At 68.3% G+C, this 53,748-nt stretch carries 50 protein-coding genes (1 of these 50 running past the window's edge); 26 read left to right on the top strand and 24 right to left on the bottom strand.

All coding sequences use genetic code 11. The features are described 5' to 3' along the window. Positions 1-92 precede the first annotated feature (92 nt). From H074_RS01140 to H074_RS01125, 4 genes are read right to left on the bottom strand one after another with little or no spacing between them, the layout of a single operon-like run. Positions 93-422, bottom strand: a complete 330-nt coding sequence (locus tag H074_RS01140) for a DUF3140 domain-containing protein (RefSeq protein WP_007028174.1) — start codon at positions 420-422, stop codon at positions 93-95. Beyond that, complete coding sequence (locus H074_RS01135; RefSeq protein WP_007028173.1) at positions 419-628, bottom strand: hypervirulence associated TUDOR domain-containing protein; 210 nt, start codon at positions 626-628, stop codon at positions 419-421. The genes H074_RS01140 and H074_RS01135 overlap by 4 nt, the downstream gene beginning before the upstream one ends. Further along, positions 625-1,107, bottom strand: coding sequence for an MSMEG_6728 family protein (locus H074_RS01130; protein ID WP_007028172.1), 483 nt, complete (start codon positions 1,105-1,107; stop codon positions 625-627). Before H074_RS01130 ends, H074_RS01135 begins: the two co-directional genes overlap by 4 nt. A gap of 36 nt (positions 1,108-1,143) precedes the next feature. Next, positions 1,144-2,049, bottom strand: coding sequence for a glutaminase (locus H074_RS01125; RefSeq protein WP_007028171.1), 906 nt, complete (start codon positions 2,047-2,049; stop codon positions 1,144-1,146). Between the two features lie 172 nt (positions 2,050-2,221). Here H074_RS01125 and H074_RS01120 point away from each other — a divergent pair, with 172 nt between their 5' ends. Beyond that, a complete protein-coding gene (locus H074_RS01120; protein ID WP_007028170.1) occupies positions 2,222-3,604 on the top strand; it encodes an amino acid permease in 1,383 nt (460 codons plus the stop codon). Between the two features lie 64 nt (positions 3,605-3,668). On the opposite strand, the gene H074_RS01115 is transcribed toward H074_RS01120, so the two are convergent. Together H074_RS01115 and H074_RS01110 are read right to left on the bottom strand one after the other, a co-directional pair. Then, positions 3,669-5,153: a CoA-acylating methylmalonate-semialdehyde dehydrogenase gene (locus H074_RS01115; RefSeq protein WP_007028169.1), complete on the bottom strand. Its 1,485-nt coding sequence runs from the start codon at positions 5,151-5,153 to the stop codon at positions 3,669-3,671. Between the two features lie 20 nt (positions 5,154-5,173). Beyond that, positions 5,174-6,043 (bottom strand): Cgl0159 family (beta/alpha)8-fold protein, encoded by an 870-nt coding sequence (locus H074_RS01110; protein ID WP_039921130.1) that lies wholly within the window; start codon positions 6,041-6,043, stop codon positions 5,174-5,176. Positions 6,044-6,153: 110 nt separating this feature from the next. Here H074_RS01110 and H074_RS01105 point away from each other — a divergent pair, with 110 nt between their 5' ends. Continuing rightward, on the top strand, positions 6,154-6,903 hold the full coding sequence (locus tag H074_RS01105) for a GntR family transcriptional regulator (RefSeq protein ID WP_007028167.1): 750 nt from the start codon (positions 6,154-6,156) through the stop codon (positions 6,901-6,903). On the opposite strand, the gene H074_RS01100 is transcribed toward H074_RS01105, so the two are convergent. Further along, entirely contained in the window at positions 6,883-8,340 is a 1,458-nt protein-coding gene (locus tag H074_RS01100) for an APC family permease (protein ID WP_007028166.1), read from the bottom strand. The two genes, H074_RS01105 and H074_RS01100, sit on opposite strands and share 21 nt — an antisense overlap. 355 nt (positions 8,341-8,695) lie before the next feature. Between H074_RS01100 and H074_RS38665 the strand changes: the two genes are divergently transcribed. The 9 genes from H074_RS38665 (at position 8,696) to H074_RS01055 (ending at position 18,314) form a co-directional block, all read left to right on the top strand. Further along, entirely contained in the window at positions 8,696-9,685 is a 990-nt protein-coding gene (locus H074_RS38665) for an AraC family transcriptional regulator (protein ID WP_007028165.1), read from the top strand. Between the two features lie 47 nt (positions 9,686-9,732). Next, entirely contained in the window at positions 9,733-10,566 is an 834-nt protein-coding gene (locus H074_RS01090) for a DMT family transporter (RefSeq protein ID WP_007028164.1), read from the top strand. Between the two features lie 221 nt (positions 10,567-10,787). Beyond that, positions 10,788-11,918 carry a hypothetical protein gene (locus tag H074_RS01085; protein ID WP_007028163.1) on the top strand — a complete coding sequence of 377 codons (1,131 nt, stop codon included), beginning with the start codon at positions 10,788-10,790 and terminating at the stop codon, positions 11,916-11,918. A 21-nt stretch (positions 11,919-11,939) separates the two neighbouring features. Then, entirely contained in the window at positions 11,940-12,773 is an 834-nt protein-coding gene (locus tag H074_RS40610; RefSeq protein WP_007028162.1) for a prenyltransferase/squalene oxidase repeat-containing protein, read from the top strand. Continuing rightward, positions 12,770-13,564 (top strand): tryptophan synthase subunit alpha, encoded by a 795-nt coding sequence (locus H074_RS01075; RefSeq protein ID WP_007028161.1) that lies wholly within the window; start codon positions 12,770-12,772, stop codon positions 13,562-13,564. Before H074_RS40610 ends, H074_RS01075 begins: the two co-directional genes overlap by 4 nt. Positions 13,565-13,573: 9 nt before the next feature. Further along, on the top strand, positions 13,574-14,755 hold the full coding sequence (locus tag H074_RS01070) for an acyl-CoA dehydrogenase family protein (protein ID WP_007028160.1): 1,182 nt from the start codon (positions 13,574-13,576) through the stop codon (positions 14,753-14,755). Further along, positions 14,755-17,340: an amino acid adenylation domain-containing protein gene (locus H074_RS01065; RefSeq protein ID WP_007028159.1), complete on the top strand. Its 2,586-nt coding sequence runs from the start codon at positions 14,755-14,757 to the stop codon at positions 17,338-17,340. The genes H074_RS01070 and H074_RS01065 overlap by 1 nt, the downstream gene beginning before the upstream one ends. After that, positions 17,340-18,005, top strand: a complete 666-nt coding sequence (locus tag H074_RS01060) for a thioesterase II family protein (protein ID WP_007028158.1) — start codon at positions 17,340-17,342, stop codon at positions 18,003-18,005. The genes H074_RS01065 and H074_RS01060 overlap by 1 nt, the downstream gene beginning before the upstream one ends. 12 nt (positions 18,006-18,017) lie before the next feature. Further along, complete coding sequence (locus tag H074_RS01055; protein ID WP_007028157.1) at positions 18,018-18,314, top strand: GYD domain-containing protein; 297 nt, start codon at positions 18,018-18,020, stop codon at positions 18,312-18,314. A gap of 86 nt (positions 18,315-18,400) precedes the next feature. Here H074_RS01055 and H074_RS01050 read toward each other — a convergent pair whose 3' ends face one another. The 3 genes from H074_RS01050 to H074_RS01040 form a co-directional block, all read right to left on the bottom strand. Continuing rightward, entirely contained in the window at positions 18,401-19,699 is a 1,299-nt protein-coding gene (locus tag H074_RS01050; RefSeq protein WP_039921127.1) for an APC family permease, read from the bottom strand. A 30-nt stretch (positions 19,700-19,729) separates the two neighbouring features. Next, a complete protein-coding gene (locus H074_RS01045) occupies positions 19,730-20,191 on the bottom strand; it encodes a MoaF C-terminal domain-containing protein (RefSeq protein ID WP_007028155.1) in 462 nt (153 codons plus the stop codon). A gap of 99 nt (positions 20,192-20,290) precedes the next feature. Beyond that, entirely contained in the window at positions 20,291-20,764 is a 474-nt protein-coding gene (locus H074_RS01040; protein ID WP_007028154.1) for a carboxymuconolactone decarboxylase family protein, read from the bottom strand. Between the two features lie 318 nt (positions 20,765-21,082). On the opposite strand from H074_RS01040, the gene H074_RS01035 reads away from it, so the two are divergent. The 10 genes from H074_RS01035 to H074_RS00990 all read left to right on the top strand — a co-directional run bounded on the left by H074_RS01035 (position 21,083) and on the right by H074_RS00990 (position 34,803). Beyond that, positions 21,083-21,964: an SIS domain-containing protein gene (locus H074_RS01035; protein ID WP_007028153.1), complete on the top strand. Its 882-nt coding sequence runs from the start codon at positions 21,083-21,085 to the stop codon at positions 21,962-21,964. Positions 21,965-22,147: 183 nt separating this feature from the next. Further along, positions 22,148-23,038, top strand: coding sequence for a 1-phosphofructokinase family hexose kinase (locus tag H074_RS01030; RefSeq protein ID WP_007028152.1), 891 nt, complete (start codon positions 22,148-22,150; stop codon positions 23,036-23,038). An 8-nt stretch (positions 23,039-23,046) separates the two neighbouring features. After that, entirely contained in the window at positions 23,047-23,928 is an 882-nt protein-coding gene (locus H074_RS01025; protein ID WP_007028151.1) for a class II fructose-bisphosphate aldolase, read from the top strand. Positions 23,929-24,009: 81 nt separating this feature from the next. Further along, positions 24,010-25,401, top strand: a complete 1,392-nt coding sequence (locus tag H074_RS01020) for an ABC transporter substrate-binding protein (RefSeq protein ID WP_039921124.1) — start codon at positions 24,010-24,012, stop codon at positions 25,399-25,401. Then, positions 25,401-26,351, top strand: a complete 951-nt coding sequence (locus tag H074_RS01015) for a carbohydrate ABC transporter permease (RefSeq protein ID WP_007028149.1) — start codon at positions 25,401-25,403, stop codon at positions 26,349-26,351. Before H074_RS01020 ends, H074_RS01015 begins: the two co-directional genes overlap by 1 nt. A 10-nt stretch (positions 26,352-26,361) precedes the next feature. Beyond that, on the top strand, positions 26,362-27,291 hold the full coding sequence (locus H074_RS01010; protein ID WP_007028148.1) for a carbohydrate ABC transporter permease: 930 nt from the start codon (positions 26,362-26,364) through the stop codon (positions 27,289-27,291). Between the two features lie 6 nt (positions 27,292-27,297). Next, positions 27,298-28,365, top strand: coding sequence for an ABC transporter ATP-binding protein (locus tag H074_RS01005; protein WP_007028147.1), 1,068 nt, complete (start codon positions 27,298-27,300; stop codon positions 28,363-28,365). Further along, positions 28,362-30,218 carry a DUF5107 domain-containing protein gene (locus H074_RS01000; protein ID WP_007028146.1) on the top strand — a complete coding sequence of 619 codons (1,857 nt, stop codon included), beginning with the start codon at positions 28,362-28,364 and terminating at the stop codon, positions 30,216-30,218. Before H074_RS01005 ends, H074_RS01000 begins: the two co-directional genes overlap by 4 nt. A gap of 126 nt (positions 30,219-30,344) precedes the next feature. After that, positions 30,345-31,130, top strand: coding sequence for a DeoR/GlpR family DNA-binding transcription regulator (locus H074_RS00995; RefSeq protein ID WP_007028145.1), 786 nt, complete (start codon positions 30,345-30,347; stop codon positions 31,128-31,130). 580 nt (positions 31,131-31,710) lie between these two features. Then, positions 31,711-34,803 (top strand): TIM-barrel domain-containing protein, encoded by a 3,093-nt coding sequence (locus H074_RS00990; RefSeq protein ID WP_007028144.1) that lies wholly within the window; start codon positions 31,711-31,713, stop codon positions 34,801-34,803. Between the two features lie 78 nt (positions 34,804-34,881). On the opposite strand, the gene H074_RS41360 is transcribed toward H074_RS00990, so the two are convergent. Continuing rightward, entirely contained in the window at positions 34,882-35,142 is a 261-nt protein-coding gene (locus H074_RS41360) for a hypothetical protein (protein WP_007028143.1), read from the bottom strand. A gap of 342 nt (positions 35,143-35,484) precedes the next feature. Between H074_RS41360 and H074_RS00980 the strand changes: the two genes are divergently transcribed. Then, positions 35,485-36,078: an ATP-binding protein gene (locus tag H074_RS00980; protein WP_007028142.1), complete on the top strand. Its 594-nt coding sequence runs from the start codon at positions 35,485-35,487 to the stop codon at positions 36,076-36,078. Next, positions 36,075-36,611 carry a hypothetical protein gene (locus H074_RS00975; RefSeq protein ID WP_007028141.1) on the top strand — a complete coding sequence of 179 codons (537 nt, stop codon included), beginning with the start codon at positions 36,075-36,077 and terminating at the stop codon, positions 36,609-36,611. The genes H074_RS00980 and H074_RS00975 overlap by 4 nt, the downstream gene beginning before the upstream one ends. Before the next feature lie 151 nt (positions 36,612-36,762). Here the strand turns inward: H074_RS00975 and H074_RS00970 are convergent, their stop codons facing one another. The 5 genes from H074_RS00970 to H074_RS00950 form a co-directional block, all read right to left on the bottom strand. Beyond that, positions 36,763-37,476, bottom strand: coding sequence for an ABC transporter ATP-binding protein (locus H074_RS00970; protein WP_007028140.1), 714 nt, complete (start codon positions 37,474-37,476; stop codon positions 36,763-36,765). Continuing rightward, positions 37,466-38,239 carry an ABC transporter ATP-binding protein gene (locus H074_RS00965; RefSeq protein WP_007028139.1) on the bottom strand — a complete coding sequence of 258 codons (774 nt, stop codon included), beginning with the start codon at positions 38,237-38,239 and terminating at the stop codon, positions 37,466-37,468. Before H074_RS00965 ends, H074_RS00970 begins: the two co-directional genes overlap by 11 nt. Continuing rightward, entirely contained in the window at positions 38,236-39,249 is a 1,014-nt protein-coding gene (locus H074_RS00960) for a branched-chain amino acid ABC transporter permease (RefSeq protein ID WP_007028138.1), read from the bottom strand. The genes H074_RS00965 and H074_RS00960 overlap by 4 nt, the downstream gene beginning before the upstream one ends. Positions 39,250-39,370: 121 nt before the next feature. Beyond that, positions 39,371-40,342, bottom strand: a complete 972-nt coding sequence (locus tag H074_RS00955; protein ID WP_007028137.1) for a branched-chain amino acid ABC transporter permease — start codon at positions 40,340-40,342, stop codon at positions 39,371-39,373. Between the two features lie 115 nt (positions 40,343-40,457). Further along, positions 40,458-41,612 carry a branched-chain amino acid ABC transporter substrate-binding protein gene (locus H074_RS00950; protein ID WP_007028136.1) on the bottom strand — a complete coding sequence of 385 codons (1,155 nt, stop codon included), beginning with the start codon at positions 41,610-41,612 and terminating at the stop codon, positions 40,458-40,460. Positions 41,613-42,078: 466 nt separating this feature from the next. On the opposite strand from H074_RS00950, the gene H074_RS00945 reads away from it, so the two are divergent. Beyond that, complete coding sequence (locus H074_RS00945; protein WP_007028135.1) at positions 42,079-42,897, top strand: alpha/beta hydrolase family protein; 819 nt, start codon at positions 42,079-42,081, stop codon at positions 42,895-42,897. 132 nt (positions 42,898-43,029) lie between these two features. Here the strand turns inward: H074_RS00945 and H074_RS00940 are convergent, their stop codons facing one another. After that, the gene (locus tag H074_RS00940) at positions 43,030-43,989 is read right to left on the bottom strand and encodes a LysR family transcriptional regulator (RefSeq protein ID WP_007028134.1); all 960 of its coding nucleotides are present in this window, start codon (positions 43,987-43,989) and stop codon (positions 43,030-43,032) included. Positions 43,990-44,073: 84 nt separating this feature from the next. Then, positions 44,074-44,502, bottom strand: a complete 429-nt coding sequence (locus H074_RS00935; protein WP_007028133.1) for a PaaI family thioesterase — start codon at positions 44,500-44,502, stop codon at positions 44,074-44,076. Positions 44,503-44,564: 62 nt separating this feature from the next. Here H074_RS00935 and polA point away from each other — a divergent pair, with 62 nt between their 5' ends. Continuing rightward, positions 44,565-47,306: a DNA polymerase I gene (gene polA, locus H074_RS00930; protein ID WP_007028132.1), complete on the top strand. Its 2,742-nt coding sequence runs from the start codon at positions 44,565-44,567 to the stop codon at positions 47,304-47,306. Between the two features lie 96 nt (positions 47,307-47,402). On the opposite strand, the gene H074_RS00925 is transcribed toward polA, so the two are convergent. From H074_RS00925 to H074_RS00900, 6 genes are all read right to left on the bottom strand, one after another. Further along, positions 47,403-47,981 carry a TetR/AcrR family transcriptional regulator gene (locus tag H074_RS00925; protein ID WP_007028131.1) on the bottom strand — a complete coding sequence of 193 codons (579 nt, stop codon included), beginning with the start codon at positions 47,979-47,981 and terminating at the stop codon, positions 47,403-47,405. Beyond that, positions 47,978-49,873, bottom strand: a complete 1,896-nt coding sequence (locus H074_RS00920; protein WP_007028130.1) for a YhgE/Pip domain-containing protein — start codon at positions 49,871-49,873, stop codon at positions 47,978-47,980. The genes H074_RS00925 and H074_RS00920 overlap by 4 nt, the downstream gene beginning before the upstream one ends. Continuing rightward, complete coding sequence (locus tag H074_RS00915; protein ID WP_007028129.1) at positions 49,870-50,559, bottom strand: ATP-binding cassette domain-containing protein; 690 nt, start codon at positions 50,557-50,559, stop codon at positions 49,870-49,872. The genes H074_RS00920 and H074_RS00915 overlap by 4 nt, the downstream gene beginning before the upstream one ends. Before the next feature lie 138 nt (positions 50,560-50,697). After that, on the bottom strand, positions 50,698-51,627 hold the full coding sequence (locus tag H074_RS00910) for a GNAT family N-acetyltransferase (protein ID WP_007028128.1): 930 nt from the start codon (positions 51,625-51,627) through the stop codon (positions 50,698-50,700). A gap of 32 nt (positions 51,628-51,659) precedes the next feature. Next, positions 51,660-52,562: a GNAT family N-acetyltransferase gene (locus H074_RS00905; protein WP_007028127.1), complete on the bottom strand. Its 903-nt coding sequence runs from the start codon at positions 52,560-52,562 to the stop codon at positions 51,660-51,662. Then, a complete protein-coding gene (locus H074_RS00900) occupies positions 52,559-53,410 on the bottom strand; it encodes a class I SAM-dependent methyltransferase (RefSeq protein WP_007028126.1) in 852 nt (283 codons plus the stop codon). Before H074_RS00900 ends, H074_RS00905 begins: the two co-directional genes overlap by 4 nt. A 304-nt stretch (positions 53,411-53,714) precedes the next feature. On the opposite strand from H074_RS00900, the gene rpsA reads away from it, so the two are divergent. Next, on the top strand, positions 53,715-53,748 hold the 5' end (the start) of the coding sequence (gene rpsA, locus H074_RS00895; RefSeq protein WP_007028125.1) for a 30S ribosomal protein S1. It continues 1,466 nt past the right edge of the window; the window shows 34 of its 1,500 coding nt (coding positions 1-34); the start codon lies at positions 53,715-53,717; its stop codon lies off the right edge, out of view.

Here is a 53,748-nt window from a genome sequence, read left to right as displayed (position 1 = left end):
CCCGGGGGACCTGACTAGTTACAAGGACGGTTCTAACCGTCCTTACCACTCACGAGACCCGCCGCCAGGACACGCCACATTTGCCTTGTCCCTCAGTTTTTGCAGGGGTCGTGTCCCCAATTCATCAGCGAATACCGCCAGGTGGTGTCCTCGACGTCGCCCGAAGGTCGCTGCGCGAGGTGCCTGTGCACGTAGCCGACCACCTTGCGCATGTGCTTTTCGTCCTTTTCGGAGAGATCCGCCTTCTTCGTACGCAGGATCGTGACGATCCGGCGGCCCGACTCGTGGCCGACCGACTCACCCCCTCCGCTGTGCTGACCCGCTTGGCGGGACTCGTCGGTCTTCAGCCACTTCTCGAGTTCACCCGCGGTCATGTTGACCGCTTCACCGAACTCGGTGTGGACGTCCTTGTCGTCACTCACAGCTTCTCCAGTGCTTCGGGCTTGTGCACCGCTTCGCCACCGCTCTTGTCACTGCGGACCAGGTATTGCGGCTCTTCCTTGGACGCGCGCACGGTGCGGCCGCCCGCTTCGGTGTCGGAAGTGATCTCCTTCAGGACTTCACCTTCGGCTTGTCCGCCGTGACTGTTCCAGCGGACCTTGTCGCCTTTGCGGAAACGCTTGGTCATCGCACTCCTTCTCGTCGTGGACGGTCCGACGCGGGCCAGACGTAGGGCAGATCGTCGGGGACGTCCGGGAATTTCGCGCGGTAGTGCTCGGGTTGTTTGCGGACGAGCGCGGACTGATGACTGCGGTGGAAATCCGTGTCACCGAGCCAGGGCGGAAGCTCCTTCGCGTCCGAGAGCCGGCCCTGGGTGCGGATCCGGTCCAGCCCCGTGGTGCGGAGCAGATCGAGGCGCAGCGTTTCGCGGCAGGTGTCCTGGCGGCCGGTCTCGCACCAGACCTCGCAGATGTCGAAGCCGTACCGGACGAGCGCCTCCTCGTAGCCCGCCCACATCGCCGCGGCCGGATGGTGCCGCCAGCCGTACCCCGGCACCGTCAGCGCGCGCAGCACCTGGATCGTCTCGACGCGCTGTTTCCCGAGCCTTCGCTGGTCGAGGACGGAAGCGGAGGCCCGGAAATCAGCGCACGGGAGAAACGTCTGCACATTGGCGGCTTCCCCGTCGGCGCGGGTTCAAACCGATCAGAAGATCGACCAGCCGGTCAGGGTGGTGAACCGGTCCAGCGCCGCGACGCCGGCGACGGAGTTGCCGCGTGCGTCCAGCCCCGGGCTCCACACGCAGATCGCGCACCGGCCGGGGACGATCGCGACGATGCCGCCGCCGACCCCGCTCTTGCCCGGAAGCCCGACCCGGTAGGCGAATTCGCCCGCCGCGTCGTAGGTGCCACAAGTCAGCATCACCGCGTTGACCCGCTTGGCCGCGCTCTGCCCGAGCAGCCGGGTGCCGTCGTTGCGGACGCCGTGGCGGGCGAGGAACACCGCCGAGCGCGCGACGTCTCCGCAGGCCATCGCGATCGAGCACTGACGGACGTACTGGTCGAGGACGGCGGGCACCGGATGGCGCATGTTCCGGTACGACGCCATGAAATACGCGAGCGCGCGGTTGCGGTCGGCGTGCCCGGCCTCCGACGCGGCGACCTCGGCGTCGAATCCGATGTCCGCGCGACCGCTTTCCTCTCGGAGGAACCGAAGCAGTGCTTCCGCCGCGTCGCCGTGATGCGCCAATTCGTCGGTCACCACGAGCGCGCCGGCGTTGATGAACGGATTGCGGGGGATCCCGTCCTCGTTCTCCAGCTGGACCAGCGAGTTGAACGGGTTGCCGGACGGCTCGCGGCCGACCCGTTCCCACACGCCGTCGCCGTAGGAGAGCGCGAGCGCCAAGGTGAAGACCTTCGACATGCTCTGGATGGAGAAGGGTGTCTCCCAATCGCCGACCCCGTGCACCCCACCGTCCACTTCGGCCACCGCCATGCCGAACTGCCGGGGGGCGACCCTGGCCAGGGCGGGGATGTAGTCCGCGACGGCGCCGCGGCCGATCTCCGGCACGACGTCGTCGGCGATCCGGTCGAGCAGCGCTGCGAGGTCCACGGGCCGTAGCGTAGAAGCGCTCCTTCGCGCGCGAAGATCGGGGTTCGCGGGTGAATTTGTCAAATCGAAACGGGAAATTCCAGTAAAACCACCAGAGTGACGTCCCGCACACCTTAAGTCTTCCTTAGCAATGTTGGGTGACGTGCCGCACACGCTCTAGCGTCTGGCAACCATGGATTCCTCGCTGCTCACCGAAAAAGGTGAAAGCTACTCAAAAGCACTGGGCAACCGCCAAGTGCAGATGATCGCCATCGGCGGCGCGATCGGCGTCGGGCTGTTCCTCGGTGCCGGTGGCAAGCTCCACCAGGTCGGGCCGTCGCTGGTCCTGTCGTACGCGCTCTGCGGTATCGCCGCGTACTTCGTGATGCGCGCCCTCGGTGAGCTCGTGCTGCACGAGCCGACTTCCGGCAGTTTCGTCACCTACGCCCGCAAATTCATCGGGCCGTGGGCGGGTTTCGCCTCCGGCTGGATGTACTGGGTGAACTGGGCGATGACCGGCATCGCGGAGATCACCGCGGTGGCGATCTACGTGCACAAGTGGCTGCCCGACGTGCCACAGTGGATCACCGCGCTGGTCGCGCTCGGCGTGCTGCTGGCGGTGAACCTGCTTTCGGTGAAGCTGTTCGGCGAGCTGGAATTCTGGTTCTCGGTGGTCAAGGTGCTGGCCATCGTGGTCTTCCTGGTCACCGCCCTCGGGCTGGTGCTCACCAGCGCCGACATCGGCGGTACCACGGCAGGCGTGCACAACCTGACCGCCCACAATGGATTCTTCCCGGCGGGTATCGGCATCGCGCTGATGACCCTGCAGGCGGTCATCTTCGCGTACTCGGCGATCGAGGTCGTCGGCATCGCCGCCGGTGAGACCAAGGACGCCCGCAAGGTGCTGCCGAAGGCGATCAACGGGGTGGTCTGGCGGATCGGCGTGTTCTACGTGGGATCCGTGCTGCTGCTGGCGATGCTGCTGCCGTGGCCGTTCTACAACGGCGGCGAGAGCCCGTTCGTCACCGTCTTCACCCGCCTCGGGATCCCGGGTATCGGCGACGTGATGAACGCGGTCGTGCTCACCGCCGCGCTGTCGAGCTGCAACTCCGGGCTTTATTCGACCGGCCGCATCCTGCGGGCGCTCGCGGACAAGGGCGAGGCGCCGAAGTTCGTGGGCCGGATGAGCAGCAGGCACGTGCCCTACGGCGGCATCCTGTTCACCTCCGGCGCCTACGTGCTGGGCGTGGTGCTGAACTACCTGGTGCCGAAGGACGCCTTCGACATCGCGATCGCGATCGCCTCGCTCGGCGTGATCACGACCTGGGCGACGCTGATCTTCTGCCAGATGCGGCTGCGCCAGGCGGCGCTGCGCGGAGAGCTGGAACGGCCGTCCTACCGGATGCCGTGGGCGCCCTACAGCGGCTGGGCCACGCTGGGCTTCCTGGCGCTGGTGGTCGTCCTGATGGGCTTCTCCGACGGTGCCGAGAAGATCGCGTTCTATTCGATCCCGGTGCTGGTCGTGGTGCTGGCCGTCGGCTGGCGGATCGTCGGGAAACGGCAGCGAGTGAGCTGACGGCCGTCTTGGGCTCGTGAGTGGTAAGGACGGTTAGAACCGTCCTTACCACTCACGAGGTCGTTCAGCTGGACGTGGGGAAGTTGAACCCCGCCGCACTGTGCGGCCACCGTGTCGTGACGACCTTCGCCCGCGTGTAGAACCGGACGCCCGCCGGGCCGTGGATCGGGCTGTCCCCGATGAGGGAGTCCTTCCAGCCGCCGAAGGAGTAGTACGACATCGGCACCGGGATGGGCACGTTCACCCCGATCATCCCCACCTTCACCTCCCGCTGGAAGCGCCGCGCCGCCTCGCCGCTGCCGGTGAAGATCGCGGTCCCGTTGCCGTACGGGTTCGCGTTGATCAGCGCGATAGCCTCGTCCAGGGTGGCCACCCGCACGATCCCGAGCACCGGCCCGAAGATCTCGTCGCGGTAGGCGGCCATCCCGGTGGTCACGTTGTCCAAAAGGGACGGTCCGACGAAGAACCCGTTCTCGTGCCCGGCGACACGCAGTTCCCGGCCGTCGACCACCACGGTCGCGCCCTGCTCCGCGCCGAGGGCGACGGAGCCGATCACCCGCTGCCGCGCGGCCTCCGTGACCACCGGGCCCATGTCGTTGCCGGCGTCGTGGCCGGGGCCGACCTTGATCTCGGTGGCCTTGCGCTCGAGGATCTCGATGAGTCCGTCGCCTGCCGAACCCACGGCGACGCCGATGGAGATCGCCATGCAGCGCTGCCCGGCGGACCCGAACGCGGCGGCCGTGAGGTGGTTCGCGGCGTAGTCCAAATCGGCGTCCGGCAGGACGACGGCATGGTTCTTGGCCCCGCCCAGCGCCTGCACGCGTTTACCGGTGGCCGTCGCGCGTTCGTGGACGTACTTGGCGATCGGGGTCGACCCGACGAACGACACGGCGGCGATACCGGGATGCTCCAGAATCGCGTCGACCGCGACCTTGTCGCCGTTGACCACGTTGAACACGCCGTCGGGAAGCCCGGCCTCGGCGTACAACTCGGCGACCAGCCGGGACGCGGACGGGACCCGCTCGCTGGGCTTGAGGACGAACGTGTTGCCGGTCGCGATGGCGATCGGGTGCATCCACAGCGGGACCATGATCGGGAAGTTGAACGGCGTGATCCCGGCGACGACGCCGAGCGGCTGCCGGAAGTCGTGCACGTCCACGTCCCGCGAGACCTGGTCGGAGAAGCCGCCTTTCAGCGCGTCGGCGATCCCGCAGGCGTACTCGACGATCTCGCGGCCGCGGACGATCTCGCCGCGCGCGTCGTCGATCACCTTGCCGTGCTCGGAGGAGATGATCCGGGCGAGTTCGTCCTCGTGCTTCACCAGCAGCTCGCGGAAGGCGAACATCACCTTCGTCCGCTGTGACAACGACGAATCGCCCCACGATTCGAACGCCTTGCCGGCGGCGGCCACCGCGGTGTCCACATCGGACGGTTCCGCGAGGAGCACCTCTGCCCGCGCGCGTCCCTCGGCCGGGTCGTACACCGGGGCGGTGCGGGTGGAGCCCGCCGTGGTCGCGGCGCCGTTGATCCAGTGGTCGATGGTCTTCACGCGTTGTCCTCCACAGGTGTTCACAACAGTCCGACGGCCGTGTCGACGGCCTTGGCGACGTCGCCGTCGTGCGGGTAGAGCAGGGACCGGCCGACCACGAGGCCCTGCACGGTCGGCAGCGCGAGCGCCCGCTGCCAGGCGGCGAACGCGGCGTCGGGATCCTTGACCTCGCCGCCCAGCAGGACGGCGGGCAACGTCGAGGCGGCCAGCACGCGCTCCATGTCCTTCACCACCGGGAGTTTCAGCCAGGTGTGGGCCGACGAACGGCCGAGGGCGGAAGCGATGGTGATGGAGCGGATCACGGCGTCGGGGGAGAGGTCGTTGCGGAGGCGTCCGTCGACCCAGTCCGCGAGGAACGGTTCGACCATCGCGATCAGTTTCCGGTCGGCGAGGTCGTCGACCGCCTTCGCGGTGTTCTCGAGAACACTCGGCGTCGCCGGATCGGTCAGGCAGATCCTGGTGAGCGTCTTGCCGCCGTCGAACCGCATCCTCTCGATCGTTTCGGCGTCGTAGCAGGCGAACCGGTCGTCGATCTCGAAACTCGATCCCGCGAGTCCGGTGCGGTTCATCGAGCCGATGACGGTCTTACCGTCGAGGGCGCCGAGGAGCAGCAGGTCGTCGATGATGTCCGGCGTCGCCAGCACGCCGGTGACCCCCGGCCGTTCCAGCGCCAGGCCGAGGCGGTCCAGCAATTCGCCGCGGTCGGCCATCGCGAGCGGGTCGGCGCCGACCCCGTTCGCGCCGCGCGCCGGATGGTCCGCGGCGATGATCATCGTGCGGCCCTTGTCGTTGAACGGCGACTTCGCCCGGACACGGGTGGCGGCGGCCACCGCTATGGCCCCCGGATCACGCACCCGCGCGGCGACTACCCGGCGCACTGTGTCCGACACCTTTCGTACCTCCCGGCTCGCGTGGTTCTTCGACCTTCGCAAGAGTGCGGAGACTTTGTCAAGACATATGGACATAAGGTCATAGTGGGTGGTCGCGGTAGGCTCCGCGCATGAAACCCTGGGCACCCAGCGAGATCGTGGTGGACTTGAACGGCCCTGAGCCGCTGTATTCCCAGGTCGCCCGGCAGATCGGCGCCGCCATCGAAGACGGCAGGCTGCCGAACGGTGCCAGGCTGGACAACGAGCTGGATCTGGCCGCGCGGCTGCACCTGTCGCGACCGACCATCCGCCAGGCGATCCAGTCACTGGTCAACCAGGGGCTCCTCGTCCGCAAACGCGGTGTCGGCACCCAGGTCGTCCGCACCAAGGTCGCCCGGCCGCTGCGGTTGAGCAGCCTCTTCGACGACCTCAGCGAACTCGGGGACAAACCGGAATCCGTGGTCCTCGTGAACCGGGTCGAGCCCGCGGGCGACGACGCGATCGAACACCTCGAGGCGCCCGGCCTGACTCACGTCCGGCGATTGAAGCGGGTGCGCTCGACCGGCGGCGAGCCGCTGGCGATCATGAACAACTACCTGCCCGACGGCATCGTCGACCCGGCCGACGACGAGCTGCGGGAAAAGGGCCTCTACCAGTTATTGCGTTCGGCGGGCGTCCGTCTGCACGCCGCCCAGCAGAACGTCGGCGCCCGGCAGGCGACCGAGGAGGACGCCGAACTGCTGGACGAGAAACCGGGCGCGGCATTGCTCACGATGCGGCGCACCACCTACGACGACTCTGGCAAGGTCGTGGAATACGGTTGGCACGTCTACCGCGCCTCGCGCTACTCGTTCAATCTCTCACTGACCAACAACGTCTGACGGCTTCGGCGCCGGATCGCGTTCCAGGTCGGCCTCCAGCGCCTCGTACACCGAGGGGCGGAACCGGCGCAGCCAGACGGCGAGCGCGAGCCCGGCCAGCGCGACCACCAGGAGCAGCCACGGCAGATGCGGGACGACGCCGTTGCTCGATCCGGCGAGCGTCGGGAAGTTGAGGATCGCCAACGTCACGATGAGCCCGAGCCCCACCGCGCCCAGCCCGGGGGCGATCAGCGTCTTCACGACCCGGTGATCCCGCGTCCGGCGGAAGTGGACGAGTATCGCCACCGCCGCGAACAATTGCAGGGTCAGGATGCCGAGAGTGCCGAAGCCGGTCATGCTCGCGGTGAGGTCGGCGACCGGGTCGAGCCCGGCGAGCCGGAACGCCAGCGCCACCACCGAACCGAAGACCAGTTGGACGATCGAGGCGTGGCGCGGCGCACCGTTGCGCGGACTGGTCTTGCCCAGCAGACGCGGCAGTACGCCGACCCGGCCCAGCGCGTACAGATAGCGGGTCGCCGAATTGTGCAGCGCCAGCAGCGCCGCGAACAGGCTGACCACCAGAAGCAGCAACATCACCTTGGTCAAGGGGCCGCCGAGATACTCCTGGGCGACCGAGAGCACGAGATCCCCGCTCGACAGATGCGCGGCGGCCACGTCCCGCGCCTGCTCGGCGCCGATCGCGCTGACCACGGCCCAGGTCGTGAACGCGGCGAACACCCCGATGAACCCGATCGCGATGTAGGTCGCCCGCGGGATCGTCCGCTGGGGATCCTTGGCCTCCTCGCCGAACAGCGCCGTCGCCTCGAACCCGATGAAAGCGTTGGCGGCGAACAACAACGCCAGACCACCGGCCCCCTGGAACATGACGGACGGGCTGAAGGCGGCGAACGAAAAGCCGTGCCGGAACAGCACGCTGAAGTCCATGATCAGCAGGATCGACACTTCGAGGATCAGCGAGGCGCCCAGCACTTTCGCGCTGACCGCGATCCCTCGCCGGCTGAGCAGGAGGACCAGCACGACCGAAAGCGCGCTCCAGAACAGCCAATCGAGTTTCAGGCCGAAGACGTCGTCGATCGCCGTGGAGGTGAAGAACCCGCTCGTGCCGATCGCGCCCGCGACGAAGCAGTTGTAGCCGAGCATCGCGATGAACCCGGCGACGAGACCCGGCGTCCTGCCCAACCCTTTGACCACGAAGGCGTAGAAGCCACCCGCGCTCGTGAGTACCCGCGACATCTGCGCGTAGCCGACCGCGAACAGCAGCAGGACGACCGTCGCCAGCAGGAACGCCGCGACCATCCCGCCGCCGTTCCCGACCGCGATGCCGATGGCCGCGATCACGATCATGCCGGTCAGCGGCGCGACCGCGGCGAGTACGAGGAAGACGATACCCGGCACGCCCAGGACGTTCTTGGCGAGCGACGTGTCGTCTCGGCTCATTCGCTGCTCCTCATCTCCGCTGGACGGCCAGTATGGGAGCGGACTCCTCTCTGTCCTTTGTCTCTGCGTGCGTATCGCTTGCCCGTCAGCGCTGGGTGACGTCGAGAGGTGGGCGAGCGCGCGCGGATTGACCGGAATCGACGCGTTTGAAGTTCTCCTGAGTGGTTAGGCCGGTGCTGCTCCGTGGAGTGGTTAGGCTATTCGAACGGATTTACCCGCCCCGCTCACCTCACCCGATCGAATTGGGTACCCGGAAGAACGGGCCGCCCGTGAATCGGTGGCCCGGTGTTCCGGTAAATGGGGGTACCTCACGGCAAGTGCCCCATTCGTCGCTGTCCGAAAAGGGGGCACTCGAGTGGACAGGCCGCTCGGAAATTACACGCTGCTGGTTTCGGAAGACCCCCGCGAGGTGGGGAACGGGCTGGCTGGTCTTCTCGGGGAATGCCGGTTTCAGCCGCATTCCGCGCCGGAAGGCTCCACGGGCCGCGTGCACGCCCGCCGGACGAAGAACTTCACCGTCGCCTACCTCGAGTATCCGGTCGCGGCCGGGCTGCGGGTCGAATGTCCTCGCCGCCGGTTCCTGATTTCGATCCCGGTGATCGGCCGCGCCGCCTTCGGCGGAGGCAAGCGAAGGCCGCACATCCGGGAACGGCGGGGTTACGTGGTCAATCCCGGGGCGGCGATGGAGGCGCGCTGGACGCAGGAGTTCGCCCAGTTGATGGTCGTCATCGACCGCGGGGTCCTGGAAACGCGGCTGAGTTCGATGCTCGGACGCGCCCTGCCGCAGCCCCTGCGCTTCGAAGAGGTGCTCAACCTCGCTCAGCAGCCCGTCAAGGGCTGGTACGACGCGTTGGCGGCTTACCTGGAGTCGTTGGACGATACGGACAGTGCGCTGGAAATCGACGTTGTTGCGGATTCCGTCGAACAGGGATTGATGACAACGTTTCTGGCATCGCAGAAGCACAATTACTGGGATGTCCTGACCGGTGATTCGAAACTCGTTTCGTCGCGCACCATTCGCGAGGCTATCCGCCTGATCGACGGCCAGCCGCACCGGAATCATTCGGTGACGAGTCTCGCTCGCGAACTGGGGGTGAGCGTCCGCGCGCTGGAGAAGGGCTTCAAACGGCATCTGGCGACCACTCCCAACGCCTATCTCCGCGATGTCCGGTTGCAACGCGCCCATGCCGATCTGTCGTCGGGCGAACCCGACGTGGTCACCGTGGCGCAAGTGGCGCAGCGGCACGGTTTCTTCCATTTCGGACGATTCGCGGCCACCTATCGCGACCGGTTCGGCGAGGCCCCTTCCCATACGCTGCGCCGGCTCATCGGCCCGTTCCGCTGACGACGGAGAAGTTGCCGGGCCGGTGATCATGCACTAGGCAGGAAAGCATGGGTGAGACACTCGCGTTGTTCTCCGCCCTGTGTTTCGGGCTCGCCGACTTCGCCGCCGGCCTCCTCTCGCGGCACGCCAAACCCGAACTCGTCGCGCTGATCGGCCAGGTCGGCGGCCTGATCGCCACGGCGGCCGCCGCCTTCTTCGTCTCGGCCCCCTCCGTCGGGGCCGCGGACCTGTCGTGGGGCGGGCTTTCCGGGCTGGGAACCGGGATCGGGGTGCTGTTCCTCTATCGGGGCATGAGCCGCGGCCGGTTGAGCGTGGTCGTGCCGCTCAGCGTCGTGGGCGGGGTCGCGGTACCGGTGCTCGCGGGGGTCGCTCTCCTGAACGACCGCCCGGACCCGCTCGCCTGGTGCGGGATCGCCGTCGCCTTCCCGGCGCTGTGGCTCATCGCGCGCGGCGGGAACGACGGTGACGGCAACGCCGCGCACGGCGCCGTCGACGGACTGATCGCCGGTGCCGGGTTCGCCCTGCAGAACATCGGGCTCGGACAGGTCGATCCAGCGGCCGGACTGTGGCCGATCGTGGCCGGCCGTGCGATCTCCGCCCTCACCCTGCTTCCCATGACACGGCCGGGGCCGCCCGGGCCCGGTCTGCGGCCGAAACTGGTGCTCCCGACCGTGTTCACCGGCGTGCTGGGGGCGGCGGCGATCGTGCTGTACACCTTGGCGACCCAGCAGCAGTTGCTCGCCATCGCGGTGGTGCTGTCCTCTCTGTACCCCGCCATCCCGGTGCTGTTCGGCATCGCCGTACTCAAGGAACGTCTCAACTGGCCGCAGGTGCTCGGGCTCCTCGGCGCGGCCACGGCCGTCTTACTCCTGGCCGGCTAGCCAGGGTACGGATGATGGACAGGACCGTGCGCCGAAGTGATCGCCACGGCTCCTCCTGACTCATACGGTGAAATCAGCGAACGACGGCGTCACCCACCGGTACCCCGTTCCTCCCTTCCCCACCGGATCCGCGGCGTGGCGTCCCCGGTAACACCGACCGAAGGGCCAGACGTATGCCCCAGGAGCGTGAAACACGGTCCCGAAGAGGAGGCGCCGCGGCCGTGCTGGCCGCCGGACCTCGAGTGCCGGCCGGCGACGTCCCGGCGTGGCTGACCGGCTTGCTCGTCGACTGTCCGGGACGCGACGCGGTCAGTGCGTCGGCCGAGTGGGGCCGGATGGGTGAGTACTGGATCCACCATTGGTGCGCCATCACGGGTTCCACCGCGCCCGGCATGGACGAAGCGATCCACGACTTCATCGAGACCATGCGCGGGGAAGGCGATCTTTCCGAAGTCCAGATCGCGCAGGTGTGCCACGCCGTCGATCCCGGCCGCGGCCGCACCGTCGCGGACGGCGTCGGCTCGGCGATCGAGCGGTTCCTTTGGCGTATCCGGCCCTGGATCCCGCTTTGGGTGTCTTTCGCGGACTGGGTCGTCCGATGGTGCGTGCACCGCCATCGCCGTCAGGTGCTGTTCCTCGCGCGCGACATGTTGACGACCTACCTCACGGCGCGCCGGCTCGAGGTGTCCGCCGGGCTGGACATCCGGCTCGTCCACGCTTCCCGCGCCGATCACGGCTCGCTCGAAGACGTGCTCGGCCTGAGGGACGGCGAGCGGTTCGAGCCCGAAAGCGTCGCCTTGGTCGACTCCGGCTGCTACGGCACCGTCATGTCCCGGCTGGCGGGGCAGGTGGACGCCGAGACCCGCGCGGAGGAGGAAGCCGCTTGCCTGTTCTACTTCAGCCGTAACCCCAAGATCTTCGGTTACCTCAACTACCTGCTCAGTCCCAGCATCCTCGAACTGGACATCGCCGGCACGGACGTCGCCGACTTCGTCATCTACTCCGGCGACCTGCTCGAAGCCATGCCGAAGCCGTACCGGGTGGTCCGGACCGGGGCCGGGCTGGTCACCGAACCGCAGGACCTGCTGACCTTCTGCCTCGGGATGGCCGTGCTGAAGGAGATCGGCGACTTCGTCGACGCCGGGCCGCTGGCCTCGGTCCCGCAGGCACAACGCCGGGCACTGGATCTGTACAACGCGTACTCCCACGCCTCCGCGAACCGGCTGCACGCCGATTCGCTGTTGTTCCACACGCCCGCGCCGCAGCAATTGCCCGCCCACTACGGATTCGGAGCGCTCGACTTCCAGAGTTTCCCGCCGCAGAACGAGATCTTCGGATCCGCGCCCGGCTGAGGAAGGAAAGGAACGATCACGATGACCGACGCCATGACTTTCGTCGAGACCTGCCGTGGCCAGGACGGGCTGCTCGTCGAGACCGGCGAAAGCGCCCCCAGCCTCGAAGCCACCCGGTTCGGTGCGGAGATCCGCGCCATGCGGGGAAGCGGCCTGACCCGGCAGGAACTGGAATTCGCCTCCGCGGCGAGGACCGGCGGCGCCTACGCCATGTTCCGCGGTGGCGCGCCTTCCCTCGGGGCGACGTACTACGCCTTACGGCTGTATCAGCTCGCCGGGGTCACCGTGCCCGATTCCGCCGCGGTGGTCCGCTGGGTGGGCGAGGCGCTCTGCTCCGGGGGCAAGACCGTCGTGGACATGGACGACCTGTTCTACGGGGTGCGGTCCCTGATCATCCTCGGCGCCCGGCCGGAGCCGTCCGCCGACGGCGCGATCCGCGCGTTCCTCGGCGAATGCACCAAGGACGACCGAGGCTGCGCGCTCCTGCCCGATCGTCCGTCCGACATCGAGCGGACCTACTGCTCGGTCGCGATCCGGCAGTGGCTCGGCACCGAGCGCGACCACGCCGACGCGCAGGCGAGCGGACCGTTCGTCGTCTCGTGCGACGACGGTTTCGGGCACATCCGGATGCGGCCGTCCGAAGCGGAATGGTCGCTCGCGAGCGCCTACTGGGGCGCCCGCACCGTCCAGTTGCTGAATCTGGCCTGGCCCTGGGCCGAGTTGGACACCGCCGTCCGGCGGTGCGCCCAACCCGACGGCGGGTTCAGCACGAATCCCGGTTCGACGCTGTGGGAGACCTACTGCGCGCTGCGGGTGATGGACATCGCGGCCGCCCGTCAGGAGCAGCCGGCATGACCGCACTGCTTCGCGAGAATGCAGCCACCCCAGGAAGGCTCGGGTTCGGGGTCTATCTCGTCCCGGGTTTTCCGGACTGGGACACCAGTCTCGCCGCTGTTCGCGCCGCTGTCGCCGGTGGAGCGGACTTCGTCGAATTCCCGATCCTGCTCGATACGGAGTTCTCCGCCAGCACCGGCGGCGTCGTCGCCGAGGCGCTGGCGAAGGCCGGGCCGGACAGTCTGGACCCGCGCTCACCCCGGCTTCGCGACTGGCTCGCCGTGGCGCCGGTCCGGGTCGGCGTCGTCTACCGGTCGGCCTGGCCGTCCGTGGACAGGTGGCGCGCGGGTGACGAGATTCTGTCGGGGTGTGCGGGTCTGCTCTGCGAACACGACATCCGGCCTTTCCCCGAGTACGCGGTACGGGCACGCCGCCGAGGGCTCGCCCTGGTTCCGGCGCTCCGCGTGTCCGCCGGCCCGGTCACCGGCGAAGAGCGGGACATGCTGGAAAGCGGCGACGGGTTCGTGTACCTCGCGCTCAGCTCGGAAACCGGACGGGCCGGCACGGTCGACAGTGGACTCGGCCGCAGGATCGACGACATCCGCGGGATTCGCCCGGGTTTGCCCGTGTACACCGCCTTCGGCATCCGGAATCCCGACGACGTCGCCGCCGTCGCCCGGCAAGGCGCCGACGGATTCATCGTCGGCAGTCACGCGCTCACCGTCCTCGGTGACGGCGGACCACCGGCGTTCGAACGCTGGTTCGCCGGGATGGCCGCGGCGCGGTCACAACCGACGCGCGTACGTACTTGAGGAGACTCGATGTTCACACCACCTTTCACTTTCACTCCCGAACAGGAGCGGTTGCGGCAGGACGTCCGCGAACTCCTGCGTGTGCAATGCCGCGAAGACCTCGTCCGGGCCCGCCGCGCACGGCCCTGGCGGCATCCGGACCTGACCTACCGCAGGCTGGGGGAGCACGGCTGGCTGGCGCCGGACTGGCCCACCGAGTACGGCGGGCTCGGGCTGTCCATTGTGGAGTCCGCGATCGTGGCCGAGGAGATGGCGCTGGCAGGCGTGCCGGACAGTGCGCGCGTCAACACCGTGGACAACGCCGGATCGACGTTGCTCGTGGCGGGCACCGACGAGCAGAAGGCCCGGTTCCTCCCGGCGATGGCCGCCGCGGAACGGCTTTTCGTCGTCCTCTACAGCGAGCCGGAGGCGGGCTCGGACCTGGGCGGTCTCGCCACGCACGCGGAACGCGAGGGCGACGGCTGGCGGCTGTCCGGCGAGAAGATCTGGAACGTCGGCGCGAACAAGGCGGAGTACGGCATCTGCCTGGCCCGCACCGGCGAGGGCAAGAGCAAGTACGCCGGGCTCAGCCTCTTCCTGGTGCCGTTGCACGTCGACGGCGTGCGGATCGGCGAGATCCCGGGGTTCAATCCGGAGGCGTTCGACCACATCGTGTTCGACGACGTCCGGCTGCCCGCGGACGCCCTCGTCGGTGCCGAGGGCGAGGCCTGGCAGCTGGTGAACGAGGTACTGGCGGTCGAGCGGACCGGTGTCTACTTCTACGGGCACGCCCAGCGGTGGCTGGACCTGCTCACGCGGTTCGAACTGCCCGCGCGCGCCGTCTCCGACGTGCGGGGGCTGCAGGCGGATCTGCCCGCCGCGCGGCTGCTGACCTGGCACGCCGTCGAACTGCTGTCCCGCGGCGAGGACGCCGCCGCGGCCGCCGCCGGAGCGAAATGGTGGACCAGCGAGCTCACCAGCCGGGTCGCCGCGCTCGTGTGGTCGGTCCGCGAGGCGTTCACCGGACGGGAACAGGTCGTCGCCCGCCGTCCCGCCGCCGCCGACCGGGTGGACGGCCTGCCGACGGACGACGTCGAGCTCACCACCGCCCTGAGCGAGGCACCCGGGCTCACGGTCGCGGGCGGAACCTCGGAGATGATGCTGGCCACCGTTTCGGCCGCGCTCTTCGACGAAGCGCTGGAGGTGGCGTGATGCGCACGGGATTGTCCAACGCACAGGAAGAACTCCGTACCCGGCTGGCCACGGCGTTCGCGCCGTCGGGTGAAGACGACCTCTGGAGCGGCTGCGCGCGGCACGGTGTGCTCGGCCTGACGCTCGACGCGAGCCGTGGTGGTCTCGGTCTCGGGGAGACCGAAGCCGTCCTGGCCGCGGAAGAACTCGGCTTCGCGATCCGCGACACCGCGGTGGCCGAGCACATCATGACCGCCGAAATCCTCGCGGAGCAACAGAACACGGTCACCGACGGCCTGATCGGTGACGCGGTCGCCGGGCGGCGCAGGCTCCGGCTCGATCTCCCGGCAGTCCCGTCCGGACGTGCCGAACGCCCGTCGTGGTGGCTGCGGCTCAGCGCGCATCTGCTGGGACTCAGCCGCCGTGCGCTGCGGCTCGCCGCCGCCCGGGCGCGGGAACGGAAGCAGTTCGGCGGCCCGATCTCCCGGTTCCAAGGGGTCTCCCTGCCGCTGGCCGCGCGATCGGTGACGATCGACGGACTGCGCCTGCGGCTCTACCAGCTCGCGGGCGAGGCCGATCGAGGAGTCGCCGACGCACGTGAGATCGCGCTGTTCGCGCGGTCGGTGCGCGGCCACGCCTACGACGCCGTCGTGCAGGCCGTACACGTCTTCGGCGCGTCCGGGCTCACCGACCCGCAGCCCGTGAGCGCCTGCCATCAACGGATGCTCGACACCGGCACCAGACTGCTCGCCGACGTCGACGCCGTTCGCGACATGCCGCCGCCCGCCGCCACCCCGTACCGGCGGACTGCGCTCGAACGCCGGATCCCCGCGTCGTGGCGACGCGGTGCCCAGGCCCCGCTGGAATGCGAACGCGTTCATGACCTGGTCGGCGCGGCGGCCGCGGAACACGGCGACCGGGACGCCGTCACCATGGCCGGTGAACCGGGCGTGACCTATGCCGAACTGGAGAGCCGCGCCAACCGGCTCGCACGGCTGTTGCGCGAGCACGGCGCCGGGCCGGGATCGCTGGTCGCGATCTGCCTGCCGCGTTGCGTCGACCTCGTCGTCGCGCTGCTGGGCGTGCTCAAGAGCGGCGCCGCGTATCTGCCGCTGGATCCGGAGTATCCCGAGGAGCGGCTCGCGTTCATGCTCACCGACAGCCGCGCCGGGATCGTGCTCACCCAGGACTGGTTCACCGAATGGCTTCCCGAATCGGAGGCGACGGTGCTCCGGCTCGACACCGAACCCGCCGTCCGGGAAGGGCCGGACGATCCGCCCGCGGAGCGGGCCACGGCCGGCGATCTCGCCTACGTCATCTACACGTCCGGGTCGACCGGGGAACCGAAGGGGGTCGAGATCGAACACCGTGGCCTCGTCAACCGGCTCGCCTGGGACACCAGGGCGTTCCCGCTGGGGCCCGGAGATTCGGTGCTCCAGCACACGTCCCTGTCGTTCGACATCGCCGAGATGGAGATCTTCGGCGCGCTGGTCAACGGCGCCCGCGTCGTCCTCGCGCCGCTGGGATCCGAACGCGACACCGCGACCCTCGCCCGCACGATCGTCGACGAAAGGATCACCGCCGTCCCGCTCGTACCGTCCCTTTTGGACGTTCTGCTCGAAGAACGCCCTGGGCTCAAGGAAGCCACCGGGCTGCGTTACCTGTTCTCCGGAGGCGAGGCCCTCTCGCCCGAGTTGTGCCGCCGCGTGTTCGACACCGTGCCCTGGGCCGAACTGCACAACTTCTACGGCCCCAGCGAGGCCAGCGTCGACGTGACGTCCTGGCACTGCACACCGGAGAACGTCGGCGACGGTGTTCCGATCGGTGTGCCGCTGGACAACGTCACCGTGTACCTCGTCGACGACACCGGGATGCCCGTTCCGCGAGGCGCGGCCGGGGAACTGCTGGTCGGCGGCGCCGGTCTCGCGCGCGGCTACCGGTTCCGCCCCGGCCTGACCGCCGACAGGTTCCTGCCCGACCCGTTCTCGCCCGATCCGGCGGCCCGCGTCTACCGCAGCGGGGACCTCGCCCGATACCGCGACGACGGCGCCATCGAATTCCTCGGCCGGGTCGACGAGCAGGTCAAGATCCGCGGCTTCCGCATCGAACCCGGCGAGGTCGAAACGGCGCTGGAAAACCTGGACGCCGTCCGGCAGGCGGTGGTCAAACCGGTCGAGAACATCCGGCTCGACGCCTTCGTCACCTTTTTCGGTGACCGGTCCGACACCGGTGACCTCCTGGCCGAACTGCGCACCCGGCTGCCCGAGCACCTGGTGCCGAGCCGGATCGAGGTGCTGGACACGTTCCCGTTGATGCCCAACGGGAAAATCGACCGCTCCGCGCTCACCCGCGACGTCGACGGCGCCGAGGAGCAACACGACGAGGAGGGCCCGCGAGGCGCGGTGCGGCGGCTCATGGCCGACGTGCTCAATCAGGGTTCCGTCGATCCCGGCGCGGACTTCTTCGACCTGGGCGGGACATCGCTTCAGGCCGCCCGCTTCGTCGCCAGGGTGCGCAACTCGACGTCGCTGGAGATCAGCCTCGGCCAGTTCATCCAGGATCCGACCTGCGACGGGATCCTCGCCCGCACCCGATCGGAGGCATGATGACGAAGCTCTACTGTCTTCCGCACGCCGGCGGCACCCCGGCCGGCTACCGCACCTGGATCAAGGCGCTCGCGCCGGAAATCGAAGTGGTGCCACTGCAGCATCCGCGGCCGTCCGACGACGAGCCGTTGAGCCTGCAGGAAGCGGCGGAATCGGTCGTCGAACAGTGCGAAACGGACGAGGACTTCGCGTTCTTCGGACACAGTCTCGGCGCCGTCATCGCGTTCGAAGCCGTGCGCGCGCTGTCCGGGCCGCCGCGGCGCCTGTTCGTCTGCGGCAGCGCCGTGCCGCCGGTCGAAGCGTCGCGCGGCCGTGACCTGCGCTCACTCCCGGATCGCGAATTCCTGCAGGAGGTCGCCCGGCTCGGCGGGCTGCCGCCGGAGATCCACGCCGACGCCGAGCTGCGGCAGGAGTTCCTGCCCGGCCTGCGCGCCGACTACACGCTCGCGGAGACCTACGAATACCACGAGGGGCCGCCGATTCCTTGCCCCGTCTCGGCGTTCCGCGGTCTCAGCGACGGCCATGTCGACAAGGACGGCCTGCGCCGCTGGGGCGAGTTCACCACCGCGGACGTGACCGCCCGCGAGGTTCCCGGCGACCACTTCCCCTTGCGGACGTCGGCGACCTTCCTGCACCGCGCGATCCGCAAAGACCTCGCCGCCTGAAAGGAGTGCGTCGTGCACACCGTCGTCCTCGCCAACGCGACCGATGAAGCCTGCAAGACCGAAGCGGAGGAACTGGCCAGGTTCACCGAACTGACCGGACGTCTCGAGGAACAGGGAGTCCGGATCGTCACCGCGTGGAACCTGCTCGGGAAATACGACTACCTGATCATCCTGGAGCTGGACGACGACCCGCGCGCCGCCTTCGGCGCGATGTCGCTCATCGCCCAGTCGGGTTCGATGCGCACCGAAAGCATGGTGGCCATGCCGCTGAAGGAGTACTTCGACCTGGCGAAGTCCGTCGCCGCCTGAGGTCACGCGAGTCCGTGAAGGCCTCCTTGAGGGACCCAGAGTCCCTCAAGGAGGCCTTCACGGACAGTGGGCCAAGGACCCAGCGGCTAACGCTCTTCCGCGGCCCCCGCACCGGAGTGCTTGGAGAACTTCAAGTACACCAGCGCCCCCAGCGCCAGCGCCGCGGCGAACAGCAGATACCAGCCGGCCAGAACGAGGACGCCGAACACCAGGACCGTCGCGAGCACGGCGAGCCACCGCTGCTTCCCACCGGACGGCAGGAGCCGGACCCCGGCGGCCATAGCCACCAGATAGATCCCGATCAGACAGGCGTTCTCCGCGCGCAGCGCCTGCTCCAGTTCGAAACCGGTGAGGATCGCGACGAGGAAGCTGATCGCGGTCCCCACCGTCACCACCAGCAGGCTGCGCCGCGGCACGTCACCTGATTGGCTGCCTTTGGCCAGCCACCGCGGCAGCGCGCCGTCGCGGCCCAGCGCGGCGCCGAGCTTCGCCATGCTCGCCACGAAGACGTTGAGCACCCCGAGCGTGACCACGACGGCGATCACCGCGGCGACCACACGGACGGAGGTCCCGATCCCTTCCCCGAGCATCGCGGCCAGCGGCGCCTGGGTCTCACCGGCTCGCGGTCCGAGCACGAGGATCGTCATCCCGCCGACGGCGAGGTAAAGCACGCCGATGATGAGAATGGAGATTCCCGTCGCGAGTGGCATGTCCCGCTTCGGTTTCCGGAAATCGGGGGCCAGATGAGTGACGGTTTCCCAACCGGTGAAAGACCACACCAGCAGACTGATCGCGGTCGCGACACCGGCGAATCCGTGCGGCGCGAAAGGCTGAAGATTGGCGGTGTCCGCTTTCGGTGCGGCGAGCACCACGGCACCGACCAGAAGAATGGTCAGGAAACCGGTGAGCACCAATTGCACCCGGCCGGACAGGTGCACACCGAACACATTGACTCCGATGGCGATGAGGATCAGGACCGCCGCCAGGGCCATCGTCGTCGTCCGGCCGCCGCCGACCAGTTCGGTGACATAAGCCGCCCCGAAAGCACTGGCCGCGGGCATGCCCGCCAGGGTGCCGAAATAGAACCACCATCCGGTCACCGCCGAGGTCTTCGGCCCGAACGCTCGCAAGGCGAACGTCGCGGGGCCGCCCGCGTCCGGATGCCGTCCGGCCAGCGCACCGAAGGTCGCCGCGACCGGCGCGGAGACCAGCACCAGGACAAGGAACGCGAGTATGGACGCCGGGCCGGCCGCTTTGGCAGCCAGTGACGGCAGGACCAGCAGACCGGTGCCGAGGACCGCGCCGACGTACAGCGCGACGCCCTGCGGCACCGTCAGATGCCGGCTCTTCGATCGGGACGGATGCTCGACCGTTGATCGACTCATATCCCCCTGATACCCGGCGAGCGCTCCGGGTTAACTTTCGGAGGGGAACTTTGTCGCGGGAAAGGAAGGCCACCCATGCGGCCGTTCCACGATCTCGATCGTCGCCTGGTCGACCAGGAAATACTGTCCGCCGTCCTCACGCGGGTTCGTATAAGCCGCCGTCGCGACCAAGCGGCGGAAGTCGGCCATCACCGCGATGGGATAGCCGCCGTCGAAGATCTCGCCGTGCGCGGCCGTCGCGACGGTTCCGGTTTCGTACCAGGTGACGAAATACTGCGCCGGGCCGGTTTCGAAGACGCGCAGTGTCGCCTCCTTCTGCCGGACACCGGCGAAATCGCCGGACACGCCGGTCCAGATCATCGTCGTCCTGTCCGCGTAGTGCTGTTCCAGCACGTTCCCGGAGCCGTAGTGGAAGTTCGCGCGGAGCCCGACGAGGTCGGTGCTGAGCCGATGGGTCCCGGTCACGGGGAAGAAGCGGACGTCGAGTCGCACGGGCTGAACCTCCGGATCACTGGTATCCGCAGGTTTAGCAGCCCGAAGCGCCTCGATCGTTGTCCGGTGAAGCGATCCTGTTGTCGGTGAACGCGAGGATCAGCCGAACATGCCGGGCTGGTAGTCGCCGGCCGGGGTCCGGGCGATGACGTTGAGCCGGTTGTACGCGTTGATCGTGGCGACCAGCGCGATGAGGGCGCCGATCTGCTCGTCGTCGTAGTGCTTGCGCACCTGAGCCCAGGTCTCGTCGCTGACACCGTGGTGCGCGTCGGCGATGCGGGTGCCCTCTTCGGTGAGCGCCAAGGCCGCGCGCTCCGCCTCGGTGAACACGTTCGCCTCCCGCCACGCGGCGACCAGGTTGAGCCGCACGGAGGTCTCGCCGGCGTGCGCGGCGTCCTTGCTGTGCATGTCGGTGCAGAAGCCGCAGCCGTTGATCTGGCTGGCGCGCAGCTTCACCAGTTCCTGGGTCGCGTGCGGCAGCGAGGACTCCTCGATCGGCCGGTTCGCGGCGCCGAGACGCTTGACGTACTTGACGATGACTTCGTTCTCGAACAGGTTGACTCGCGGTTCCATGATCTTTCCTCTCCGTCGGTTTCTGCACACATGACGATCCGGACGGAGAGGTTGTGACAGCTCGCGGAGTGACGCCGGTCACCCGCCGGCAGGAGACCGCGCAGACATCGCAGAGGTCCTGGGTGAGGACGACGCCGTGGTCGATCGCGCTGCTCGCGGCCACCGGGACGATCCGCCTCCGTCCACGGTAGGCGACAGCTCATCCTGCACATCTGAGCGGGTCAAATGCATGAAACTGCGCTTATAGAGCATTGACGTTGCATAAAACTGCACCTAACGTGACAGCTATTGCGCACAACTGGCACGGATGGGGAGTTCATGAGCGGGACCTTCATGGCGGCGGAGATCGCGAGCCAGCCCGGCCGCTGGCGGGACGCGGCGGCGCTGGCCTCGGCGAACAGTGAGCTGTTGCCGCCGCCGGGCGCGCGGGTCGCGATCGTCGGCTGCGGCACGTCGTGGTTCATCGGCCAGGCGTATGCCGTCCTCCGCGAGTCCGCCGGGCTCGGCGAGACCGACGCCTTCGCCGCGTCCGAGTTCCCGCCTGCTCGCGGCTACGACCACGTCGTGGCGCTGACCAGGTCGGGTACGACGACCGAGGTCCACGCCCTGCTGGCGAAACTGCGGGGCAAGACGCCGACCATCGCGATCACCGGCGTACCTCGCGAGATCGAGGCCGCCGCGGACACGATCGTCGACCTGTCCGTCGTGGACGAACGCTCGGTCGTGCAGACCCGCTTCGCGACTACGGCGCTGGCGATGCTGCGCGCGCACCTCGGCGAGGATCTGACCGCGGTCGCCGACCAGGCCGAACGCGTGCTCGCCGAACCGTTGCCCGACGAACTGGTCGGCGCGGAGCAGTTCAGCTTCCTCGGCACCGGCTGGTCCGTGGGTATCGCGAACGAGGCCGCGCTCAAGTTCCGCGAGGCGTGCCTGCTGTGGACGGAGTCGTACCCGGCGTGGGACTACCGGCACGGGCCGATCAGCATCAGCGAACCCGGCCGCGTGACCTGGATGTTCGGGCAGGCGCCGGAGGGGCTGGCCGACGACGTCGCCCGCGCGGGCGGCCTGTTCGTCGAGAGCGGCCTGGACCCGCTGGCGGACCTGGTCCGCGCGCAGCGCGTCGCCGGGGCCATCGCCGCCCGCAAGGGTCTCGACCCGGACAACCCCCGCAGCCTCACCCGTTCCGTCGTCCTGACCTGAAGGCCCGTTGGCGGAGCTGCGAGGTATTCGGGAAAGTGACCGGACGCGTGAACCCGCCCCGGCCGAAGGCCCCGCTATCGCGGTGGCAGGGCGCCCTATCCACATCCGTGACAGGGAAGACCAGGCAGCGTCCTGCCGACGTCGATCGCGGTCGCGGGTTCACCACCAGACAATGAGGCAGCCGTGATCGTCACCGTCACGCCGAACACCGCGCTGGACGTCACGTACACGGTGGACGGTCTGCGGCCCGGTGACGTGCACCGGGCGAGGGAGGTGCGGCACCGGGCGGGCGGCAAGGGCGTCAACGTCGCCCGCGTGCTGCACACGCTCGGCGCCGACGTCCGCGCGGTCCTGACCGCCGGTGGTGCGACGGGATCCGCCGTCGTGGAGGACCTCACGGCGGTGGGGGTCGCCGCGGATGTCGTCCCGATCGGCGGGGAGACCCGGCGCACCACCACGGTCCTGGCGGACGACGGATCGGTCACGCTGCTCAACGAGCCCGGGCCGCGGCTCACCGAGGACGAATGGCGAGCGCTCGCGGCGGCCGTCCGGGCCCGGAAACCGGACGTGCTCGTCTGCTCGGGCAGCCTTCCGCCGGGAGCCGGGGGATACGCCGGCCTCTTCGGTGACGCACCGTCCATCTTGGACACCTCCGGCGAGGCGCTGCTCGCCGGACTGGCCGGGAAGCCGTCCGTGGTCAAACCGAACGCCGACGAACTGCGTGAGGTCACCGGCCTGCGGGATCCGGTGGCCGCCGCGGCCGAACTGCGCAAGGCCGGGGCGGGCGCCGTCGTCGTGTCACTGGGCCCCGAGGGGCTCCTGGCGGTGACCGGATCCGGCAGCTGGCACGCGGCGCCGTCCACTGTGCTCCGTGGCAATACCACCGGCGCGGGTGACGCCGTCGTCGCGGCGCTGGCGCTGGGGCTGAGCCGCGGCGAAGCGTGGCCGGACATCCTGCGCCGGGCCGTCGCGCTGTCCGGGGCCGCCGTGCTCGGCCCGCTCGCCGGGGACGTCGACCTCGCGCACTACCAAGCCGAACAGGGGCTGGTCGCCGTGCGCGCCCGCCCGGACTAGGAGAAGTCATGCCTCTGGCAGGAACCGGGGAGATCGTCGGAGCCGCCGCGGCGGCCCGGTACGGCTGCGGCGCGTTCAACGCGATCCAGCTCGAACACATCAGCGCGATCGTGGACGGCGCCGCCGCGGCGCGGACGCCGGTGATCCTGCAGCTGAGCCAGAACGCCGTGAAGTACCACGGCTCGCTGGCGCCTGTGGGCGCGGCGGCGCTGGCCGCGGCCCGGGAAGCCGGCACGCCGGTCGCGGTGCATCTCGACCACGCCGAATCGGCCGATCTCGTCCGCGAGGCGGTCTCGCTCGGCTTCGGATCCGTCATGTTCGACGCGTCCAAACTGGACTACACCGACAACGTGCGCGCCACGCGAGAAGTCGCCGCGTACTGCCACGACCACGGGGTCTGGGTCGAGGCCGAACTCGGCGAGGTCGGGGGCAAGGACGGCGTCCACGCGCCCGGCGCGCGCACCGATCCGGATGAGGCGGCGGAGTTCGTCGCGTCCACCGGGATCGACGCGCTGGCGGTGGCGGTGGGCAGTTCGCACGCCATGCTCACCCGTGACGCCGCGCTGGACTTCGAGCTGATCGCGCGCCTGCGGGAGCGGGTGCCGGTGCCGCTGGTGCTGCACGGCTCGTCGGGAGTGCCGGACGACGGGCTGGCCGAGGCGGTGCGGGCCGGGATGACGAAGATCAACATCGCCACCCAGCTCAACAAGGTGTTCACCGCGGCCGCCGCGGAGGACTGGCGCGCGCATCCGGAGCGCGTCGATCCGCGGAAATACCTCGGTGCCGGGCGCGCCGCGGTCGCCGTCGAGGTGCGGCGGCTCTTGGAAGTGCTCAAGCTTGATCATGTTGAACCGGTCAAGGTGACGATTGAGCAGACTTTGCGCGATTGAGTGTTGACATGTGCGTGAAACCTCACAAAACTGCGCAAGAACAAGCAGAACTTGTGTGATCTTCGATCCAGGTGGTGGCGGATGCGGGTAGGCAGGCTCACGGCATTGACGGCAGGGGCGGCGCTCCTGCTCGCGGGATGCGGCGGCGGGGACACGGCCGGTGGCACCGGGGAGAACGCGCTCCCCGGCGTCGACCAGTTCCTCAACGCACCCTGTCCGGAGGCGGGGGTGAAACCCACGACGGACAAGGAATTCACGTACTGGTCCATGTGGACGGCCGACGAGCCGCAGGGCAAGGTCCTCCAGAAGGCCTTCAAGTGCTTCCAGGAGAAGACCGGTGTCAAGGTCGACGTCCAGTGGCTGGGCCGCAAGGCCTACACCCAGAACCTGGTGCCCGCGCTGAACACCGACGCCGTGCCGGACCTGTTCGACCAGGACGTCAGCAAGGTCGGCGCGGCGGTCATGACGCCGGGCGGCACGCAGAGTGTCGACGACGTGTTCGCGATGAAGGTCGGCGAGGGTGACAAGACCGTCAAGGACGTGCTCTCGCCCAGCTCGTACGACTTCCCGCAGAACAAGGACCGCGAGGGCCACAACTTCATGGTCCCGTACACGATCCAGTCGAGCGCCTGGTGGTTCAACAAGGACACCGCCGGTGACATCCAGCAGCCGAAGACGATGGACGAGCTGATCGGCCTGTTCGACAAGGCGAAGGCCGACGGCAAGGCCGCCATCAGCCTCGACGGCGACATCCCGTTCTACAACATGTACTTCTACACCCAGCTCGCCGAACGGTACGTCGGCGCGGGCGGGCTCTACAAGGCGGCGACCGACAAGACCGGCCAGGCGTGGAAGACCGATCCCGGTTTCCTCAAGGCCGCCACCGAAACCGCGAAGCTGCCCAAGTACTTCATCGACGGCTGGGACGCGGCGAAGTTCCCGCAGGTGCAGCAGCGCTGGGCCGACGGCGATTCCCGGTTCCTCTACGTCGGCAGCTGGGCGCCGAGCGAGACCCGTGAGTACCTGGACAAGCAGGGCGCCGGGACGAAGATCAACTACGGCTCCTTCCAGTTCCCGATGCCCGAGGGTGCCACGCACGACACCGTCGAGCAGATGTCGATCGGTTTCTCGGTGACCAAGAAGGCCAAGCACGCCGAGGCGGCCAAAGCGTTCATCGCCTACTTCCTCAACAAGGACCTGCTCGCCGGGATCCCGGTGGTGGCCGACAACCTCGTGCCGCGCGCCGACCTCGCCGTGCCGGACGACCTCAAGCAGGTCAAGGCCGCGCTGGACGACCCGAAGAAGGAACACGTCCTGCAGTACGACGGGATCGACGGCATCGCCGGTGGCAAATGGCAGACCGACGTCTTCGACCCCGCCGACATCGCGCTGCTGAAGGGGCAGATCACCCCGCAGCAGTTCGTGGACCAGCTCGCCACCAAGGGCGCCGAGTTCTGGAAGAACCAGGGCTGATGGCCACGGTCACGACGCCGATGACACCGTCGGCGAGGGCGGTGAAAGCCGGGGCACACCTGCGCCGCAAGAAACGGCTGTTCTGGCCGTTCGCCGCGCCGGCGCTCGTGCTGTACCTGGCCTTCCTGGTACTGCCGACGATCGCGACCGTGGTGCTGAGCTTCACCAGCTGGGCCGGGGCGGGGGACACGCCGGAACCCAACGGCGTCACCAACTACACGCAGATGTGGGCGAGCGACTCGTTCCAGTACGCCTTCCGCAACACCCTGATCTACGTGTTCCTCGGCGGGATCGGCACTTTCGCGCTGGCGTTCCTGTTCACCATGGTGCTGCGGGACATGAAGGGCGGCAAGATCGTCCGCGCCATCCTGTTCTTCCCGAACATCGTGGCGCCGGTCGCGCTCGGCATGTTCCTCGGCTTCGTCTTCAAGTACCAGCCGGGGAAACAGGGCCTGGCGAACTACGTGCTGGAAAGCCTGGGCGCGGACGCGGCGAAGTTCCTCGCACCGTCCAATGTGACCGGTGTGGTGACGGCTTCGCTGATCTGGGCCAGTTCGGGCTTCTACATCACCATCCTGATGGCCGCGGTCGACCGAATCCCGCCGTATCTCTACGAAGACGCCGAACTGGGCGGCGCGTCGCCGTGGCAGAAGTTCAAGAACATCACGCTGCCGATGACCTGGGACGTCGTCGGCGTCGCCGGGGTGCTGTGGACGATCAACGCGCTCAAGATCTTCGAGCTGGTGTTCGTACTGGCCGGTCCGGGCACCTACGCCCCGCCCAACGAGGCGTGGACGCTGGGGATCTACGTGTTCGACCGGACCTTCGGCTCGAACGGCACCCCCGACTTCGGCGCCGCGTGCGCCTGCGCGGTGGCGATGATCACGCTGGTGTCCGTGCTCGTCGTCCTGCTCCGCCGGTTGATGCGCCGTGACGCGATCCAGTTTTGAGGGAGACGAAATGTCCGTCACCGACGTCGAAGCGCCCCCGCGGCGAGCGGCGAAACCGGTGCGCAAGCCGCCGCGCAAACCGCGGCCGGCGCCCGGTTCCAAACGGTTCAGCCCGTTGCGTGTCCTGGGTTCCACGATCGTGTGGCTGTTCACCGCCGGCAACATCCTGGTGCTGTACTGGCTGCTCACGGCGTCGTTCAAGACGCCGGTGGAGATCTTCACCAAGCCGTTCGACCTGCCGTACCAGTGGTTCAAGGTCGGCAAGCCGTTCCGGAACTTCATCTACGCCTGGAACAACGCCGGCTTCGGCGAGGCCGTGCTCACCACCGTGGTCCTGGTCGGGCTGGCGACGGTCGTCACGGTCGCCGTCTCGGCGCCCTGCGCGTACGCCTTGACCCGCCTCGGTGTCCGCGGTGCCGGGCCGATGACGAACGTCGTCGCGATCGGCATGGGCGTGCCGTTCCAGACCGTGATCATCCCGCTGTTCGTGGTGCTCAGCAAAGTGCACCTGGACAACGAGTACGGCCTGTTCGTGCTGTACGTGGCGTTGTCGATCCCGTTCACGGTCTTTCTGATGACCGGGTTCTTCCGGTCGCTGCCGGACGAGCTGGAGGAGGCGGCCGCGCTCGACGGCGCGTCGCCGATGCGCACGTTCTTCTCGGTCATGCTGCCGCTGACCCGCGGCGGCATGATCACCGCGCTGACGCTGAACGCCATCGGCCTGTGGAACGAGACGCTGCTGGCGATCGTGTTCCTCAAGGACCAGGCGCATTTCACGCTTTCCCGCGCGCTCTTCACCTTCTACGGGGCCGCGAGCTACCAGTCGGAGTACGGCGGCCTGATCGCCGGTGTGGCGATCGTCGTGCTCCCGATGCTCGTGCTCTACCTCGTGCTCGCCCGCCGGATCATCACCGGCCTGACCCTCGGCGCCGGAAAGTAGGACCTGATGGCCACCGTGACCTTCTCCGACACCACCCGGTTCTACGCCGGGGTGGAACGTCCCGCGGTCGACGGTCTCGACCTCGAGGTCGCCGACGGCGAATTCCTCGTGCTGGTCGGTCCGTCCGGCTGCGGGAAGTCGACCACGCTGCGGATGCTCGCCGGACTGGAAGGCGTCGACGACGGCTCCATCCACATCGGCGACCGCGACGTCACCGAACTCCCGCCGAAGGACCGGGACATCGCCATGGTGTTCCAGAACTACGCGCTCTACCCGCATATGACGGTGGGGGAGAACATCGGCTTCCACCTGAAGCTGGCGAAGATGCCCAAGGCCGAACGCGAACGCAAGGTGCGCGAGGCCGCCGCCGTCCTCGACCTGACCGAGTACCTGGACCGCAAGCCCGCGAAGCTGTCCGGCGGTCAGCGGCAGCGCGTCGCGATGGGCCGGGCGATCGTGCGCGAGCCCAGCGTGTTCCTAATGGACGAACCACTGTCCAATCTGGACGCGAAGCTCCGGGTGCAGACCCGGACGCAGATCGCGTCCCTGCAGCGGCGGCTGGGCATCACGACGCTCTACGTCACGCACGACCAGGTCGAGGCGATGACCATGGGGGACAGGGTCGCCGTGCTGAAGGACGGGATCCTGCAGCAGTGCGACACTCCGGTCGGACTGTTCGCCAAGCCGGTCAACGTGTTCGTCGCCGGGTTCATCGGCTCGCCCGCGATGAACCTGCTGGAGACCACTGTGGATGCCGGTGGTGCCGTCGCGGGTGGCACGCGGCTGCCGTTGACCCCGGCGCAGCGCTCGGCGCTGACCGGCCCCGGCATCGTCGTCGGCGTCCGGCCCGAGGGCTGGACGATCGGTGACGGCGGCTTCGAGGCCGTCGTCGAGGTCGTCGAGGAACTGGGCAGCGACCAGTATCTCTACTGCCGGGACGGCGACCGCGTGCTGACGGTCCGCACCCCGGGCATGGCCCCGTGGCAGCGCGGCGAGCCGATCTCCTTGACGCCGCAACCGGGTGCGGTGCACCTGTTCGACGCCGCCACCGGCGACCGGCTCCCGGACGCATGACCCGCCTGTACCGCACCGGTCTGGTGCTCCCGGCCGCCGAGCTGGGTCCGGAGAACCCGTTGCCGCCGCTACGGAAACCCGAAGCGGTCGCCAAGGTGTCCAATGTGGACGAGCTGCCGCCGGACCTGGCGGAGAACGTCGGCTACGGCCGACTCGACACCCCACTGCCGTGCCTGCTGCAGGACGGCTACACCCGCGAGCGCGCGGAACGCGAGCTCCCGGCGCTGGTGCTGGAGAACGACAAACTCCGCGCCACCGTGCTGCCGGGGTTGGGCGGGCGGCTGTATTCGCTGGTCCACAAGGCGTCCGGCCGCGAACTGCTCTACCGCAACCCGGTGTTCCAGCCCGCGAACCTGGCCCTGCGGGACGCGTGGTTCGCCGGCGGCGTCGAATGGAACCTCGGGAGCACCGGGCACACGACGCTGACCTGCGAGCCGATGTTCGCCGCGGAGATCGAGGGCCCGGACGGCACACCGGTGCTGCGGTTGTGGGAGTGGGAACGCACCCGCGACCTGCCGTACCAGATCGACTTCTGGTTGCCCGCCGACTCGGAACACCTGCTCGTGGCGGTGCGGGTGCGGAACCCGCATCCCTACGACGTCCCGGTGTACTGGTGGTCGAACATCGCGGTGCCGCAGAACGAGGGCACCCGGGTGCTGGCACCCGCGACCCAGGCGTGGCACTACGGCTATTCGGGACGGCTCGACCTGGTCGACGTGCCCGGCGAGCTGACCTACCCGGCCCGCGCGGAAGCCGCGGCGGACTACTTCTTCGAGGTGACCGGGCGGCCGTGGGTCGCGGCCGTCGAAAGCGACGGGACGGGATTGGCCCAGCTGTCCACCGGTCGATTGCGCGGCCGGAAATTGTTCCTGTGGGGCGAGTCCGCCGGCGGGCGTCGCTGGCAGGAGTGGCTGGCGCCCGGCGCCGGTGGCTACCTGGAGATCCAGGCGGGTCTGGCCCGCACCCAGCTCGAGCATCTGCGGTTGCCGCCGGGGGAGAGCTGGGACTGGCTGGAGGCCTATGGCCCGGTCGCCGCGGATCCCGCCGTGGTGCACGGGGACGACTGGGCGGAGGCCCGAGAAGCCGTCGTCGCCGGTTTGCCGTCGGCGGAGGCCATGGACGAGTACCACGACGCCTGGCGGAAGGTCGCCGACGTCACGCCGGAATCCTTCCTGGCCACCGGTTCCGGCTGGGGTGCGCTGGAGAACCGGCGCGCACCGATGTGCCTGCCCGGCACGCCGTTCCCGGACGAGTCGCTCGGGCCGGACCAGGAGCCGTGGCTCGCGCTGCTCGACGGAACGCCGCCGGATGGGGATCCGCTCGTCGTGCCCCCGCCGACGCTGGTGAACCGGTACTGGGCGGATTTCCTGGAGTACGCTCCGAAGAACTGGCTGACCTGGTACCACCGCGGTGTCGCGCACTGGGCGGCCGGACGGCACTCGGACGCGGTCCGGGCCTGGCGCGAGTCCGTCTCGGCGGACGAGAACCCTTGGGCGCTGCGGAATCTCGCGGTCGCCACGGCCGGGCACGAGTCCGCCTGGCTGTACCGGCGAGCGGTCGCTCTGGCGCCGTCACTGCGTCCCTTGGTCGTCGAGGCCATCGCGGCGCAACTCGCCGCGGGACTCCCGGACGAAGCGAGCGAACTGCTGGACGGACTGCCCGTGGAGGGGCGGATCGCACTGCTGACCGCCCGTACCCGGCTCGCCCTCGGCGACCTCGCCGGGGCCAAGGCCGTGTACGACACCGGTTTCGAGGTCGCGAACATCAGGGAAGGGGAAACGTCTTTGTCGGACACTTGGGCGGCGGTTTCGGATGAACCGCTGCCCGGAAACCACGACTTCCGGATGAAGTGACCGGCCGGGCCACTCGACCGGCGTGCCGCTCGCGGCGGACAACCGCGATGCAGCATACTGCTCGAAACAGTGGCCAACAGCGCAACGTCATGCGCGATAGGCCGCAGCGAGCTAGGAGTGGCGCCGATGGCCCGGCACGAACGGCTGAGCACCCTGCTGGACCTGCTTGGGCAGCGGGAGAAGATCGACGTCGAGGACGTGGCCGAGGAGCTGAACGTCTCCGCGGCCACGATCCGGCGCGACCTCGACCACCTGGCGGAACAGCAGTTGCTCACCCGCACCCGAGGTGGCGCGGTGGCCAACGATCTCGCCTACGACCTGCCGTTGCGGTACAAGACCGCGCGGCACGTGCCCGAGAAGCAGCGGATCAGCGTCGCCGCGGCGGCGCTCGTGGCGCAGGGCATGGTGGTCGGCCTCAACGGCGGGACGACGACGGCCGGGGTCGCGCGGTCGCTGGCCACCCGGTCCGATCTGGCTGGCCGGGGTGACTCGCCGGGGCTGACCGTGGTCACCAACGCGCTGAACATCGCGCACGAACTGGCGGTCCGGCCGCATGTGAAGATCGTGGTCACCGGCGGTGTCGCGCGTCCGCAGTCGTTCGAGCTCAGCGGTCCGCTGGCCACCCGTGTGCTCAGCGAACTGACGATCGACCTGCTGTTCCTCGGGGTCGACGCGTTCGACGCGGAAGCCGGCGCCTTCGCGCATCACGAGGGCGAGGCGAGTATCAACCGGCTGATGGTCGAACGGGCGGAACGCGTCGTCGCGGTGGCCGACGGTTCGAAGCTGGGCCGCCGCGCGTTCGCACGCATCTGTGCGACGACGCAGGTGCACGCCCTGATCACCGATTCCAACGCCGACCCGAAGGTGCTGCGGGCGTTCGAGGCGGCCGGGGTCGAAGTCCAGGCGGTCTGACCGCTTCCCGCCCAAGTACGTGAAGGCCCCCCTTCATTGCGTTAAGCGCCAGGGTCTCGGCAAAGTCCTCTATCCGCTGGTCAATTGGGTGATGGAGGGGCTCGTCACGGTGGCCCGACACCTTCTCGACTGTCTACAGAGGACACTTTCGAGGTGACCGTGCCCGATTCGGGCATTTTGCGAAGGGGTCGTGAGTGGCAAGGAGGGTTAGAACCCTCTTTGTCACTCACGACCCCGATCAAAAATCGTACAGATAAGCATAAAACGGACATCTATCTGTCATTTAGCGTCCTTTGTGGACATCGTCGGTTCGAGCCCTCTGTCATCTGCCCCGTTCGGAGGTCCACCTCGAATCGCCAAGAGCGACATCGGCCGGCGTTTATGCGACTTTGCCGGGCCCCTGGCGTTAGGCGCAATGAAGGGGGCCTTCACGTACTTGGGGCATACGAAAGTCGGCAGCACCGCTTCGGCGGATGACTTTGCGCGAACCGTGCGCTATACAGAGACCCTATTGCGTATTCATGCGCGAAAGGTGTCTTGAATGAGCAGAGTTGCGCAATCCCTGAGTAGTTTGGCTGCAGTGGCCCTTCTCGGGCTTTCCCCGGTCGCCGCCCACGCCGCTCCGGCCGCGGCGTCGTCCGGCAAGCTGGGCGACCTGACCGGGATCTCCGCCGACGGCCCCACGGTCACCCTGAATTCGGGAAGCGCCGCGGTGCGCGTCAGCTTTCCGGCCGAAGGCGCCGTCCGCGTCTGGCTGGCGCCGGACGGCACGTTCACCGATCCGGCCGGGAGCAAGATCGTGCTGCCGCGCACCGGCGAGGTCACGCCGAAGAAGACCGACAAGGGGGACTACTGGGCGGTTTCCACGGCCAAGGCGACGCTTCGGGCGTACAAGCACCCGATGCGGCTCGCGTTGTACGACGGCGCGGATCGCAAGCGGCTCTGGGAGGAGTCGGCGCCGCTGTCCTGGACCGGCAAGCAGACCACGCAGACCCTGGCGCGGACGGCGACCGAGCAGTTCGTCGGCGGAGGCGAGCAGAACGGCCGCTTCAGCCACCGTGACCAGACGATCCGGGTCTTCGCAGACTACAACTGGAACGACGGCGGGGCACCGAACTCGCAGCCGTTCTACGCCTCCACGGCGGGATACGGCGTGCTGCGCAACACCTTCGCGCAAGGCACCTACGCCTTCACCGAGCCGGTGCGCACCACCCACGACGAGCGCCGGTTCGATGCGACGTATGTCGTCGGCGACGGGCTCAAGGACGTCATCTCCGGCTACACCGACCTGGTCGGAAAGCCGTTCCTGCCACCGCTCTACGGGCTCGAACACGGTGACGCCGACTGCTACCTGCACAACGCCAACCGCGGTGAGCGGCACACGCTGGACGCGGTGAAGGTCGCGGAGGGGTACACCGAGCACGGGATGCCCAACGGCTGGATGCTCGTCAACGACGGCTACGGCTGCGGATACGAAAACCTTCAGCAGACGGGCGAAGGCTTGCGCAAGAACGGCATGCAACTGGGGCTGTGGACCGAGAACGGCGTGCCGAACCAGGTCGAAGAGGTCAAGGCCGGGGTCCGCGTCCGCAAACTCGACGTCGCGTGGGTCGGCCCGGGGTACCAGTTCGCGCTGGACGCGTGCGACACCGCGCACAAGGGCATCGAGGACAACAGCGACGCGCGCGGATTCGTCTGGACGCCGGTCAGCTGGGCGGGCGCGCAGCGATGCGGCGTGCTGTGGAGCGGAGACCAGGCCGGTTCCTACGACTACATCAAGTGGCAGATCCCGACCTACGCCGGCGCCACGACGTCGGGGATCGCGTACAACACCGGCGACATCGACGGCATCTTCGGCGGCAGCCCGCAGACCTACGTCCGCGACCTGCAGTGGAAGGCGTTCCTGCCGGTCTCGATGACGATGGACGGCTGGGCCGCGTCGGACAAGCAGCCGTGGCGGTACGGCGAGCCGTACACCTCGATCAACCGCAAGTACCTGCTGCTCAAGGAGCGGCTGCTGCCCTACACCTACAGTCATTCGGTGGAGGCGCACCGGACCGGCGTCGGTCAGGTCCGCCCGCTGGCGCTCGAATACCCCGACGACCCGAACGTGTGGGGCGAGAAGGCGAAGTACGAGTTCCTGTCCGGCAAGGACTTCCTGGTCGCGCCGGTGTACGAGAACTCCACCGTCCGCAACGGCATCTACCTGCCGAAGGGCACCTGGGTCGACTACTGGAGCGGCAAGACCTACACCGGTCCGACCACTGTGGACGGTTATGACGCGCCGCTCGACACGCTGCCGTTGTTCGTCCGCGCCGGGGCCGTGGTGCCGATGTGGGCCGAGGGCACGAAGTCGTGGCAGACCCGGGACAAGGGCGTGCTCGACCTCGACGTGTACCCGCAGGGCAAGGGCTCGTTCACGCTCACCGAGGACGACGGCGTGACCAGGGCGTACAAGAACGGTGACCAGGCGAAGCAGACGTTCACCGTGGACGCGCCGACGTCCGGCCTCGGCACGGTGACGGTCGGGATCGGTGCCAGTTCCGGTTCCTACGCCGGAAAGCCCGCGTCGCGGAACTACCAGCTGACCGTCCACACGGGAAGCAAGCCCGCGACCGTGCTGGCCGGGACCTCGATCCTGCGACAGTACGGCAGCAAGGCCGAACTGGACGCGGCGCCGTCGGGCTGGTGGTTCGACCCGGCCACCGGTGGGGTCGCGCGGGTCAAGACCGGCAAGATCGGCGCCGGTGACCGTCAGGACGTCCGGCTGTTCGGCACGAGCGCGGTCGGCGGCATCTTCCCCGAAGACCGCAACGGCTCGGTCGCCCTGTCCGTACCGGCGGTCGCCGGCCCCGGGCAGACCGCGACAGGCACGCTGAGCTTCACCAACGGCACGCCGCTTCCGGTCCGGGACGTCACGTTCTCCCTGCCCGCCAACGGCTTCCGTGTCGAGGTGCCCGCCGGGCCACGGCTGGTGATGCCCGGCGAGACCGTGCGGGTCCCGGTGAAGGTGACGCCGGACGCGGGGATCGAACCGGACGACTACCAGCTCACCGCGTCGGCGTCCTACAAGGCGCGGCTCGGGGAGAACCGGGTCACCGACTCGGTGACGGTGACCGTCCCGCACGGTTCGCTGGCCGCGGCCTACGGCAACGTCGGCGTCACCGACGCGGCGCACGTCGCGGTGGGGGACATCGACGGCGGCGGCAGCAGTTTCCGGGCGGAAGGCCTAGCCGAAGCCGGTCTCAAGCCCGGCGCGGGTTTCTCCGCTCTCGGTGCTCAGCTGACCTGGCCGGAGACCGGTGCCGGGCAGAAGGACAACGTCCTCGCGTCCGGCCAGACGATCGCGGTGCGTGGCACCGGGGCGAAGCTCGTGCTGACGGGAACCGGTACGGGCACGGCGAAGGGCACTGTCGTCGTCCGGTACGCGGACGGCAGTACCAGCCAAGCCGAACTCGGCTTCCCCAACTGGTGCTGTGCCGATCCGGCCCAGTACGGCGCGACGACGGTGGCGACCGTCATGGGCAAGAACACCCGCGGCGGGGCGGCGTATCCGACCACGCCGTACCGGGTGTTCGCGAACTCCGTCCCGCTGACCGCGGGCAAGGAGGTCGTCGCGGTGACGCTTCCGTCCAACACCGCGATGCACGTTTTCGCCGCGGGCATCGGCTGAGCCTCTCGTGAGTGGTAAGGACGGTTCTAACCGTCCTCACCACTCACGAGCCAGGCCGGACATATCGAAGACTGCTGATCAGCGGTACGCCGGCTGTTCCCGATCGGGGTCCGCGGCGACGATGTCCAGCCGCGGGTCGGCGACGAGCCGGTCCAGAGTCGTCGCGGTGGCACCGATACCCGCCCAATGCGGATCGACATCCTTGGCCACGCACCAGGCATGGTCGGCCGGCCAGACGAAGGCGGGCCCCGGCGTCCCCCAGAAGCCCGCGTCCGCCGGCCGCCCGCTGAAGAGGAAGTACTCTCGGTGGGGGACAACGACCTTCGGGCTCCCGGACATGTCACCGTAGCCGTCCCAGACACAGAAATAGCAGTCGTCCGGAGTGCTGGTGTGCGCTGCCAGGACTCCGAAGAGAACCCGCAGCAGTTCGTGCTCCGGGGCGGCCGTCTCGGAGCACTCTCGCGCTGACCGTCGAACGCGGGGTCGGGGATGAAACGCAGCCGCGCGTAACCGTCGAAGCCCGCGGGCCCGAAGGTCACCAGCCGCTGCCACGGCAGGTCGCTCGACGAGATCCAGTCGGCGGGGGACAGATCGGAGCACAAAGTCGGGGCCACGGCTTCGGTTGTACCCCAACGTCGGGAAAGCCGCACAAGTGGCTGGGGAGCAGGCAGAATCTGCAGGATGAGCGACGCAGAAGCCCGATGGCGCAACACCACGCACGATTGGGCCGCTTCGGTGGACCTCGACCATCTGGCGGTCATCCGCCGGAACGCGGGCGAATTCGCTCCCGGTGGAGTGTCGCATCTCGTACTCGAAGTGCTCGCCTATGCGGCGGAGGAAGCCGAAAGCCGCGGCGGCGGGCATGCCGTCGTCACGGTCCATTCCGACGGCTCGGTCTCCGTGGCGGACGACGGGCGGGGCACCGACACCCGCGCCGACGGGCACGGCGGCTTCGTGAAGAAACCGGTCATGTCGACCAAGGATCTGCGCTTCTTCGACTTCCCTGGTGCGCAGACTCTGCCGGACGGCCATCCGCGTCGGGGCGTGTCGGTCGTCGCCGCGCTGAGCGACTGGCTCGTGCACACCAACCGGCGACACAACGGCTCTTGGACACAACGCTACGAACGTGGCGTTCCGGTCACTGATCTGACACCGATCGCGGACGACGGAACGACCGGCACGACGGTGCGTTTCCTGTCAGGCGAGGAGGTCGGCCCGACACGGCTGCCGGATGTCGGCGTGTGGCCGTACCTGAGCGTGGAGGTCGCCCGATGAGAAAGTGCCTGGCGTTGGCTGCCTCGGCCCTCTTCCTGCTCGCCGGGTGTTCCGGCGGAGAACCCCCGCGGACGCCGGCCAAACCCGTCTACGACCTGCCCGCACGGGAGGTCCGGCCGGACGAGACCGCGCTGCACCTGCCGCCCGCGCTCAACGGGGAGACGGAGTTCTCCCTCATCGGGCTGGCCGCCGGACTGCCCAGCCTCACCGGCAGCCACGCCGAGTTCGAGGCGAAGGGGCAGTTCGTCCGGCTCCGGCTGGTGGTGACCGGAAAGGGCCTGTCCGGAATCCTCTTCGACACCCGGCGCCAGCAACTGATCACCGATTCCGGTTCGGTGATCGCGGTCGACAACCAGGCGATGACGATCAAGCGGCAGCCGGACAAGTTCGAGCTGGGGCGCGGTGTGCGGGTCGAGTTCGACCTCTACTTCGACCTTCCCAAGGAGGCGAAACCCGTGGTGCTGCGGGCTTTCGGCGGTCCGACGCTGACCGACATGAAGAACCTCACCGGCACGGACATCAGGCTGGGCTGAGCCGGGACCCCGGTCCGTGAAGGCCTCCTTGAGGGACCCAGAGTCCCTCAAGGAGGCCCTCACGGACTTGGGCTGCCGACAGGACACCCGTACCCCTCACCAAGCAGAAAGGGCCCCGCCGCGAGAAGCGACGGGGCCCTTCTCAAAGGCGTCAGACGCCCAGGTCACCACCGAGGTAGGCCGCCCGCACCTGCGGGTCGTCCAGCAGCTCGGCACCGCGGGCGCTCTTGACCACTTCACCGGTCTCCAGCACGTACGCGCGGTCGGAGAGCTTCAGCGCCTGCTGCGCGTTCTGCTCCACCAGCAGGACCGTGGTCCCGCGCTTGTTGATCTCGCGGATGATGTCGAAGATCTGCGCGATCAGCATCGGCGCCAGGCCCATGGACGGCTCGTCGAGCAGCAGCACCTTGGGTTTGGTCATCAGCGCGCGGCCGATGGCGATCATCTGCTGCTCGCCACCGGACATCGTGCCGCCGAACTGGGTCTTGCGTTCGTTCAGCCGCGGGAACAGCTCGTAGACCTCTTCGAGGTCGGCCTTCAGGTCGTCCTTGCGGGTGTAGGCACCCATCAGGAGGTTCTCCTGCACCGTCATACCGGGGAACACACCCCGGCCTTCCGGTGACTGGCCGATCCCGAGCTCGACCCGCTTGTGGCCGGGTGTCTTCGAGATGTCCTTGCCGTCGAAGAGGATCCGGCCGCTGGTCAGCGGACGCAGGCCCGAGATCGTCTTCAGCGTCGTGGTCTTGCCGGCGCCGTTGGCCCCGATGAGGGAAACGACCTCGCCCTCGCCGACCTCGATGCTCATTCCCTTGAGCGCGGCGATCTTCCCGTAGTGGACGTTGATGTCCTGAACCTCAAGAAGCATCTTCCGCCACCCCCAGGTAAGCCTCGATCACCTTCTGGTTGTTCTGCACCTCGTGGGGGAGCCCTTCTGCGATCTTCTGGCCGAAGTCGAGCACGGCCAGCCGGTCGGCGATCTGCATGACCAAGCCCATGTCGTGCTCGATGAGCAGCACGGTCCGGCCGTCGTCCCGGATCTTGCGGATCAGCTGCTGCAGCGAGTTCTTCTCCGCCGGGTTCATCCCGGCGGCGGGCTCGTCGAGCAGCAGCAGCTTCGGGTCGGTCGCGAGCGCACGCGCGATCTCCAGTCGGCGCTGGTCGCCGTAGGAGAGGTTCTTCGCGGTGTTGTGCTCGACCCGTCCGATCCCGACGAAGTCCAGCAGTTCCCTCGCCAGCTCGCGGCCCCGCTTCTCCTCCTTGCGGTGGATGGGCAAGCCGAGTGTCGCCGAGATCGCGCCGGTCTTGTGGTGCGAGTCCGCACCGACCATCACGTTCTCGAGCGCCGACATGTTGTGGAACAGCCGGATGTTCTGGAATGTCCGCGCGATCCCGGCCTGGTTGACCTTGAACCGCTTCATCCCGTCGACCCGGGTGTCGCCGAAGCGCACCTGGCCTTCGGTCGGCCGGTAGACGCCGGTGATCACGTTGAAGACCGTGGTCTTCCCCGCGCCGTTCGGGCCGATCAGGGCGAAGATCTCACCCTGGTTGATGGTGAGGTTGACTTCCTTCAAGGCCGTGACACCGCCGAAGCGCATCGTCACGTTGTCGAATTCGAGCAGCGCGCTCATTTCGTCACCTCCGCCGAAGCCTCGGAATCCGGACCCGCGACTTCGGCACCCATGGCACCCATCCCGCCCGTTCCTTCTCGTAGTTCCGCCTTGCGCTGCCGCGACGGCAGCAGACCCTCCGGCCGCAGCGCCATCATCAGCACCAGCACGCCACCGAAGATCAGGATGCGGTACTCGGACAGGAACCGGAACCGCTCCGGCAGCCAGGCGACCAGGAAGGCGCCGAGGATGACGCCGGGCAGGTTGCCCGCACCACCGAGCACCACGGCCGCGAGGATGGTCGCGGACAGGATGAACGGGAAGTTGTTCGGCTCGATGAAGACGGCCTTGCTGGCGTAGACCACACCGGCCATACCGCCGAGCATGGCGCCGATGGCGAACGCCAGCAGCTTGAACTTGAACGTCGGGACACCCATCAGCTCGGCGGCGTCCTCGTCTTCGCGGATCGCCGCCCACGCCCGGCCGACACGACTCTTGTGCAGTCGCACCGAGAAGACGATCGCGATCACGATCGCCGCCAGGATCAGGTAGTAGTACGGCGCCGGGTCGAGCAGGAACTCGGTCCCGAACATGGGCTCCGGGTGCGGGACGTTGGTGATACCGCGAGCACCGCCGATGCCGTCGGTGTTCGTCGCGGTGATACGGACGATCTCACCGAAGCCGAGCGTCACGATGGCCAGATAGTCACCGCGTAGCCGGAGCGTCGGAGCACCGAGGATCACCCCCGACATCGCCGCCAGGAAGATGCCGAGTACGAGGCATCCCCAGAAACCCCAGCCGTATTTGGTACCCATCACGGCGAGGGTGTAGGCGCCGATCGCGAAGAACGCGACGAAACCGAGGTCGAGCATGCCCGCGTGACCGACGACGATGTTCAGGCCGATCGCCAGCAGGATGTACGTCCCGACCGGGAAGATCAGGACGGTGGTCCAGTCCGCGTCCGGGGACATGAACGAACCGATGGCGGGCGCCGGCAGGATCAGCGCCCCGATGATCAGGGCGAGGTACACGCCATAACGCTGCCAATGCGGAGCATCGGCCCACCAATCCCGCAGACCGTCGATCGGGTGGAACCCGGCGCGCGCGGGCTTTCCGTTCTCTGAGGACTTTCAGCCACTTCTTCGTTGCCCTTCATGCGCGTGCCCGCTGCAGCGATTCACCGAGGATGCCGGTGGGACGGAACATCAGGACCAGCACCAGTACCACGAAGGCGGTGACGTCCTTCCATTGTGAACCGAAGAAGATGGAACTCCAGTTCTCCACCAGGCCGAGCACGATGCCACCGAGCAGCGCCCCGCGCAGGTTGCCGATACCGCCGAGCACCGCTGCGGTGAACGCCTTGATGCCGAGGAGGAAACCGATGCGATAGTCGGTGTTCTCGTACTCCATGACGTACAGCGCGGCGGCGACACCGGCCATCGCGCCACCGAGCAGGAAGGTGAGGCGCACGATCTTGTCGATGCTGACACCCATCAGCACGGCGGCTTCGGGATCCTGTGCGGTGGCACGGATTCCGCGGCCGATGCGGGTGCGGCTGACCAGCTGGTCGAGGGCGATCATCATGATCACGGCGCCGACGACGACGAACACGTGATCGGTGCGGACCACGCCGTTGCCGATGTGGAACAGTTCCTCGTGCGGGATGAACCGCGGCGCGTTCTGTTGCACGCGGCCGGACTTGCCGGTGATCCATTCGATGATCTCGAGGCCGAACAGCTCCTGCAGGAACAGCGAGGCGCCGATGGCGGAGATCAGGGCGGCCAGGCGCGTCGCGCCCTTCTTGCGGAGCGGCCGGTACGCCACTTGCTCCAGCAGGACCGCCGCACCGCCGGACACGGCGGCCGAGGCGATGATGATCAGCAGCAGTACGGCGATCATCCCGAACACGCCGAGCGTGATCGGGGCGGTGCCGCCCGCGATGGTGATGAGGACGAACAGGGACGTGACCGTCCCGATCATGAAGATCTCGGAATGTGCGAAGTTGATGAGCCGGAGCACGCCGTAGACCATTGTGTAGCCGAGGGCGATGAGGGCGTAGATGCTTCCGGCGACCAGTCCGCCGATGGTGCTACCGAGGAACTGGGCTTGCAGATCTTGAAGCATGACGTGGATGCCTTACGGGACGGGGCGAGGATTTTTCGCCATATTTACGGGAAGCGGGGGTGCCGTGCCCGCACAGCAGCGCCCCCGCTTCCGTTAGCTTTTCCTACCTGCTCCGTCAGCCGTTGAGCTTGGCTTCGGTCGAGGCGCCGAGGTTCTTGATGACGCCACCGGTGACCTGGTAGACGTAAATCGCGTTCGTCTGCGGCTCACCGTTTTCCTTGAACTTGATCTGCTTCGAGGCACCCTTGAAGTCGACGGTCTTGAGGAACTCGTTGATCTTCTCCGGAGTGGTGTTACCGGCCTTGACCGCGTTGATGATGGCGGTCGCGGCGTCGTAACCCTCGGTCGAGTAGATCGCCGGGTCGATGTTGTACGCGGCCTTGTACTTGGTCACGAACTCGTCGGCGGAACCGGCGTCCTTGATGTTGCAGGGGCAGCCGATGACGGCCTTCTCGGCGGCCGCGGCACCCGCGCCGCTGACCAGCTGGGCGTCGAGCGAACCGTCACCGGTCGCGAAGGTGGCGGTGACGCCGCCGTCACGCAGCTGCTTGAGCAGACGGCCACCCTGGGCGTAGTAGCCACCGAAGGCGATGACGTCCGGGTTGGCGGCCTTGACCTTCTGCACGGTCGAGGAGTAGTCCGACGCGTCTTTGGCGAACTTGTCGCGCTCGGTCGGGACGTTCTTCTCCTTGAAGGTCTTCTCGAAGGCGTCCGCCAGGCCGACGCTGTACTCCTGGTCGTCCGAGATGACGTAGGCCTTCTTCGGCGACTTCGCCGTGATCAAGAAGTTGGCGATGGCCGGGCCCTGGTCGTTGTCGTTCGCGACGACACGGTGCCAGTACTTCCAGCCGTTCGAGGCGAGACCCGGGTTCGTCGCCGACGGCGAGACACTCGGGATCTTGTTCTGTTCCAGCTGACCGCCGATGGCCTTCGACTCACCGGAGAACGCCGGGCCGATCAGGGCGCTGATCTTGTCCTGGCCGACGGCGGTCGCGATCAGCGACGTGGCCTGCTCGGGCTTGCCCTGGCTGTCGTATTCCTTGAGTTCCAGCTTCGTCGCCGGGTTCGTCTTGTTGTACTCGTCGATAGCGAGCTTGGCACCGTTGCGGGGCGGGATCACGATCCCGGAGTTCTCACCGGTGAGGTCACCCATGAACCCGATCTTCAGCGTGCTGCTGTCACCGCTGCCGGACGAGCTGCTGCCGCCTGCACAGCCCGCCAGCGCCAGCGACGCAGCCGCCGCGACGGCGAAAACCCGTCCAAAACGCACTCCTGACACCGACTACCTCCCATGACCAACCAGCCGCCGGTAGGCGTTGCCCCCGACACAGGGGCTAGGTTAGGGCAGGAAGATATCCCCCTCCGCCATGATCTGGACAGACGCCCATCACTCTGTGTCCACATCGTGACGGTCGAAACCAGAACGAATTGCACGAAAAGGCGAATGTTGCCGGTTGGCGAGTCTTCGCTGGTCACGCTGGGGATTCACCGCTACCACTTCGATCATGCCGGTGGGTAATGATCATGTTTCGGCTGAGTATCTTGCGCTTTCTCCCCGTCATCGAGAGCGTCCGTTCGTCGTAGCGGTGCTGCCCCAAAGGGCACTCACCGTGCCCACTCTGCCTTTCGCATCATGACAACCGATGGTTGTCGTCGCGGTCCGAACGGCTGTTGGATCTCGGCCCTGACCTCGCGATTAGCTGTTCCCAGAGCCGAAACAAGGACCTGGGAGAGACATGACGATGAGCGTCGAAGCGATCGAAGGCGTGGCGGCGGGAGTCCCGTTCGTGGCGTTGCCGCCGTCGGACGGGAAGCGGCCGGCGCCGCTGGTGCTGACCTGGCATCTGCTGGGCGCGCCCTTCAGCGAAGCCGCCATGGCGGCGGCGCTGCCGATGCGGGAACTGCACGCCTGGCGGGTGCACCTCGGGTTGCCGCTGACCGGGAAACGGTTCCCCGAAGGCGGTTTCGAGGGCTTCTTCCGCCTCGCGAGCGAGGACAACGTGCTCAACGTCGTCGAACCGCTCACCAAGCAGGTCGAGGCGGAGTTCCCGGCCGCGGTGGCGGAACTGCGCTCCCGCTTGTCCATTGAGGACGGTCCGGTCGGGCTCGTCGGCGGTTCGCAGGGCGGCGGGGTCGCGTTGCAGATGCTGACCCACGCCGAGATTCCCGTGGCGGCGGCCGCGCTGGTGAACCCGGTGACCCAGCTGGCGCCGGTGATCGCGGCGAACGAGCGGGTCTACGACGTCACCTACCACTGGTCGGACCGGTCCCGCGCGGTCGCGGACGAATACGACTACGTGCGGCGGGCGGAGGAACTGACCGCGCCGGTCCTGCTCGTCATCGGTGAGGAGGACGACGTCTCGATCACCGAACCGGCCGAAGCCCTGCACAAGGCACTGGGGGAGCGGCGATCCGAACTCGTCACCATCCCGGGGATGGCGCACGAATTCGCCGAGGCGCCCGGCCTCGAACCCGCTCCGCAGACCGAACACGCGAAGCTGGTCGACGCCGAGCTCACGCGCTGGTTCGCCCGGCACCTAGGCCGTATCCGGTAAGTCATGTTCGCGGTCTTCGCGCCCAGGTGATCCCTGACAGCACGGGCGGACGCGGCCGAGTACGACCCGGTACGAGGCCGATCCGCCCGCACCGCCAGGAACCACCTGGATCACGAAGCCCATCGAACAGACTCACCGGATACGGCCTAGCTGTCTGAGGTCGTCGTCCGGCAGCCAGGACCGGTCGGGATCGTAGGCGCACCAACCTTCTTCGTGGCTGGTCCGGCCCGCGAGCGCCAGCAGGCGCCGCAGGGCCGGGCCTTCGCCGCGCCGCCACACCACCGACCACGGGAACAGTGGCGACGGCTCGAAGGGCAGGACTCGCAGATTGAGGTCGGAGGCGAGGTCCATGTCGGCGCCGGCGAGCGTGACCCGCTGCTTCCCGTAGCGGGTCTGTTCCAGTGTGTGCCGGAGGTCGTAGCTGACGCCGGAGTCGTCGATCGGGACGTCGAATTCTTTGCATAGGCGTTGCAAATAAGAAAGCCATTCGACCGGGCCGCCCAATTGCGGAATCCAGATGCCCTCGCTCCGGAGATCGGACAATTTCAGGACATCGTTGCCCGCCAGCGGGTGTTCCGGGGCGAGCAGGGCGACGAGCGGTTCGAGCCGGACGAGCCGATGATCGAGTTCTACGGGCACTTCGCGGCCGAGGTCCGCGACGCGGCCGAAAGCGAGGTCGATCTCGCCGCGGACCAGCGGGTCGAGGGCATTGGCCAGCCCGCGGCCCGCGACGCGTTCGACTACCTGCGCGGTATCCCGCCGCGCGATGCGCCGCAGCATGTACATGGGGGAGAGGCGCGGGTCGATGATGTCGAGGCGGGGCGGACGGTCCTGCAGCCCCATAGCGGCGACGGCGGCGTCCGCCGCGCGGATCAGCTCGCGCGCGTGCGGGAGGAACCGGTCGCCGTCGGCGGTCAGCTCGACGGACCGGTTGGTGCGCCGGAAGAGCTGGACGGACAGGGCGTCCTCGAGCTTCCGGATCCGCTTCGACAGCGCTTGCTGGGTGAGGAACAAGGATTCTGCCGCGCGACCGAAATGGCCGTGGTCGGCCGTGGCGACGAACGCGCGCACCTGAGCCGTGTCGAGATCCACGCCCTCAAAAGTACGTGAAGGCCTCCTTCCCTACCCTCAAGGTGGTGAAGGGGGCCTTCACGGACATTCAGCAGAGCCAGGAGCTCAGGCGCCCGGCGGCCGTTCCCGCACCACGCAGGTCAGCCGCGCCGTGCACGACCGGCGTCCCTGGTCGTCGGTCAGCACGATCTCGGCGGAGACGGTCCCGCGCCCGACGTGCACCGGCGTCGCGACACCGGTCACCCGCCCGGACCGGACCGCCCGGTGGTGGGTGCACGACAGTTCGAGGCCCATCGTCGCCTTGTCGGTGCCGGCGTTGAGCGCGCAGACCAGCGAGCCGAGCGCCTCGGCGACGACGGCGTTCGCTCCGCCGTGGAGGAGGCCGTAGGGCTGGAGGTTGCCCTCTACCGGGATGCTGCCCACGACGCGTTCGGGACCGAATTCGCTGATCTCGAGCCCGAGCTTGTCGTTGAGCTGCTGGCCGGCGAAGGCCGGATCAATCCCGGCGAAGGGTTCGAGGGCTTGTTCGGTCACGCAACGCTCCTTAACAGACACGACAGGTAGGACTGTCAGACCCTCACCCTAGACTCGGTCCTGTGAGCCCGAGTGAGAACACGACCGTTGCCAACGCCACACCCGCCACCGCACAGGCCGAGCGGCCCAAACTGCTGCTGATCGACGGCCATTCGATGGCGTATCGCGCCTTCTTCGCGTTACCCGCGGAGAACTTCAAGACGAAGACCGGGCAGACGACGAACGCGGTCTTCGGGTTCACCTCGATGCTCATCAACCTGCTGCGCGACGAGGCGCCGACCCACCTCGCGGTGGCGTTCGACCTCTCCCGCAAGACGTTCCGTTCGGAGACGTTCGCGGACTACAAGGCCAACCGCAGCAGCACCCCGGATGAGTTCAAAGGCCAGGTAGGGCTGGTCGAGGACGTGCTGAAGGTCCTCGGCATCCCGGCGCTGACCAAGGAGAACTACGAAGCCGACGACATCATCGCCACGCTCACGACACAGGCGACCGCCGAAGGCTTCGACGTCCTCATCTGTACGGGTGACCGCGACGCGCTCCAGCTGGTAACCGACCAGGTCACCGTGCTGTACCCGAAGCGCGGCGTGTCGGAGATGACCCGGTTCACCCCGGAGGCGGTCGAGGAGAAGTACGGCCTCACCCCGGCGCAGTACCCGGACTTCGCCGCGCTGCGTGGCGACCCCTCGGACAACCTGCCCAGCATCCCGGGGGTCGGTGAGAAGACGGCCGCGAAGTGGATCAGGCAGTTCGGTTCCTTCAACGAGCTGATCGACAGGGTCGACGAGGTCAAGGGCAAGGTCGGCGACGCGCTGCGCGAGCACCTCGGCGCGGTCATGCTGAACCGTCAGCTCACCGAGCTGATCCGCGACGTCGAGCTGGAGCTCGGCCCGACAATGCTCGAGCTGCGTCCCTGGGACCGCGAGGCCGTCCACGCGCTGTTCGACGAACTCGAGTTCCGTGTCCTGCGAGACCGTCTCTTCGCCACCCTGCAGAGCGCCGAGCCCGAGGCCGAGGAGGGTTTCGAGGTCAGCGGTTCGAAGCTCGCGCCGGGCGCGCTTCCCGAATGGCTGTCCGCGCACACCGGCCGGGACAAGCCGGTCGGCCTGGCGTTCCGCACCACCGGGGCTTCGGTCCGCTCCGACCTGAAGGCCATCACGTTCGCCGCCGCGGACGGCGAAGGCGCGTATGTCGACGTCACCACGATGGACGCCGAGGACGACAAGGCGCTCACGGCCTGGCTCGCCGATGAGAAGATCCAGAAGATCGGCCACGAGCTGAAGATCCCGCTGCACGCCGTCCGGGCACGCGGCTGGACGTTCGCCGGGCTCGTCATGGACACCGCGCTCGCCGCGTACCTGGTCCGCCCGGGGCAGCGCACCTTCGAGCTCGACGACCTCGCCCTGCGGTACCTGCACCGCGAGCTGCGTTCCGAGGCCGACACCGGGGACGGGCAGCTTTCGCTCCTCGACGGTGGCGCCGAGGACATGGAGCTGAAGGAGATCCAGGCCGAGCTGGTCAAGGCCCGCGCGGTCGCCGAACTCGCGGGCGCGCTGACCAAGGAGCTCGAAGAACTGGGCGGCGCGCAGCTGCTCGCCGAGCTCGAGCTGCCGTTGCTGCAGGTGATCACCGGACTCGAAGCGGCGGGCATCGCGGTCGACATCGAGCACTTGACCAACCTGGAAGCGCATTACCTCAGCCGGGTGACACAGGCCGCGGAGGAGGCGTACGCGGTCATCGGCAAGCAGGTCAACCTCGGTTCGCCGAAGCAGCTGCAGGTCATCCTGTTCGACGAGCTCGGCATGCCGAAGACCAAACGCACCAAGACCGGCTACACCACCGACGCCGAGGCGCTGCAGAGCCTGTTCGAGAAGACCGAGCACCCGTTCCTGCAGCATCTGCTGGAGCACCGGGACGCGACCAGGCTGCGCACCACGGTGGAGGGCCTGATCAAGTCGGTCGCCGACGACGGCCGCATCCACACCACTCTGCTGCAGACGATCGCCGCCACCGGACGGCTCTCCTCGGTCGACCCGAACCTGCAGAACATCCCGATCCGCACCGAGGAAGGCCGCCGCATCCGCGACGCGTTCGTCGTCGGCGACGGGTACGCCGAGCTGATGACGGCGGACTACAGCCAGATCGAAATGCGGATCATGGCGCATCTCTCGCAGGACGAAGGTTTGATCCAGGCCTTCAACAGCGGCGAGGACCTGCACACGTTCGTGGCGTCGCGCGCGTTCTCGCTGCCGCCGGAGGAGATCACGCCGGAACTTCGGTTCCGGGTCAAGGCGATGTCGTACGGCCTGGCGTACGGGCTTTCTGCGTACGGGCTTTCGCAGCAGCTGCGGATCTCGACCGAGGAAGCCAAAGAACAGATGGAGGCGTACTTCTCCCGCTTCGGCGGCGTGCGCGATTACCTCCATTCGGTCGTGGGTGACGCGGCCAAGGTCGGTTACACCGAAACGATCTTCGGTCGCCGGCGTTATCTGCCCGACCTCAACAGTGACAATCGTCAGCGCCGCGAAATGGCCGAGCGGATGGCGCTCAACGCCCCCATCCAGGGCAGCGCGGCCGACATCATCAAGGTCGCCATGCTCAATGTGCACAAGGCGCTGACAGAGGCGAAATTGAAGAGCCGGGTGCTGCTGCAGGTCCACGACGAACTCGTCCTCGAGGTCGCCGACGGCGAGCGCGAGCAGCTGGAAGCGTTGGTGCGCCAAGGAATGGGCTCGGCCTACGAACTGGCGGTGCCGCTGGAGGTCTCGGTCGGGTACGGACGGTCCTGGAACGACGCCGCGCATTAGGCCTCGTGAGTGGTAATGACGGTTAGAACCGTCATTACCACTCACGATGTTTCGAAAGTGGCTTTCGCGACACGGCAGCCGGATCCGAGGCGGGGCTTAACGCCCGAGCCCCCGAACCAGCACCATCACCGATTCCCGCACGTCGGCCCGCGTCCGCTTCGGCTGGAACACCTGCCAGTCGAGGGCGACGACCAGCATCGTGCCGAACAACCCGGCCGCCGCCGTCGGGATCTGGACGCCTTCGGGCAGCCGCCCGGCGGCGTCCAGCCGGTGGAGTTGCTCGCGCACGATCGAAATGATCTCCTCGCGCAGCAACGTCAGCGTCTCGTGCCAGGTGCCGGGCGTGCGCCACATCTCGCTCACCAGGATCTGCGAGAAACCGGGGTATTCGGCGATGAACTCCAGCGCACCGTCCACTTGGGACTCGATGACATCCATCGGGTCGCCGTCGCCGGTGGCCGCGCGCAGGCGGTCCGCGAGCACGCCGACGCCGTAGCGCAGCAGCGCGTCGACAAGACCGTCCTTGCTGCCGAAGTTGTAGTAGACGGTGCCCTTGGCGACCTTCGCCTCGGCCGCGATGTCATCCACCGTCAGCCCGACGAGGCCGCGGCTGGCGGACAGCCGCAGCGTCGCCTCGAACAGCTTCTGCTTCGTCGCCTCGCCCCGGGGACTCACAACGCCAGCTCGGGTTTCAGTGCCGAAACCGTCCAGGTGCGCCGTTTCCGCGCGGCCAGCGTCGAGACCAGGATCCCGCCGACGAGATACGCGACGAGGACGCCGATGTCACCGAGAATCTCCATCGAGGCACCACTGTAGAGCAGGTGCCGGAACCCGTCGATCGCGTAACCCATCGGCAGCACGATGTGCAACGGGTACAACGCGTCCGGGATGGTCTGCCACGGGAACGTGCCGCCCGCGCTGACCAGTTGCAGCACCAGCAGCACCAGGCCGAGGAACTTCCCGACGGCGCCGAAGAACGCGTTGAGCGCGTGCACCACGGAGGTGAAGGTCAGCGACACCAGCACGGCGAACCCGATCGCGCCGAGCGGATGTGCGACATCGATGCCGACCAGCCAGGTCACCGCGCCGAACAGCACGATCACCTGCGCGATCCCGAGCAGCGCCGAGGACAGCCAGCCGCCGAGCGCGACCTTGAACGGCGACGCGCCGGCGGTCAGCGCACGGGTCGAGAGCGGGCGCAGCAACAGGAACAGCACGAACGCGCCGATCCAGGTCGCGAGCGAGATGAAGAACGGGGCGAGCCCCGCGCCGTAGGTCCCGGCCGAGGCGACGCCGGAGGAGTTGACCGCCACCGGGTCGGCGATGGTGTTGGCGGTCGCCGCGCGGGTGGGGTCGTCCGGGTTCGGGATCTCCTTCAGGCCGGCGGCGAGGCCGTCGCGCAGTTGCACCGCGCCGTCGGCGAGCTGGTTCGTGCCGGTGACCGCGGACTTCTCCCCGTCGTTCAGCTTCGCGGCACCGTCGCGGATCTGTGCCGACGCGTCGGCGGCCTGGGCGATGCCACTGGTGAGCTGCGGTGTGGCCGAGGCCAGCTGGTGCGCGCCGTCGGACACCTGCCGCGCGCCGGACGCGAGCTGGATGAGCTGGCTGTTCGCGCCCTGGATCTTCGTGTTCGCCTGGTCGACCGGCGACCGGAGGGTGTCGAGGCGGCTCAGGATCTCCTGCACCTTCGTCTCGGGGACTCCGGCGTCGCGCAGGTCCTGCGCCAGCTGGGTGCGGTAGCCGTCGAGTTTGGCCTGGATGTCCCCGGAAGCCGTCGCCGCGAGCGAGGCGGCGTCGGAGACCTTCTGGTTCCCGTCGGCGACCTGACCGGCGCCGTCGGCGAGCTTCTGCGTCTGGGCGGGGAGCTGGGCCGTACTGGATTTCAGGGTGCCGAGCCCGGTCGCCAGCTGGGAGCTGCCGGAGGCGAGCTGATCGGCGCCGTCGGCCAGCTGCTGCTGTCCGGTCTTGAGCTTAACGGCGCCGTCGGCCAGCTGCGAAGCACCCGTCGAGGCCTCCTGGATCTTGCCGTAGATCGTGGAGAAACCGACCAGGAACTTGTCCGCGGCCTCGCTGCCGACCTTCTCCGCGATCGTCTTGCGGACCTGTTCGGCCACCTGTTTCGCGATGGTCCCGGACAGATAGTTGTTCGCGTCGTTGGTGGTCAGCGTGATCGTCGCCTGCTGGGGCTGGAAGTTGCCCGAGGACAGCAGCGCGGTGGAGAAGTCGCGGGGAATGCCGATGGCGAACGAGTAGGTGTCGTTCCGGACGCCCTTGAGGGCCTCGTCCTGGGACACCTCGTGCCACTGGAACGTGCCGGACTTGACCAGTTCGTCGGTGACTTCGCGGCCGACGTTGCGTTCCGCGCCGGCCGAGTCCTTCGCGCCGGTGTCGGCGGTGAAGACCGCGGCGGGCAGCTTGTCCAGGCGCGAGTACGGGTCGTAGTTCGCGTAGAGGTAGAAGGACGCGTAGAGCAGCGGCACCAGGACGAGCGCGACCATGGCGAGCTTCGGCAGGGTGCCACTGCTCAGCCGGCGCAGCTCGTTGGCGGCGATCCGGACGGGGTTCATTCCTGGTCTCCTGAAGTCTTCTCAGTCTCTTCGGTTTCGTCCGGCCCGGCCTCGACGGGCGCGCAGCGCACGGGGTCGGGCTGCTCGAGGGCGCCGCAGAGGGCGGGCTTCTCCGGGAGGGCCGAAACCGGGGTGGTGGCGGTCAGCACGATGACGGCGAGACCGCGCTCGGCGTGCTCACGGGCGAGCCTCGCCCAGCTGTCGACGTCGCTGGTGTGCCTGTCCGGGGTGTCGAGCACGAGGACGCCGACCCCCTTGCGGTCCGCGGCGAGCGCGGTGAGCAGCCGGGTGCGCGTCACCGGTTCGAGGTTCTCGAAGCGGGTGGTGGCGAACGCGGCTGCGTCGTGCTCGGCCAGCCAGCTCGCGACAGCGGCCTTGTTCGCCGGGCGCTTCGCCAGTTCGAGTTCCTCCCCGACGACGACCTGCAGCGGCAACGCGCCGTCCGGCTCGCTCACGCCGGGGGAGTCGACGATCGCCACGACCTTGTGCGGATCGCCGCCCTCGACGGTCACCGTCCCGGTGGCGGGCTTCAGCCTGCCTGCCAGCGCCAGCCCGAAGGCGGTGACGCCGACCCCCGGCTCGCCGTGCACGATCGCCAGCTCACCGCCCGAAACGGTGAGCGAAGTAGGCGACAGCAACGTGCCGTGGGGTCCGGTCACGGACACCCTGTCGGCTTGAACCCGCACGAAGAACTCCCAGGTCGGTGACTCACGGAACTTTAAACTGACTGGTCAGTTCAAAAGTTAGCCCTGACCTGGGAGGTGCACAACCGTGGGGGGCTTACGTCACACACAAGAGTGACGAAACCTCCGCAAACCGGACGGCTAACGCAGGGCCGACGCCGGATGGACCTCCCAGGACGTCCACAGTGGACGATAACCCTGCCGGTGCCAGAACACCGAAGAGAGCGGGTTGGTCGGGTTGTAGTAGAGGTACGTGCCGTCCGCGCCGTCGGCGGCGAACTCCTCGTGTACCGCCGACATCAGCGTGCGGCCGAGTCCGCTCCCGCGCAGGCCGGGCACGGTGACGACATTGTTGACGTATCCCCAGTGGCCGTGGGGGAGCAGTTCGGCCTCGGCCGAGCCCGGCGATGACGTGATCCAGGCGGCGTGCGCGAACGCGGCGATCCCGCCGTCGCGTTCGGCCAGCCACAGCAGCGGAGCGTCCTTGTCGAGCGCGCGTTCCAGGGCCGGGGCGAGCAGTTCGTCGGCGTTCGGGCGGTGCCGGGTGGCGACCTGGCCGATGTAGTCGTGGGTCGACACGGCCAGCGCGAGCACGGTGTCGAAGTCTTCGCGCCGGGCCCGGCGGACCGCCGCGCCGTCGACGGCCGGGTCGTCCCGGTGGCGTCCGGTGCGCACGGCGAGCGCGGACATCGGCACCAGCCCGTGGTCGAGGAAGGCGCGGATCGCCTCGGCGTCCCGGCTCGGCCAGTTGACCACGCAGGACGAATCCTCGCCGGGGGATTCGGCGTCCATCCATTTCCGCCACGCGCGCAGCAGTACGTCCATGCCCTCGGTGCCGGTGTTCCCGATGAACGGGAACAGCTGCCGCACGTCGGCGGCCGACCAGAGCAGGGGGACGTCGTCCGGACCGTGCAGCTGACGCTGTACCACGCCGGTGACCTGGACGCCCGCCGCCGTGGCGGCGTCCACGCGTTCGCCGACGACCGGGGGCGGCGCCGCCTCGGGCAGGAGCCTGTCGATCGTCGCGAACCGGGTGCGGTGCGCGTCGAGCAACGTCTTCTCGATTTCCATCCCGTTCCCAGGGTCGGCCGCGCCGGGCTCCGCTACCGCAGGGCCGCGGCGGGGGCGACGGCCCACGTCGTCCACAGTGGACGATAACCCTGCCGGTGCCAGAACACCGGGGAAAGCGGATTGGCCGGATTGTACGAGACGAAGGTACCGCGCAGCGACGGCGAGAACAGCTCGTCGTGCGCGACGGCGGTCAGCGCGCGCCCGATCCCGCGCCCCCGCGCGGCCGCGGCGACCGCGAGCGTTCCGAGGTAGCCCCACTCGCCAGGCGGAAGCCGTCCGGCGAGCGCGTCACCGGGGATCGGACAGCGCTTTCCGCTGGTCACCATCCCCACCGTGACCCCTTCCTCCTCGGCGATCCAGACGCGGCCGCCGAACTGCAAACCGCGCCGGACCTCTTTCGCGAGCAGGGCCTCGGCCCCGGGCCGGACGACACCGTGTCCGACGAACGAGGTGTAGCGAAGTTCTTCGAAACGAAGGCCGACGATCTCCTCCAGATCTCCGGGTGTCGACGCGCGGACGGTCACGCCGGGCACGGAATGCGCCTCACCCTCGGCGGGCGCGCGGACGGCCAGCGCCAGTTGCGACGCGAGGCCGTGGTCGAGCAGGGCCCGCGTGACCGCGACGTCACGGCTGGGCCAGGTGACCGTGCACGACGAATCGGGTTCGGCGTCGGCGAGCGCGATCCGCTCGCGCCAGGCGGAGAGCAGCGCGTTCATTCCCGCGCCGGCGTCGAGGGGGAGGATCGCGGAGAGGATCTGCACCCGCGCCGGGCTCCAGAGCCGTTGCCAGGATCCCGCCGCGAACCGCACATGCGCGATCGTCCCGATGGCGCCGCCCGCTTCGACGGGTTCACCCGCCGGGAGCGGGGGCGGCGGTGGAAGCAGCGGGTCGAGCGCGGCGAACCGCGCCCGCTGCCGTTCCGCCGCCGAGGTCATCCCCGCTGGGTGCAGAAGATCGCGGTGCCGGGGAAGAGCTTGCCGCGCAACGGGCTCCACTGCCCCCAGTTGCGGGAGTGGCCCTCCGGCCAGGCCGGCTCGATGAGGTCGGTCAACGCGAACCCGGCGTCGGCGAGTGCCCGGACGTAGTCGCCGAGGGTGCGGTGGTACTCGACGTAGGTCGCGACGCCCTCTTCGTCGACCTCGACGTAGGGCGTGCGGTCGAAATACGGCTGGGTGACGGTGAGGCCCTGCGGTCCGGGATCGTCGGGGAAGATCCAGCGCATCGGATGGGTCACCGAGAACACCCAGCGGGCGCCCGGCCGCAGCACCCGGTGCACTTCGGCGAACACGACGTCCACGGACGCCACGAACGGCACCGCGCCGAAAGCCGAGCAGGCCGCGTCGAAGCTCGCGTCGGCGAACGGGAGCGACTCCGCCGTCGCCTGCACGAGCGGGACGGAGGTGCCGGTCCGTTCGTTGCCTTGCCTCGCGTGCCGCAGCATGCCCGCCGACAGATCGGTCGCCACCGCCTCGGCACCCCGCGTGGCGAGCCAGCGCGAGCAGGCCGCCTGCCCGCAGCCGACCTCGAGGATCCGCTTGCCGCCGACGTCACCCAGAAGTGCGACGTCGGCCTCGCGGACGCCCTCCGGGCACCAGACGAAGTCCGCGTCGCCGAGGAAGCCGCCATGGGTCGCTTGATAGTCGTCGGCGTCGGCGTCCCACCACGCCAGGTTCGCCGCGGTCGCCTCCGGCGCCGAGACCGCCCGATAGGCGACCCCCGTTGTGCCGAGCCGCTCCTCGGCCTGTGCGTGCCGTTCGGGCTCGGTGACGGACTGGTGGCTCAAACCGATATCCTTTCCCCAGGTCAGGGCTTCGCGGCACAGTTTATCCGCCCGCCGTGATCGTGGGGGCGACCCTGATTGTGCCGTGTACAGGGGGCCGCGTAGGATATCTGTTAGCGCAGTGGGTTCGCGCTACTCTTTCCCCCGGTTCGCTCAGCGTCCGGGTCAGGGGGTCGCGTACCGGATGCGGTGATGCTCGCGGTCGTTCCCTGTGGACGTTTGCTTATGTGGTCGCCTCATGTCGGAAGAGCCCATGGTGCCCTAACTGCAAACCCACTACTTCCCATCCACCGGAGCAACCCGCCTAATGACGACCGACACCGCCACCGCCCCGACCGCCC

Origin of the sequence: Amycolatopsis decaplanina DSM 44594 (assembly GCF_000342005.1) — a bacterium.
Lineage (GTDB): Bacteria > Actinomycetota > Actinomycetes > Mycobacteriales > Pseudonocardiaceae > Amycolatopsis > Amycolatopsis decaplanina.
The sequence above is the reverse complement of the archived record's forward strand: the minus strand, read 5'-3'. Positions and strand labels throughout refer to the sequence as shown.

What these genes read in the sequence shown, in the direction of transcription:
- H074_RS01135 (WP_007028173.1), bottom strand. Translation starts at nt 628, where the DNA reads ATGACCAAGCGTTTCCGCAAAGGCGACAAGGTCCGCTGGAACAGTCAC.
- H074_RS01120 (WP_007028170.1), top strand. Translation starts at nt 2,222, where the DNA reads ATGGATTCCTCGCTGCTCACCGAAAAAGGTGAAAGCTACTCAAAAGCA.
- H074_RS01105 (WP_007028167.1), top strand. Translation starts at nt 6,154, where the DNA reads ATGAAACCCTGGGCACCCAGCGAGATCGTGGTGGACTTGAACGGCCCT.
- H074_RS01100 (WP_007028166.1), bottom strand. Translation starts at nt 8,340, where the DNA reads ATGAGCCGAGACGACACGTCGCTCGCCAAGAACGTCCTGGGCGTGCCG.
- H074_RS01090 (WP_007028164.1), top strand. Translation starts at nt 9,733, where the DNA reads ATGGGTGAGACACTCGCGTTGTTCTCCGCCCTGTGTTTCGGGCTCGCC.
- H074_RS40610 (WP_007028162.1), top strand. Translation starts at nt 11,940, where the DNA reads ATGACCGACGCCATGACTTTCGTCGAGACCTGCCGTGGCCAGGACGGG.
- H074_RS01075 (WP_007028161.1), top strand. Translation starts at nt 12,770, where the DNA reads ATGACCGCACTGCTTCGCGAGAATGCAGCCACCCCAGGAAGGCTCGGG.
- H074_RS01070 (WP_007028160.1), top strand. Translation starts at nt 13,574, where the DNA reads ATGTTCACACCACCTTTCACTTTCACTCCCGAACAGGAGCGGTTGCGG.
- H074_RS01065 (WP_007028159.1), top strand. Translation starts at nt 14,755, where the DNA reads ATGCGCACGGGATTGTCCAACGCACAGGAAGAACTCCGTACCCGGCTG.
- H074_RS01060 (WP_007028158.1), top strand. Translation starts at nt 17,340, where the DNA reads ATGACGAAGCTCTACTGTCTTCCGCACGCCGGCGGCACCCCGGCCGGC.
- H074_RS01050 (WP_039921127.1), bottom strand. Translation starts at nt 19,699, where the DNA reads ATGAGTCGATCAACGGTCGAGCATCCGTCCCGATCGAAGAGCCGGCAT.
- H074_RS01040 (WP_007028154.1), bottom strand. Translation starts at nt 20,764, where the DNA reads ATGGAACCGCGAGTCAACCTGTTCGAGAACGAAGTCATCGTCAAGTAC.
- H074_RS01035 (WP_007028153.1), top strand. Translation starts at nt 21,083, where the DNA reads ATGAGCGGGACCTTCATGGCGGCGGAGATCGCGAGCCAGCCCGGCCGC.
- H074_RS01025 (WP_007028151.1), top strand. Translation starts at nt 23,047, where the DNA reads ATGCCTCTGGCAGGAACCGGGGAGATCGTCGGAGCCGCCGCGGCGGCC.
- H074_RS01020 (WP_039921124.1), top strand. Translation starts at nt 24,010, where the DNA reads ATGCGGGTAGGCAGGCTCACGGCATTGACGGCAGGGGCGGCGCTCCTG.
- H074_RS01015 (WP_007028149.1), top strand. Translation starts at nt 25,401, where the DNA reads ATGGCCACGGTCACGACGCCGATGACACCGTCGGCGAGGGCGGTGAAA.
- H074_RS01010 (WP_007028148.1), top strand. Translation starts at nt 26,362, where the DNA reads ATGTCCGTCACCGACGTCGAAGCGCCCCCGCGGCGAGCGGCGAAACCG.
- H074_RS01005 (WP_007028147.1), top strand. Translation starts at nt 27,298, where the DNA reads ATGGCCACCGTGACCTTCTCCGACACCACCCGGTTCTACGCCGGGGTG.
- H074_RS01000 (WP_007028146.1), top strand. Translation starts at nt 28,362, where the DNA reads ATGACCCGCCTGTACCGCACCGGTCTGGTGCTCCCGGCCGCCGAGCTG.
- H074_RS00995 (WP_007028145.1), top strand. Translation starts at nt 30,345, where the DNA reads ATGGCCCGGCACGAACGGCTGAGCACCCTGCTGGACCTGCTTGGGCAG.
- H074_RS41360 (WP_007028143.1), bottom strand. Translation starts at nt 35,142, where the DNA reads ATGTCCGGGAGCCCGAAGGTCGTTGTCCCCCACCGAGAGTACTTCCTC.
- H074_RS00980 (WP_007028142.1), top strand. Translation starts at nt 35,485, where the DNA reads ATGAGCGACGCAGAAGCCCGATGGCGCAACACCACGCACGATTGGGCC.
- H074_RS00975 (WP_007028141.1), top strand. Translation starts at nt 36,075, where the DNA reads ATGAGAAAGTGCCTGGCGTTGGCTGCCTCGGCCCTCTTCCTGCTCGCC.
- H074_RS00970 (WP_007028140.1), bottom strand. Translation starts at nt 37,476, where the DNA reads ATGCTTCTTGAGGTTCAGGACATCAACGTCCACTACGGGAAGATCGCC.
- H074_RS00965 (WP_007028139.1), bottom strand. Translation starts at nt 38,239, where the DNA reads ATGAGCGCGCTGCTCGAATTCGACAACGTGACGATGCGCTTCGGCGGT.
- H074_RS00955 (WP_007028137.1), bottom strand. Translation starts at nt 40,342, where the DNA reads ATGCTTCAAGATCTGCAAGCCCAGTTCCTCGGTAGCACCATCGGCGGA.
- H074_RS00945 (WP_007028135.1), top strand. Translation starts at nt 42,079, where the DNA reads ATGACGATGAGCGTCGAAGCGATCGAAGGCGTGGCGGCGGGAGTCCCG.
- H074_RS00920 (WP_007028130.1), bottom strand. Translation starts at nt 49,873, where the DNA reads ATGAACCCCGTCCGGATCGCCGCCAACGAGCTGCGCCGGCTGAGCAGT.
- H074_RS00910 (WP_007028128.1), bottom strand. Translation starts at nt 51,627, where the DNA reads ATGGAAATCGAGAAGACGTTGCTCGACGCGCACCGCACCCGGTTCGCG.
- H074_RS00905 (WP_007028127.1), bottom strand. Translation starts at nt 52,562, where the DNA reads ATGACCTCGGCGGCGGAACGGCAGCGGGCGCGGTTCGCCGCGCTCGAC.